Genomic DNA, 44,969 nt, shown 5'->3' with positions numbered 1-44,969 from the left:
CCCACCCCCCCGACCTCCACGACCTGGACCCCTCCACCACCGCCCTGATCCACCACTACCGCACCCTGCGCGGACGCCCGAACGGCTAGATGAGCGGCCGCCGGGTCCGGGCACTGCTGCTCGTCACCGGGGCGAATCTGCTGTTCCAGGCGCTGAAGCCGCTTTTCGGGCGGACCCGCCCGCCACCGACGCATCAGCTGGTCACCGAAACGAGCCACTCGCTGCCGTCCGGGCACGCGACCGTGTCGATCGTGGTGATCGGCGCCCTGGTCGCACTGGCGTGGGCGGGCCGGCCGGTGGCCCAGCGGGTCGCGCTGGTCGCCGCCGCGGCCGGGTGGATCGGCGCGATCGGCGCGAGCCGGGTGTATCTGGGGGAGCACTGGCTCAGCGACGTGCTCGCAGGCTGGTTGGTCGAGGCCACCTGGCTGGCGTTGGGCACCGTTGTCCTGGCCTGGTGGCGCCACCGCTCCCGGGCACCGGTCCGGTGAGAGGGGTTCACCGGTGCCACGCCTCGGCCGCACCGAGCGTGCCCCGGACAGCCCGCCGGCGATCGCGGCGGGTCCGGCGCCGCTACCCCTCGCTGCCCCGGATCACTCCGCGGGAGTGCAGGTCGGCCAGCTCGGCCGGCGACAGCCCGAGTCCGCCCAGCACGGTGTCGGTGTGCTCGCCCAGCACCGGCGCTCGCGCCGGCTTCTGGGTGGCACCCTCGATCGCCACCGGCAGGCCGGGCGCGAGGTGCGGCCCCACCCCGGGCTGGTCGATGACGCCCATCATCGGGTTCTCCGCGACCATCGCCCGGCCGTTCCCGTCCTGTGCCACCAGGTCGGCGAAGGTGTGGTAGGTCGACCAGAGCAGGGAGGTGCCGGTCAGCGCCGTGCGCACGGCGTCGAGATCGGTGCGCGCGAACCACCGCGACAGCAGGCCGGCGAGCACCTCGCGGTACTCGAAGCGGTCGTCCTCGGTGGAGAAGTCGACACCGAGGCTTTTCTCCAGCGCGTCGACGACATCGACGAGATCGGTCGCGGTGAGCAGGTCGGCCCAGTGCCGTTTGGTGAGCGCGACCACCATCACCCGCTCGCCGTCGCGGGTGGTGAAGTCGCGTGCGAACCCGCCATAGAGGTAGTTGCCGTACCGGCGCCGGACCACCCGGTTGACCTGTGCCTCGGCGAGGAAGCCGAGGTTTCCGGCGGCTGCGAGCGCCACGTCGTAGAGCGCCACACTCAGCCGCTGGCCGCGTCCGGTCATCCGGCGCTGCCGGTCCGCACCGAGAATGCCCAGCGCGGAGTACAGCCCGCAGGCGATGTCCCACGCCGGCAACACATGGTTGACCGGGTCGGCGTGCCCTTCCGGGCCGGTCACCATCGGGAAACCGATCGCGGCGTTGACCGTGTAGTCCACCGCGGGGGTTCCGTCGTAATGGCCTTCGATCTGCACGTGGATGAGATCGGGGCGGTGCTCGACCAGCGCGTCGTACTCCAGCCACCGGCGGCCCACCGCGTTGGTCAGCACGATCCCGCCGTCGGGACCGGAGTCGGTGACCAACCGGGTGACCAGCGCTCGCCCCTCGTCGGATCGGAAGTCCACCGATACCGACTTCTTGCCCTTGTTCAGCCCAGCCCAGTACAGCGACGCGCCCGACGGGGCCAGTGGCCAGCGGCGATGGTCCGGCGCCCCGCCGATCGGATCGATCCTGATCACCTCCGCGCCGAGCTGCGCGAGTGTCATCCCACCCAGCGGTGCCGCGACGAAGGAGGACACCTCGACGACGCGCATCCCCGCGAGGGGCAGGGGCTGTTCGGGCATCGACGACTCCTGAGCTGTTGTGGATCTCGAAGGACTACGGTAACGCCCCCGCATCACGGAGCCACAACGCGCTCCCACCCCGGCGCCTCCCCGCATCATGGAGCCACAACGTCGTCACCAAAGGTCCGGTCCGGGGGCGCCGGATGCCAAGCTGGAGAGATGAGTGACGCGCAGCGACGCTGGAGTGCCGTGGACGACTACATCCACGAGCTCCTCGTCGGCCCCGACCCGGCGCTCGATGCCGCCCTCGAGGCCAACTCCCGCGCCGGACTGCCTGCCATCGACGTCTCCCCCGCCCAGGGCAAGCTGCTGCACCTGCTGGTGCGCGCCATCGGCGCGCACAGCGTCCTAGAGATCGGCACCCTCGGCGGCTACAGCACGATCTGGCTCGCCCGCGCACTGCCGACCGACGGGCGGCTGGTCACGCTCGAACGCTCCCCGGTGCATGCCACGGTGGCGCGGGAGAACATCGAGCGGGCCGGCCTCGGCGAGCTCGTCGAGATCCGCGAGGGCCCGGCCCTGGAGACCCTGCCACAGCTGTCCGGCCCGTTCGACTTCGTCTTCGTCGATGCCGACAAGCCCTCGAACCCCGAGTATCTGCAGTGGGCGCTTCGGCTCTCTCGGCCCGGCAGCGTGATCGTCGTGGACAACGTCATCCGCGGCGGGCGAGTGCTCGAGGCCGACAGCGACGACGCCGCAGTGCAGGGCACCCGCCGGTTCACCGAGATGCTCGCCGCCGAGCCCCGGGTGAGCGCGACCCAGATCCAGACCGTCGGCAGCAAGGGCCACGACGGCTTCGCGCTGGCCGTGGTGCTCGACGGCTGACGGCCCGGCGGACGCCTCGTCCGCCGGATACCTGCGGGAGGAATGAGACCCTGTGGACCCTTCGGACCTGGCCGACGTGCTGGCCTCCGTACGCGCGTTCATCCGTGCGGAGGTGGTGCCGCTCGAGGAGCAGATCGACGAGCAGAACGAGATTCCCGCCCGGCTCGTCGAGCAGTGCAAGTCGATGGGCCTCTACGGGTTCGCCATCCCGCAGCGGTACGGCGGCCTCGGCCTGAACGCCACCGAGGAGGTCCAGCTCGTCTTCGAACTCGGCTGGACGACGCCGGCGCTGCGGTCGCTGTTCGGCACGAACAACGGGATCGCCGGGCACGTGCTGCTCGAGGGCGGAACCGAGGAGCAGAAGAAGAACTGGCTGCCCCTGCTGGCCTCCGGCGAGGTCACCGCGTCGTTCGGGCTCACCGAGCCCGACGCAGGCTCCGATCCGTCCGCGCTGACGACGACGGCCCGCCGCGTCGGGCCGGACTGGGTCATCAACGGCTCCAAGCGGTACATCACGAACGCGCCGATCGCCGATGTGATCATGACGTTCGCCCGGACCAACCCCGATGCTCCGGGCAACCGTGGCATCTCCGCCTTCCTCGTCCCCGCCGGAACCCCCGGGCTGTCGATCGGCCCGAAGGACCACAAGATGGGCCAGTTCGGCGCCTGGACCGCCGACGTCCACCTCGACGACGTGCGGGTACCCGCCGACGCCGTGATCGGTGGCGCCGACGGTATCGACAACGGATTCCGCATCGCGGCCAAGTGCCTGGCCCACGGCCGGGTGCACATCGCCGCGCTGTGCGTCGGGATGGCCGACCGGTTGGTGCACGAGTCGGTCGCCTTCGCGCAGACCCGGCGGGCAGGCGAACGGCCGATCGCGAGCTTCCAGCTGGTGCAGGGCCTGATCGCCGACTCGGTCACCGACTACCGGGCAGGCCGGGCACTGGTCCTGGAGACCGCGCGGGCCTTCGACGCCGGTACCGACACGATCGGCGGGCCCGCGGCCGCGAAATACTTCTGCTCGGAGATGGTCGGCCGCGTCGCCGACCGCGCGGTGCAGGTGCACGGCGGCGCCGGATACATGCGTGGCGTACCGGTCGAGCGGTTCTACCGCGACGCCCGGCTCTTTCGCCTCTACGAGGGCACCAGCCAGATCCAGCAGGTCATCATCGCGCGCGAGGCCCTCGGCGAGGCCGCCCGCGGCTGAGGGCCCGGGCGACCCTGTCCGGGCCGTGGCTCAGTGCTTCGCGGGCCGGATGTGGTACTCGAAGACCAGCCCACCGACCGCGATGAACACGGTGGCCCACGCGATCACCAGCAGCCAGATGTACCAGAACGCCAGCGCGATCCCGACCAGTGCGCACGCCGCGGCCAGCGCGATCGGCCAGTAGCTGCCCGGCGAGAAGAAGCCGACGTCGCCGGCGCCGTCCGAGACCTCGGCGTCGGGGTTGTCCTCCGGGCGGGTCTCCAACCGGCGGGACACGAACCGGAAGTAGGTTCCGATGATCAAGGCAAGGCCGCCGGTGAGGAACAGCGCGGCGATCCCGACCGGTTCCTTGGCGAAGATCGTGTAAATGATCGCCGCCAGGAAGAAGAAGCCCGTAATGATCTCGAAGATCCGAGATTCGACCTTCATCGGTGTCAGCTCCTCCGTCAGCCGCTGGTCCGAAGCGACGCCGAACGCTGGGTCCGGTCGGTCGCGAACGGGTAGGTCGTGATGGCCTCCGGCGCGCACCACTCGCCGCAGTCCAGGGCCGCCAAGGCCTCACCGGCGGTGTACGGCGAACCGGTCTGCGGGTTGACCTGGCTCCGCAGCTGGATGTAACGGTCGTACAGCGCCGGCTGGATCGCCCGCACCTCGAAGTTCATCGCCGAGTGATACGCGCCACACAGCTCCGCGCAGCGTCCGACGAACGCGCCCTCACGATCGATCTTGTCGATGACGAACGTCTTGTCCGTGTCGTTCTTGTCCGGCATCGGGAAGACGTCACGCTTGAACAGGAACTCCGGCACCCAGAAGCTGTGGACGACGTCCTCGGACTTGAGCGTGAACTCGACGCTGCGGTCGGTCGGCAGCACCAGGACCGGAATCGTCGAGGACGTGCCCAACGTCTCAACCGGGCCGCCCGTCGGGGTGCGGGTGCCGATGTAGTCGAACCGCCAGTTCCACTGGAACGCGGTCACCGCGACCCGCACGTCGGGGTCCGGATCGTGCTTGTCCACGTAGTTCTGCACGTTCACGGTGAACCCGAACAGCACCGCCACGATGATCGTCGGCACGATCGTGAAGACCAGTTCGACCGGCAGGTTGTACTGGGTCTGGCGCGGCGGGGTGTCGTCGTCGCCCTTGCGCTTGCGGTGGAAGGCCACCGACCAGAACATCGCACCCCAGGTGATGACGCCGACGATCAGCGCCGCGATGCACGACCACGTCCACAGCTGGCGCATCGCCTCGGCCTGCGGGGTGACGCCGGCCGGCCAGCCGAAGCGGATCGCCTCCTCGACCGAGCACCCTGTCGTCAGCGTGACGACCAGGACGCCCAACCCGGCCAGCTTCGCCGCACGCTTCCAACCGGTGCGGCGGCGGTCTGCCCCGCGTTGTGCTCGGCCCACTGCTCGCCGCCTTCCTGCCTTGGTACCCATCGCTCACGTGCTCCTGACCAGACCGTGGCCGAGCTCGTGCAGGCACGTTCTTCGACCCGGCGTAGAGCGTAGCTGAGCTGATCGCAGATTCACCGCTCAGGGTGCTCTCAGCGGGCGGCGGGGCGTCGTCGGCATACTGGCTCGCTGTGTGCGGACTGCTGGGGCTGCTGACCGCCGGGGCGGATGCCGCCGACCGGACCGAGTCGATCAACACCGTCATGCGGTGCATGCGGCACCGGGGACCCGATGAGAGCGGAACCTGGAACGACGCCGATGTGGTCTTCGGCTTCAACCGGCTGTCGATCATCGACGTGGACCGGTCGCACCAGCCGTTGCACTGGGCTCCCGAGCCCGGGCAGGACGCCCGGTACACCATCGTGTTCAACGGCGAGATCTACAACTACCTCGAGCTGCGCACCGAGCTCGCCCAGCGCCACGGCGCGACGTTCGCCACCAACGGCGACACCGAGGCCATCGTCGCCGCCTACCATCACTGGGGCCCCGCCGCGGTCTCCCGACTGCGCGGGATGTTCGCCTTCCTGATCTGGGACGCGCAGGAGCGCGTGCTGTTCGGCGCCCGCGACCCGTTCGGGATCAAGCCGCTGTTCTTCGCCACCGGGCCCGCCGGAACCGCGTTCGCGAGCGAGAAGAAGAGCCTCGTGGGGCTGGCACCGTCGCTGGGCTTGACCACCGATCTCGACCCGCCCGCGCTGCAGCACTACCTGCTGCTGCAGTACGTTCCCGAGCCCGCCACGCTGCACCGGGCCATCCGCCGCGTCGAGTCCGGCACCCATGTGACGGTCCGTCCCGGCGGTGAGATCGAGCACGAGCGCTACTTCACCCCGACCTTCCACTCCCGTTCCGGATCCGGGCCGGGAATGCACGCCCGGATCGCCGACGCGCTGCGTGACTCCGTGGCCAAGCACATGCGCGCGGACGTGACGGTCGGGGCGTTCCTGTCCGGCGGCATCGACTCCACCGCGATCGCCGCCCTGGCCAAGGAGCACAACCCCGACCTGATCACCTTCACCACGGGGTTCGAACGCGAGGGCTACTCCGAGGTCGACGTCGCCGCCGAGTCCGCCGCAGCGATCGGGGTCCGGCACGTCGTGCGCACCGTCAAGGCCGACGAGATGATGGACGCACTACCGCTCATCGTGTGGTATCTCGACGACCCGGTCGCGGACCCCGCGCTCGTCCCGCTGTGGTTCATCGCCCGCGAGGCCCGTCAGCACGTCAAGGTCGTGCTGTCCGGGGAAGGCGCGGACGAGCTGTTCGGCGGGTACACGATCTACCGGGAGCCGCTGTCGCTCGCGCCGTTCGAGCGGATCCCCGGCGCCCTGCGCCACCTGCTGGGTCGGGCGTCGACCCGGCTTCCCGACGGGATGCGCGGCAAGGACCTGTTGCGCCGCGGGGCGTTGTCGCTGGAGCAGCGGTACTACGGCAACGCGCGCATCTTCCGTGACGAGCAGCTCGCCGGGGTGCTGCGGCAGTACGACCCGCGGCGCTCGCACACCGACGTCACCGCGGCGCACTACGCGGACTCCGCGGCCTGGGACGACCCGGTCGCCCGGATGCAGCACGTCGACCTGTTCACCTGGCTGCGCGGCGACATCCTGGTCAAGGCCGACAAGATGACCATGGCCAACTCCCTGGAGCTGCGGGTGCCGTTCCTGGACCCCGAGGTGTTCGCGGTCGCGTCCGGGCTACCGCTGGCCGAGAAGCTGACCGGATCCGACCGCAGCGGCACCACCAAGTACGCGCTGCGCCGGGCGTTGACGGGCATCGTCCCCGGGCACGTGCTGAACCGCCGCAAGCTGGGCTTCCCCGTGCCGATCCGGCTGTGGCTGCGCGAGGAGATGTACCCCTGGGCCCGCGACATCATCCGCGACTCCCAGGCCGACCATCTCATCGACCTCGCCGCCGTCCAGCGGATGCTCGACGCGCATCGCGAGGGCCCGATCGACCACAGCAGGCGGATCTGGACGTTGCTGGTGTTCCTGCTGTGGCACGGGATCTTCGTGGAACAGCGGATCCGTCCGGAGATTCCCGCCCCCACCTACCCCGTCAAGCTCTGAACCCACCCGGGGATCAGGCGGTGGGCAGGGCCGAGGCGATCTCCTCCGCGGCGGCGGGACCGTAGGCGCCGGCGAGCCGCTCGAGCCCGCGGTCGCGGTCCCAGCGCCACTCCTGGGCGCCATCGGTCTCCAGCACGATGACGGCGATGAGCGACCCGAGCTGGGCTGCGCGCTCGTGGCCGAGGCCGCGGGCGATCCCCGCGAGGAAACCGGCCCGGAACGCGTCCCCGACGCCGGTGGGATCGACCTTGGCGGTCTCGGGTACGACACCGACCTTGAGCTCGCTGCCGTCCCGGGCGACGATCTGCACGCCGTGCTCACCCAGGGTGGTGATCCGGGTCTCGATCTTCTCCTGCACCTGCTCCGCGGTCCAGCCCGTCTTGTGCAGCAGCAGGCCCCACTCGTAGTCGTTGGTGAGCAGGTACGTGGCGCCCTCGACGAGGCGGCGGATCTGCGGGCCCTCCATCCGGGCCAGCTGCTGGGACGGGTCGGCGGCGAACGCGAACCCGCGCTGGCGGCACTCGTCGGTGTGCCGCAGCATCGCCTCGGGGTCGTTGGCGCCGATCAGCACGAGGTCGAGGTGGCCGACGCGGTCGGCGACCGGGCCGAGCTCGATATCGCGTGCGCGGGCCATCGCGCCGGCGTAGAACGACGCGATCTGGCACATGTCGTCGTCGGTCGTGCAGACGAACCGGGCGGTGTGCACGTCATCGTGGACGTGCACACCCGAGCAGTCGACGCCGTGGCGCTCCAGCCACGAGCGGTAGTCCGCGAAGTCCATGCCCACGGCCCCCACCAGCACGGGACGCAGCCCGAGCACACCCAGGGCATAGGAGATGTTGCCCGCCACCCCACCACGTTTGATCACCAGATCGTCGACGAGGAAGCTCAGCGACACCCGCTTGAGCTGCTCGGCCAGCAACTGGTCGTTGAACTTCCCCGGGAAATGCATGAGGTGGTCGGTCGCGATGGAACCGGTGACGGCGATACGCACGGCGAATCATGCTACCCGCCCACGGGAAGAACCCCCTGGCCCAACCGGGCCAGGGGGTTGCGCCACGCTCGGATCAGTTGAACGAGTCGCCGCAGGCGCACGAGCCGCCGGCGTTGGGGTTGTCGATCGTGAAGCCCTGCTTCTCGATCGTGTCGACGAAGTCGATGACCGCGCCCTGCAGATAGGGGGCGCTCATCCGGTCGACGCCGACCTTGAGCCCGTGGAAGTCGCGGAACAGGTCGCCGTCGAGCGTGCGGTCGTCGAAGAACAGCTGGTAGCGAAGGCCGGCGCAGCCGCCGGGCTGCACGGCGATGCGCAGGTGCATGTCGTCGCGGCCCTCCTGTTCCAGGAGGTTTCGAGCCTTGAGCGCGGCGGCGTCGGTCAGCTCGACGCCGTGGGTCTCGATGGCGTCGGTCTGGACGGAGTTATCGACGGTCATGACTCTCCCAACAACACCCGGGGCTTTGCTGATTCCGTTGCGGCTGGTCCCGTAACGGTTCGCTCGTAGCCCAGTGTAGGACGTGTCACCGCAACCGTACGCCGGACGGCGGTGAACGATCCCCGCTCCGGTGGCCCTGCCCCCACGATCATGACCCCGGCAGCGCCACACCACCTGCGTTTGTCCCAGGTCGCGCCCGTAGGCTGTATCCGTGAGGTTCCTGCGCCGCTCCGACCAGAACACCGCCGCGGGGCGCAGCGACGCGTCCGCGCAGGCTCAGGACTCCGGTCAGGCGACCAACGGCAGCCGCACCCCCGGCAGCACCCCCGGCAAGGGCAGGCCGACGCCGAAACGGCGGGAGGCCGAGACGAAGCGTCGTGGCCCGGCACCGCCGCCGCCGCGCACCCAGCGCGAGGCGGCCCGGTATGCCCGGGCCAACCGGCCCGACAAGCACGAGCGCCGCAGGCTGGCCGCCGAGCGGCGGGCTCGGATGGACGCGGGCGACGACCGGGTCCTGCTGCCCCGCGACCGCGGTCCGATCAAGGCCCACATCCGCGACCTGGTCGACTCCCGGCCCCATCTGATGGGGCTGTTCATGCCGCTCGCCATGGTGGTGCTCATCTCGGTGCTGCTGCCGATCCCCTCGGCCCAGCAGTACCTGAGCCTGTTCAGTCTCATCGTGCTGCTCTCGATGATCATCGAGGGCGTGCTGCTCGGGGTGAGCATCACCCGCAAGGTGCGCGCGAAGTTCCCGGACGAGGCGATCAGCGGGCTGAGCACGGGCTGGTACGCCTTCACCCGGGCCAGCCAGCTGCGCAAGCTGCGGGTGCCCAAGCCACGGGTGCAGCGCGGCGCGAACCCGTAGCGCCGACGTGACCGACTCATGACCGCTCCACCCCGCCGCACCCTGCTGCTGGGCGGTGCCCGATCCGGCAAGTCACGCTACGGCGAGGACCTGCTGCCCGAGCACGCCCCGGTGCGCTACTGCGCGACCGCCCGGCGAGCCGGCGACGACACCGAATGGGCCGCCCGCATCGAGCGCCACCGGACTCGCCGTCCGGCGGCCTGGACCACGGTGGAGGATCCCGACCTGGTCGCGGAGCTGCGCGGCCCCGGGCCGCTGCTCATCGACGACATCGCGACCTGGCTGACCCGTGTCCTCGACGACACCGGGGCGTGGGACCTGCCCCGGGTTCCGGCCACCGTCGAGGCGCGGGTCGAGGCGCTGGTGGCCGCGGTCGCCGCCTGTCCCGGCCGGGTCGTGCTGGTGTCCGCCGAGGTCGGCTTGGGTGTCGTGCCCGCGACCAAGGCGGGCCGCCTGTTCCGCGACGAGCTGGGCGCCGCGAACACCGCCCTGGCGCGGGTCTGCGACGAGGTGCTGCTGTTCGTGGCCGGGTTGCCGCTGCGGCTGAAGTAGCCGCGGGGTAGGAATGCGCCGTGGACGACCTCGCACTCCCCGCCGTTCCCGCCCCGGACGACGAGGCTCGGCGCGCCGCCGTCGCGCGGTACGGCTCGCTCGCGGTCCCCGCGGGCGGGTTCGGCCGGCTCGCCGACCTCGGTTGCTGGCTCGCGGCCGCCCAGGGCGCCTGCCCACCGCGGCCGCCGGCCCGGGCTCGGGTGGTGGCGCTGGCCGCCGATCACGGGATCGCCGAGGCGGGGGTGTCGGCCTACCCACCGGGGACCACGGCGCGCCAGGTCGCCGTCGCCCGTGAACAGGCACTTCCGGTGACCGTGCTGGCCCCCGCCGCCGCGGCGTCGGTGCGGGTCGTCGACGTCGCGCTGGACACCGATCCGGACGAGGGGCGCTACCGGGTCCGGCGCGGATCCGGCCGGATCGACCGGGTCGACGCATTGAGCGCACGGGAGACCACCGCGGCGGTGACGGTCGGCCGCACGCTGGTCGACGAGGAGGTCGACGCCGGCGCCGACCTGCTCGTCCCGGCGGCCCTCGGGGTCGGGGCGACCACACCCGCATCGACGCTGGTCGCGGCGCTGACCGGAAGCGAACCGGTGGCCGTCGTCGGGCGGGGCAGCGGAATCGACGACACGACCTGGATGCGCAAGGCCGCCGCGGTCCGCGACGCGCTGCGCCGCACCCGCCCCTACCGGGACGCCCCGCTCCAGCTGCTGCGCACCGCCGGTGGCGCCGATCTCGCGGCGCTCACCGGGTTCCTCGTGCAGGCGGCCCTGCGCCGCACCCCGGTGCTGTTCGACGGGCTGGTGGTCGGCGCCGCCGCCGTGCTGGCCGAGCGGCTCGCGCCCGGCGCCCGCGAATGGTGGCTGGTGGCGCAGCACTCCCCCGAGCCCGCGATGGCGCTCGTGCTCGACCGGCTGAACCTCCGCCCGGTCCTGGATCTGCGGCTGCGGCTCGAGGACGGCGCCGGCGCGGTCGCCGTGCTGCCGCTGCTGCAGATGGCGGCCCGGCTGCTCGCCGAGACCGTGACCATGGCCGACAGCGGGATCGTGCCGATCGGCGGCGGGCACGGCTGAGATGCGCGGGCTCGCGCTGGCGTTCAGCTGGCTGACCGTGCTGCCGGTGCGGGCGGTGCCGCCCGGCTCCGCGCTCGACCCACGGCTGGCCGCCGGGGCGATCCGGTGGGCACCGGTGATCGGCGGGCTGATCGGTGTCGGCACCGGTGCTCTCGTGCTGGGTCTCACCGCCCTCGGGGTTCCGCCGCTGGTCGGCGGGCTGCTGGCGGTCGGGGCCGGCGCGCTGGCCACCCGGGGCATGCATCTCGACGGGCTCGCCGACACCGCGGACGGGCTGGGCTGCTACGGCCCGCCGGAACGCGCACTGGCCGTCATGCGCAGCGGCGGGGCCGGTCCGTTCGCCGTGGTCACGCTGCTCGTGGTGGTGGGAACACAGGCGGCGGCGCTGGCCACGCTGGCCGCGGCGCCGCCCGCCGCGCTGCTCGCGGCCACCGCCCTGGCCGGGGGGGTCGGCCGTGCCGGGTTCGTGTGGTGCGCGCGGCGCGGGGTGCCGGCGGCCCGGCCCGGTGGGCTCGGCGCGACGGTCGCGGGCTCGCAGCCGGTGTGGGTCGCCGTGGCCTGGTGGGCGGGGCTGGCCTGCCTGGCGGCGTTCGCGGTGCCCGGCCGATGGGCCGGGCCGCTCGCGGTCGGGCTGGCCGCCGCCCTCGTCGTCGGGCTGTCCTGGCACACCCGGCGCCGTTTCGGCGGGATGACCGGCGACGTGCTGGGGGCGGCGTCCGAGCTCGGCGTCACCGCCGCGCTGGTCGTCCTCGCATCGGGCTAGCCGTCAGGCGCCGACGAGGGTGCGCATCCAGGAGTGGGTGTCCGGGGCGATGCCCCGCTGGATGTCGGTGAGCAGCGAACGCAACCGGATCGTGACCGGTCCGGGTTCGCCGTCGCCGACCACGACCCCGCCGTTCGCGTGGCGGACCCGCCCGATGGGGGTGATGACGGCGGCGGTGCCGCAACCGAAGACCTCGGTGATCCGCCCGTCGGCCGCCCCCTCGACCAGCTCGTCCCAGGAGATCCGCCGCTCGGTGACCTGGCAGCCGATCTCCTTGGCCAGCACCAGCAGCGAGTCGCGGGTCACCCCGGCCAGGATGCTCCCGGTCAGCACCGGGGTCACGACCTCGATGTCGTCACCGGAGCCGAACACGAAGAACACGTTGTTCGAGCCCATCTCGTCGATCCAGCGTCGCTCCTCGGCGTCGAGGTAGAGCACCTGAGCGCAGCCCTGGTCCGCGCCCTGAGCCTGGGGCAGCAGTGACGCCGCGTAGTTGCCGCCGCATTTCGCGGTGCCGGTCCCGCCGATCGCCGCGCGCGTGTAGTCGGTGGACAGCCACACGTCGACCGGCTTGACCCCGCCGGTGAAGTAGGGACCGGCGGGCGAGGCGATCAGCACGTACAGGCATTCGCCGGCCGGGCGCACACCCAGCCCCACCTCGGTGGCGAGCATGAACGGTCGCAGGTACAGCGACTCCTCTCCGCCCGCGGGCGGGACCCAGTCCCGGTCGACGTCGAGGAGCTCCCGCAGCGAGGCCAGGAACAGCTCGTCGGGCAGCTGCGGCATCGCGAGCCTGCTCGCCGACGCCCGGAACCGCGCCGCGTTGGCCTCGGGCCGGAACGAGGCGACCGAGCCGTCCGGCTGCCGGTAGGCCTTCAGCCCCTCGAAGATCTCCTGGCCGTAGTGCAGCACCATCGTGGCCGGGTCGAAGGACAGCGGACCATAGGGCACCACAGCGGCATCGCGCCAGCCGGCGTCGCGCGTCCAGCGAATCGTGACCATGTGGTCGGTGAAGTGCCGGCCGAATCCGGGGTCGGCGAGGATCGCTGCGCGCCGGGACTCCGGCACCGGCGCAGGGTTCAGTTTCCGGGCGAATCGCGGCGCGCTCATGTGCTGACGGTAACCCGTTGGGCAAGCCCGACTGTCGGAAGTCCGACCTGCGGGCCAGCGGGCCAGGTCAGCGCACGTGCGACGGCACGAACGGCGGCTTGACCACGACGCATTCCAGTGCGCGTCCTCGGACGTCGACGGTGACGGTGTCCTCCAGCGACACCCCGGCGGCGCTGTCGAGGAGCGCGAGCGCGATGCCGGTCTTGAGCGTCGGGGAGAACGTGCCCGACGTGGTGACGCCGACCCGTTCACCCGCCCGCAGCACCTCCATGCCGGGGCGGGGCACCCCGCGTCCGACGGCCCGCAGCGCCCGCAGCCGCCGCGCCGGACCGGCTGCCCTCTCCGCCAGCAGCGCCGCCCGGCCCCAGAAGTCGGGCTTGTCCCAGCCGACCGCCCAGCCGCTGGCGGCCTGCACCGGGGTGATCTCCGCCGAGAGGTCCTGGCCGTGCAGCGGGTAGCCCATCTCCGTACGCAGGGTGTCCCGGGCGGCGAGCCCCGCCGCCCGCCCACCCCGGATGTCGGCCCCGGCCAGCAGCGCGTCCCACAGACCGGGCGCCGCCGCGACGGGAACCAGCAGCTCATAGCCACGCTCCCCGGTGTAACCGGTGCGGCAGACCCGGACCTGGCCGGCGTCGGCGAACGCCATGTAGTCCAGCTCGGTCAGCCCGGCGAACTCCTCGAACGTGCCGAGCAGCTCGCCCGAGCGCGGCCCCTGGACGGCGATGACGGCGAGCTCGTGGTGCCGGTCGGTGACCTCGACTCCCGCCGGCGCAGCCGCGCGCAGCAGGTCGGCGACGGCGGCCGCGTTGGCCGCGTTGGGCACGGCGAGGACCTCGTCCGGCCCGACCAGGTAGACGATCAGGTCGTCGATGATCCCGCCGGTGTCGGAGCAGGCCAGCGTGTACTGAGCGTGGCCCGGGCTGATCCGGCCGAGGTCGGCGGTGAGACAGCGGTTGACGAACTCCGCCGCGCCCGGCCCGGTGATCGCGAGTTTGCCGAGATGGCTCACGTCGAACACCCCGACGCCTTCGCGCACGGCGGTGTGCTCGGCGACCGTCCCGCCGGGGTAGGACAGCGGCATCGACCAGCCGCCGAATGCTCCCATCGTCGCGCCCAGCGCGACGTGCCGGTCGTGTAGCGGGCTGGTCCGCAGCTCATCCCCGATAGCACTCACGGCCGGCACCGTACCCGGCGACCGAACGCCCGTGGCTCAGCCGGCCGGTCTGGACCGGATCGTGCCCCACCAGCCCAGCACGGTGACGGCCAGCCAGCCGACGACCAGCGCGCCCGCGGTGATCAACACCGACTGCAGCGGCAACAGCACGGCCAGCCCGAGGCATCCGACCAGCCCGAGCACCGACATCCAGGGGGGCCAGCGGCGCTGCCGCGCGGGAAGGCGCAGCGCCGAGAGGTTGATCACGGCGTAGTACACGAGCACCGAGCAGGCCGACAGCGCGATCGCGGCGATCGGCCCGGCCAGCAACGCGACCACGATCGCCAGCGCCCCGCCCGCGAGGTCCGCTCGCCACGGCGTCCTCCGTGGCCCGATCGCGGACAACGCCGCGGGCAGCTCGCGCCTGCGCGCCATCGCCAGCGCCGTGCGGCTGACCCCGACCAGCACCGACAGCAGCGCCGACCCCGCCGCGACCGCCGCGCCGATCCGGACGAGCACCCCCAACGCGGGCGCCTCACTGGTGTCGACGAGAGCGACCAGCGGCGACCGTTCGGTGGCGAGCCGCTCGGCCCCCAGTCCGACCAGCAGCGCCCCGGCCACCAGCAGATACACCACGAGCGTGAGGCCCAGCGCGATCGCGATCGCCCGGCGCAGGGAGCGGTCGGGGTCGCGGACCTCCTCGCCGAGGGTCGCGATGCGCGCGTACCCGGCGAACGCGAAGAAGATCAGCCCGGCGGCGGTGAGCACGCCGAGCGCGCCGCCGGCGCTCCGGGGCGCCGGTGCCGGACCGGCGGCCGCCGCCGACCAGGCCGCGGTCGTACCGGGGCCGAAGAACCCGACCAGGACGACGACCAGCAGCACCGCGAGCGTGCCGCCGACCAGCAGCCACGCCGAACGCGCCGTCGCGCGCACCCCCGCGATGTTCAGCGCGGTCGCGGCGATGATCACGATGACCGCCGTGACCCGCGGATGCGCGGGTAGCACGTAGCTGCCGACGACGCCCGCCGCCGCGGCGGCCGACGAGATCTTGCCGATGAGGAATGCGACACCGGCCAGCCGGCCCGCCCCCGGGCAGAGCCGCTCCCGGCCGTAGACGTACCCGCCGCCGCTCTCGGGGTGCGCGACGGCGAGATCCGCCGTCGACGCGGCGTTGCAGGCCGCCACCACACCGGCCAGCACGACCGAGAGCAGCAACCACTGCCCGGCCACGGCGGCCGCGGGCGCGAAGACGACGAAGACGCCGGTGCCCAACATCGCCGCCAGGCCGAGCACGACCGCGTCCGCCGCGCTCAGACGCCGCGACAACGAGTGGGGCATGCCTTCAGCGTCGCATCCGGGCCGGTGCCGGAAGACCCGCGGCGGTGTCATTACCATCTCGAAGCGGTCTCACCATCCGTCGCGGCGCGATGCGGCGGCTACTCGACCACGGGGTCGCGCAGCGCGCCACGCATCCACCTGCCCGAGGAGTCACGTGTCCACCGAGCTTCGCATCCGGAACGAATCGGCCGCCACGGCCGAGGCCGACGCGATCATCGTCGGGCTGCTGCCCGCACCGGAGGGCAGCGACAACCCGGTCCTGGCCGCGGGGGCCGAGGACATCGACGCGGCCTTCCCCGGAGGTCTCGTCGCCGAGCTCGCGCTGCTGGGCGCGACGGGCAAGGCCGAGGAGGTCGTCAAGCTCGTCGCGCGGGGCGCGGTCGCCGCGACGATCGTGGTCGCCGTCGGCCTCGGCAAGCCGGACGCCGACGGCACCTCCGGGCCCGAACAGGTGCGACGCGCGTCCGGCGCGGCGGCGCGGGCGCTGGCGGGCACCGCGCACGCGGTGAGCACCCTGGGCCGTATCGACCTGCCCGCCGCCGCCGAGGGCACGCTGCTGGGTGCGTACGAGTTCACCCGGTACAAGGGTTCCGACGCCGGCCGGAACGGCAAGAAGCCGGTCGCGCGGGTGGACCTGCTCACCGCCGCCGGCGCCGACGACGCCGCCCAGCAGGAGCAACTGCGGCGCGCGGTCGCCGTCGCCGACGCCGTCCGCACCGCCCGCGACCTGGTCAACACCCCGCCGAACGAGCTCTACCCCGCGTCGTTCGCCGAGCGTGCCCGCACCCTGGGCGAGGCCGTCGGCCTGCAGGTCGAGGTGCTCGACGAGGACGCGCTCGCCGAGGGCGGCTACGGCGGCCTGCTCGGGGTGGGGCAGGGCTCCTCCCGCAAGCCGCGGCTGGTCCGGCTCCGCTGGAGCGGCGGGGACTCGCCGCGGGCCACGGTGGCCCTGGTCGGCAAGGGCGTCACGTTCGACACCGGCGGGATCTCGATCAAGCCTGCCGCGAACATGGACCAGATGACCTCGGACATGTCCGGCGCCGCGGCCGTCGTCGCGACGACGGTGCTGGCCGCGCAGCTGGAGCTGCCCGTCGCCGTCACCGCGACCGTGCCGATGGCCGAGAACATGCCCAGCGACACCGCCTATCGCCCCGGCGACGTGCTGCGGATGTATGGCGGCAAGACCGTCGAGGTGCTCAACACCGACGCCGAGGGCAGACTGATCCTCGCCGACGCGATCGTGCGCGCGGTGCAGGACTCCCCCGACTACCTCATCGAGACCTCGACCCTGACCGGGGCGCAGCTCGTCGCGCTCGGCACCCGCACCGCGGGGGTCATGGGCTCCGACGAGTTCCGCGACCGCGTCGCCGGGCACGCGCAGGCCACCGGCGAGGGCGGCTGGCCGATGCCGCTGCCCGAGCACCTGCGTCCCGAGCTGGACTCCCGGATCGCCGACATCGCCAACGTCACCGCCAGCCGGTTCGGCGGCATGCTCGCCGCCGGAGTCTTCCTGAGCGAGTTCGTCGGTGAGGGCCTGAGCTGGGCCCATATCGACATCGCCGGGCCCGCGTTCAACAGCGGCAGCCCGTGGGGGTACACCGGCAAGGGGGGCACCGGCGTTCCGGTGCGGACCCTGTGGGCGGTGCTGTCCGACATCGCCGAGAACGGCTGAGCACGCTGCGGATCGCCTAGTCTGCGCGGCATGCGTGCCCGCAGCGCCCGGCCCGGACCCGCCGGCTCCGGCCGCTCCGCCGTCGTCACCGGCGCCGCACGGGGCATCGGCGAGGCGATCGCGACCGAACTCGTCCGGCTGGGCTACCGGGTGCTCGTCACCGATGTGGACGGCGCGGCAGCGGCGGCGACCGCGCGGCGGATCGGCGCGGTGGCCGGTCTGCGGCACGACGTCACCGAGGAGGCGGCGCATGCCGCGGTAGCGGAGCAAGCCCGTACCCATGCCCCGCTCGGGGTCTGGGTGAACAACGCCGGCGTCGGCCACGACGGGACGTTGGCCGAGCTGTCCAGCGACGCGGTCCGCTCCCTCGTCGAAGTGAACCTGCTCGGGGTGGTGTGGGGCCTGCGGGCCGCCACCACGGCGTTGCGGGAACAGGCCGCGGGCGGGGTGCGCGGCGGCGACATCGTGATCATTGCCTCGCTGAGCGCGCTGGGCCCGGTCCCGGGGCTGTCGCTCTACGCCGCGACGAAGGCCGCGGTGCTGTCACTGGCCGGTTCGCTGCACAGCGAGCTGCGCCGCGACGGCATCCGGGTGCATGCGGTGTGCCCGGACGGGGTGGACACAGCGCTGCTGCGCGGTATGGCCGAGGACGGTCAGGCCAGGGCGCTGGTCCGCAGCGGGACCCTGCTCACCCCCGGCGAGGTCGCCCACGCGGTGAGCGGCCTGCTGGGCAGCCGTCGGGTCTACCGCACGCTGCCGGCCTGGCGGGGTGCGCTGATGCGCACGGCGGCGCTGGCGCCGGGCCCGACGATGCGGCTCGAGCCGGTGCTGCGGGCGATCGGCGGGCGACGAGCTCGGTCGCGGCGCTGACCCGGGCCGCTCAGGCTCCCAGGTCGCGGCGGCGCTGCCGGTCGCGCAGCACCCGCTGCCGGGCGTCATGATCACGCATCCGCTGCGGATAGCCGACGAGCTGGACGTCGTAGACCGGGATGCGCAGCGACCGCGCCAGCCTGCGCGCCCCGTCCGGACCGGAGACCCTGCGGCGGGTCCACTCGCCGTCGGCGGCGACCAGCAGCATCGTCGTGTCGGTCACGGTCGTCCGCGGCTCCACGAACGCCTCGACGCCGGCGCGGGCCGCCGCCCAGGAACGCAGGTGTTCCTCGTCCGCGCTGCGCGCCCGACGCAGCGTTCCTGGTCTGCCCCTGCCGAACCTGCGCAACAGCCCCATCACCGCCACCTTCACCTCGACTGCCCCGGCGCCGCGGCTCGCGACACGTCGTCGTCGTGTTCGGTCAACGTCGAAGGCCGCTGCTTTTCTCCCGATCGGCCCAGCCCCACCCGCGCACCGCCAGGGTGACAAGATGGGCGCCGCCGCCGCGCGAGACCCGCGCGGGCGAGCCGCGAGGAGGAGCCTGAAGTGCCCGAGCACAACGTCGACCTGGTCGTTCTCGGTGGCGGGTCCGGTGGCTACGCCTGCGCATTGCGGGCGGCGGAGCTGGGCCTGTCCGTGGTGCTGGTGGAGAAGGACAAGCTGGGCGGAACCTGCCTGCACCGCGGCTGCATCCCGACCAAAGCGCTCCTGCACGCCGCGGAGGTCGCCGATGCCGCGCGGGAGGGCGAACAGTTCGGGGTCCGTAGCTCGGTGGCCGGCATCGACATGGCCGGGGTCAACGCCTACAAGGACGGCATCGTCGGCAGGCTCTACAAGGGGCTGCAGGGGCTGGTGGCGTCCCGCAAGATCCAGCTGGTCGCCGGTGCGGGCACGTTCGTCGCTCCCAGCGCCGTGGAGGTGAACGGCGACCGCTACGTCGGGCGGCACGTCGTGCTGGCCACCGGCTCATACGCCCGCAGCCTGCCGGACCTGGAGATCGGCGGCCGGATCATCACCTCGGACCAGGCGCTGACCCTCGACGAGGTGCCGCGGCGGGTCGTCGTGCTCGGCGGCGGGGTGATCGGGGTCGAGTTCGCCAGCGTGTGGAAGTCCTTCGGCGCCGAGGTGACCATCGTCGAGGCGCTGCCCCGCCTGGTGCCGGCCGAGGACGAGTTCGCCTCCAAGCAGCTCGAGCGCGCGTTCCGCCGCCGCAAGATCGCGTTCAAGACCGGGGTGAAGTTCACCGGGGCCGAGCAGACCGACTCGCAGGTCACGATCAGCCTGGAGTCCGGCGAGGAGATCGAGGCCGACCTGCTGCTGGTCGCCGTCGGGCGCGGGCCGAACACCACCGGCCACGGCTACGAGCAGGCCGGGGTGGCGATGGAGCGCGGGTTCATCCAGGTCGACGACCGGCTGCGCACGAACCTGCCGAACGTCCACGCCGTGGGCGACGTGGTCGCCGGGCTTCAGCTCGCCCACCGCGGCTTCGCCCAGGGGATCTTCGTCGCCGAGGACATCGCGGGTCTCAACCCGCCGGTGATCGACGAGGCCGGGATCCCGCGAGTCACCTACTGCGAGCCCGAGGTCGCCTCCGTCGGGCTGACCGAGCAGCAGGCCCGCGAGCGCCACGGCGAGATCCAGACCCTCACCTACGACCTCGGTGGCAACGGCAAGTCGCAGATCCTGCGGACCTCCGGCGCGATCAAGCTGGTCAAGACGGGCGCGGCGGGCACTCCCGGTCCGGTCGTGGGGATCCACATGGTCGGGGCGCGGGTCGGCGAGCTGATCGGCGAGGCGCAGCTGATCTACAACTGGGATGCCCAGGCCGAGGATGTCGCGTCGCTCATCCACGCCCACCCGACCCAGAACGAAGCCCTCGGCGAGGCGCACCTCGCCTTGGCCGGCAAGCCGCTGCACACCCACAGCTGACGGCTGCCGACCGCCGACAACGCGAACCGCACGAAGAGGAGCTCCGACCCATCATGGCCTTCTCCGTACAGATGCCCGCCCTCGGCGAGAGTGTGACCGAAGGGACGGTGACGCGCTGGCTCAAACAGGAAGGCGACCGGGTCGAGGTCGACGAGCCGTTGCTGGAGATCTCGACCGACAAGGTCGACACCGAGATCCCCTCACCCGTCGCCGGTGTCCTGCAGCGCATCGTCGCGGCCGAGGACGAGATCGTCGAAGTGGGTGGTGAGCTCGCGGTGATCGGCGAGGGTCCCGCGGACACGGCCGAGCCCACCGATGACGGGGGCGCGCAGGCGCGGCCCGAGGCGACCCCGCAGCCCGAGCCCGCACCGCAACCGGAGCCCGCCGCGGTCAACGCGGCCGGGAAGGCCCCGTCGGCCGACGCCGCCTCGGGAACCCCGGTCGTCATGCCCGAGCTGGGCGAGAGTGTGACCGAGGGCACGGTCACCCGCTGGCTCAAGGAGGTCGGCGACACGGTCGCGGTCGACGAGCCGTTGCTGGAGATCTCGACCGACAAGGTCGACACCGAGATCCCCTCGCCCGTCGCCGGGACCGTGCTGGAGATCATCGCGGCCGAGGACGACACGGTCGAGGTGGGGGGGCGGCTGGCCATCATCGGCGCTCTGGGCGCCGCACCCAGCGCGCCCGCCCCGGCCCAGCCCGCTCCTGCCGCCCCCCAGGCCGCCGCCCCGCAGGCCGCAGTCCCGCAAGCCGAGCCGGCCCCGGTGTCCGAGCCCGCCGCGTCGGCCCAGCCGCCCGCCGAGACCCGCCCCGAGCCGGAGGAGGTGGGCGCCGACGGACAGGCGGCCGAAGTCGACGGGCGCGCCGGCGCTCCGTATGTCACCCCGCTGGTACGCAGGCTGGCGACCACGCACGACGTCGACCTCGCCGCCATCCAGGGCAGCGGCGTCGGCGGCCGGATCCGTAAGCAGGACGTGCTCGCCGCCGCCGAGGCCAAGAAGGCCGCCACGCCAGCCGCCCCGCCACCCGCTTCGGCACCCGCGCAGCCCGCTGCCCCGGCGCCCGCACCGCCGACCGCCGTGGCTGCTGCGGCCACCGAGGGCCCGCAGCCGGGCACCACGGTGACGATGCCGCGGCTGCGCCAGGTCATCGCCCAGCGGATGCGCGAGTCGCTGCAGGTCTCGGCGCAGCTCACGACCGTGCAGGAGGTGGACGTCACCAGGATCGCCAAGCTGCGCGACCGGGCGAAGGACGAGTTCGCCGCTCGCGAGGGGGTCAAGCTCACCTACCTGCCGTTCTTCGCCAAGGCCACCATCGAGGCGCTGCAGGCGTTCCCACAGCTCAACGCGTCGATCAACGAGGAGACCAAGGAGGTGACGTACCACGGAGCCGTGCACCTGGCGATCGCGGTCGACACTCCGCGCGGGCTGCTCGTTCCGGTGATCAAGAACGCCCAGGAGCTGAACGTCGCCGGGCTGGCGCGCAAGATCGCCGATGTCGCGGCGCGGACCCGCGCCGCCAAGATCGGGCCCGACGAGCTCTCCGGTGGAACGTTCACGATCACCAACATCGGCAGTGCGGGCGCGCTGTTCGACACACCGATCATCAACCAGCCGCAGGTCGCGATCCTGGGCACCGGCGCGATCAGCAAGCAGCCGCGGGTCGTCCGCGGTCCCGAGGGTGAGGACGTCATCGCGATCCGGTCGGTCTGCTATCTGCCGCTGACCTACGACCACCGGCTGGTCGACGGTGCCGACGCGGGCCGGTTCGTCAGCGCCGTCAGGGCCCGCCTCGAGGAGGGGGCGTTCGACACCGAAGTCCTGCGCTGAGGGTCGAGCCGGTCGCGGCTGCGGGTTCGAGTCGCGGTTGCGGGAGGTGTCCGGGAGGATCATCGTCGTGCGTATGGTCGTCGCCGGCTCGTCCGGCCTCATCGGCACCGCCTTGGTCTCCAATCTGCGACAGGCCGGGCACGAGGTGCTGCGGCTCGTCCGCCGCAGGCCGACGGCACCGGACGAACGCGGCTGGGACCCGCCCGCAGGCCGCATCGACGACGGCACCTTTGCCGATGTCGATGCGGTGGTGAACCTGTGCGGGGTCGGTATCGGTGACCGTCCCTGGAGCGGCTCGCGCAAGCAGTTGATCCGCGACAGCCGCACCGTTCCCACCGACGTTCTGGCCTGCGCCGTCGCCGAGCACGGCGTCCCGGTGCTCGCCAACGCCTCCGGGGTCAACTACTACGGCGACACCGGCTCCCGTGAGGTCGACGAGACCGCGCCACAGGGCGCCGGATTCCTCGCCGAGATCTGCCACGACTGGGAGGCCGCCACCGCCCCGGCCGCCACCGCGGGCGCCCGGGTGGTGCTGCTGCGCTCGGCGCCGGTGCTGTCTCCCGCCGGCGGGCTGCTGGGCAGGTTGCGTCCGTTGTTCCGGTTCATGCTGGGCGCGCGACTCGGCGACGGTCGGCAGTTCGTGCCGTGGATCTCCCTGGACGACGAAATCGGGGCCATCCGTTTCGTGCTGGAGAACACCGATGTGCGGGGACCGGTGAACCTGACCGCCCCGAACCCGGTGACCAACGCGGAGTTCACCGAGGCGCTCGCCGCGGCGGTCGACCGGCCCGCCCCGTTCGCCGTGCCGGCGGTGGTGCTCCGCACCCTGCTCGGTGAGTTGGCTCAGGAGACGGTGCTCACCGGGCCTCGGGCGGTGCCCGGTGTGCTGCGCCGGGCCGGGTTCTCGTTCCGACACAACACGATCGAGGAAGCCCTCGCCGCCGCGATCCCCCACTGACCCGCGAGTCGGGGTATTTCCGTCCGCGAGTCGGGGTATTTCCGCGACCGAGTCGGGTGAACCGGGCTCGTCAACGGTTCTCCCCCGCCGCACCGGCCGGTCGGCCGCATCGCCGGTGGCTGCCGGTGGCGGGCGTACGGTGAGCGGCATGGCGAACACCGCGTCGAGCATCGTCTCCCCCCTTGACCGCACCCGGTCCTGCCGCCGCGGCAGCGAGCCGCTGCATGTCGAGGTCATCGACTCGATCGACTATCTCGCCGCCTGGGACGCCCAGCGCACACACGCGCAGGCCCGCCGCGACGGCACCGGACCCGACGTGCTGATGCTGCTCGAACATCCGTCGGTCTACACCGCGGGCAAACGCACCCGTCCGGAGGACCGCCCGACCGACGGCTCGCCGGTGATCGACGTCGACCGCGGCGGACGGATCACCTGGCACGGACCAGGACAGCTCGTCGGCTACCCGATCGTCGCGCTCGCCGAGCCGCTGGACGTCGTGAACTACGTGCGCAGGCTTGAGGAGGCGCTGATCGCCGTGTGCGCCGGGCTGGGGGTCACGGCCGCGGGCCGCGTCGAAGGGCGCAGTGGGGTGTGGCTGCCCGCCGACGCCGCCCGTCCGGAGCGCAAGCTCGCCGCGATCGGGGTCCGGGTGCAGAGCGGGGTGACGATGCACGGGTTCGCGTTGAACTGCGACCCCGACCTGAGCGAGTTCGATCGCATCGTTCCCTGTGGGATCAGTGACGCCGGGGTCAGCTCCCTGACCGCGGAGCTCGGCCGCCGGGTCACCGTTGCCGAGGTCCGCGCGGCCACCGCCGAGGCGGTGGCCGCCGCGCTGGACGGAACGCTGGCCGTGCGCGAGCACGTGGTCGGGCCGCGGGATGCTCCCGACGTCCCCGCCGGTCTCGACCTTCGGATGCGCTAGTCAGCGCAGGTGAGGTAGCACCTCGGACGCGATCAGCTCGATGTGGTCGAGGTCGTCCAGGTCGAGCACTTGCAGGTAGACGCGATCGACACCGGTGCGCTCGCGCCAGGTCCCGAGCCGGTCGACCACCTCGGCGGGGGTGCCCGCCAGTCCGTTCGCACGCAGGTCCGCGGCGTTCCGGTCGATGGCCCGCGCGCGCCGGGCCACCTGCGCGTCGTCGCGGCCGACGCAGACCGTCTGGGCGATCGAACGCACCACCGCCGCGGGGTCGCGGCCGATCTCCTTGCACGCCGCGTCGACCCGCGAGAACCGGTCCTCGACCGTGTCGATCGAGGAGAAGGCCACGTTGAACTCGTCGGCGTAGCGTGCGGCGAGCTGCGGGGTGCGCCGCTTGCCGTGACCACCGACGATCACGGGCGGGCACGGCTGCTGCGCCGGTTTGGGTAACGCCGGGGAATCGGCAAGGGTGTAGTACTCGCCGGCGAAGGAGAACCGCTCCCCGGGCGCGGTCGCCCACAGCCCGGTGACGATCGCGAGTTGTTCGGCGAGCCGGTCGAAGCGCTCGCGCAGCGGGGGGTACGGGATGCCGTAGGCGCGGTGCTCGGCCTCGAACCAACCGGTGCCGATACCGAACTCGACGCGCCCGCCCGACATCTGGTCGACCTGCGCGACCCCGATCGCGAGCGGACCGGGCAGTCGGAACGTCGCCGAGGTCACGAGGACGCCCAGCCGCACGGTCCGGGTGTCGCGGGCCAGGCCGGCCAACGTCAGCCAGGCGTCGGTCGGCCCCGGCTCGCCGCCGCGCTCCGCGGCGGCCCCCATGGCCAGGAAGTGGTCGGATCGGAAGAACCCGTCGTAACCGGCGTCCTCGGCGGTGCGCGCGACTCGCCGCAGGTCGTCATAGCTGGCCCCCTGTTGGGGCTCGGTGAAGATCCGCACGTCCACGGGACCCGAGGCTAGCCACCTCGGCGCCGGCATGCCGCGCGACGACGACGGCGTAGCCTGTCGAACGTGACGATCGCACCGGAGGGTCGCAAGCTGTTGCGCCTTGAGGTCCGCAATGCCCAGACCCCGATCGAGCGCAAGCCGCCGTGGATCCGCACTCGCGCCCGGATGGGCCCGCAGTACACCGAGCTGAAGTCGCTGGTGCGCTCCGGTGGCCTGCACACGGTGTGTGAGGAGGCGGGCTGCCCCAACATCTACGAGTGCTGGGAGGACCGGGAGGCCACCTTCCTCATCGGCGGCGACCAGTGCACCCGCCGGTGCGACTTCTGCCAGATCGAGACGGGCAAGCCGGTCGCGCTGGACCGTGACGAGCCGCGCCGGGTCGCCGAGTCGGTGGCCGCGATGGGGCTGCGCTATGCCACGGTCACCGGGGTGACCCGCGACGACCTGCCCGACGGTGGGGCGTGGCTGTACGCCGAGACCGTCCGGCAGATCCACGCGCTCAACCCGGGCACCGGGGTGGAACTGCTGGTCCCGGACTTCAACAGCGACGACGCCCAGCTGGGCGAGGTGTTCGCGGCGGCGCCGGAGGTGCTGGCGCACAACCTGGAGACGGTGCCGCGGATCTTCCGCCGGATCCGCCCGGGCTTTCGGTATGCCCGCTCGTTGGAGGTCGTGAGCAAGGCGCGGGCGGCCGGGCTGGTCACCAAGTCCAACCTGATCCTGGGCATGGGCGAGACGCCCGCGGAGGTCACCGCGGCGCTGCGTGACCTGCACGAGGCCGGCTGCGAGATCGTCACGATCACCCAGTACCTGCGGCCGTCGGCGCGGCACCACCCGGTGGAGCGCTGGGTCCGTCCGGAGGAGTTCGTCGAGCATGCGGCGACGGCCGAACAGATCGGGTTCGCCGGGGTGATGGCCGGGCCGCTGGTGCGCTCGTCCTACCGGGCCGGGCGGCTGTACGCCCAGACCGTGGCGCATCGCGGAGAGCAGCTCTCCCCCCAGCTGGCCCATCTGGCCGCCGAGCCGGCTGCGCAGGAGGCGCGCTCCCTGCTCGCTCGCGGCTAGCCCGTATCCTGGGGCGCATGGCCGGCAAGCCCGACAAGGCAGCGCAGAAGGCTGCGCAGCAGCAAGCCAAGCGCGCGAAGCGCGAGGCGTCGAAACAGCGACGCAGGCAGATCCTCGAGGCGTTCAAGATGCAGCGCCGAGAGGACAAGATGCTGATCCCGATCATGGTCGGCGTCCTGCTGCTGTCGGTCGCCGTCGTGTTCGCGCTGGGGCTGATCTGGGGACTGCAGTGGGTGGTCCTGCCGCTCGGTATCGCGATCGGTGTGCTGGCGGCGATCAGCGTGTTCGGCCGACGGGTGCAGCGCACGGTGTACAGCAAGGCCGAGGGACAACCCGGCGCCGCGGGCTGGGCGTTGGACAACATGCGCGGCCCGTGGCGCGTCACCCCCGGGGTCGCCGGCACCACCCACCTCGACGCCGTGCACCGGGTCGTCGGCAGGCCCGGGGTCATTCTCGTCGCCGAGGGCGCCCCGCACCGGGTCAAGAGCCTGCTGGCGCAGGAGAAGAAGCGCACCTCCCGGGTCGTCGGCAACGTGCCGATCTACGACGTGATCGTCGGCAACGACGAGGGTCAGGTGCCGCTGAGCAAGCTGCAGCGGCACGTCATGAGGCTGCCGCGCAACATCGACGCCAAGCAGATGGACGCCATCGAGACCCGGCTGGCGTCCCTTGGCTCCCGCGCCGCCGCGCTGCCGAAGGGCCCGATGCCCACCGGGGCGAAGATCCGAAGTGTGCAGCGGACGGTCCGTCGCCGCTGAGCCCCGCTCGAGCGCCGGGCGGTCAGCGGGTGCGGAGCACGATCGTCCGGGTAGCGCGGTCGTGCCAGCCACGGCCGTCGTCATCGCGGATGAGGGCGGGGACGACCAGGCCCAACAACGCCGTGCGAAGAAGCGCCCGCGGCACCCCGACGAGGGCGGCGTCGTCGATCCGGGCGACCCGCAGACCGATGATGGTCATCCCCGGCGTGGCGCCGAAGATCGCGGTGGGCACGGCGGTGAGCAGGAACCACACCAGCCACACCGTCCAGCTCAGGTTCGACTGCACGCCGAACGGGTCGGGGCCCGCGAACAGCGTGGCGATGAGGTAGCCGAGCAACCAGTCGATCGTGATCGCGGCCAGCCTGCGCCCGAATCCGGTCGCGGATCCCGGACCGGACTGCGGCAGGCCGAACCGCTCCCCCCGGTGGGCGCCGGACGGTCCGGCGCCGGGACCGGCCGAGGAACCCGGCAGCCAGGAGTCGATCCAGCGCGTCATGCCGCACAGCCTAGGCCGTCCGTGTGAGGTGAGCCGCCCGTTGGGTCCGTTAACGTCCGCGAAACGCGCGGGTGACCGTCGGGCAACAACGCGCCCATAGCTTCGCTGACAACGCCGAAGCCGATCAAAGGAGCCGCGAGCGTGTTCAGGAACTCCGAAGAGGTACTGAAGTACATCTCGGACGAGAAGGTCGAGTACGTCGACATCAGGTTCTGCGACCTGCCCGGCGTCATGCAGCACCTCACCGTCCCCGCCTCGACCTTCGACCAGGGTCTCCTGGACAACGGTGTCGCGTTCGACGGCTCGTCCGTCCGCGGTTTCCAGGCGATCAACGAGTCCGACATGGCGCTGTTCCCCGACCCCGCGACCGCGCGGCTGGACCCGTTCCGCAAGCACCGCACGCTGAACCTGAACTTCTTCGTGCACGACCCGATCACGGGCGAGCCCTACAGCCGCGACCCGCGCAACGTCGCCCGCAAGGCCGAGGAGTACCTCGCCGCCTCGGGCGTCGCGGACACCGCGTACTTCGGGGCGGAGGCCGAGTTCTACATCTTCGACTCGGTCCGCTTCGGGTCGGACCCGCACCAGCAGTACCACCACATCGACTCCGTCGAGGGCTGGTGGAACACCGGCCGCGAAGAGGCCGGCGGCAACCTCGGTTACAAGGTCAACTACAAGGGCGGCTACTTTCCGGTGCCCCCGGTCGACCACTACGCCGACCTGCGCGACGACATGGTCACGAACCTGATCAACTGCGGGTTCGAGATCGAGCGCGGCCACCACGAGGTCGGTACCGCGGGCCAGGCCGAGATCAACTATCGGTTCAACACCCTGCTGCACTCGGCCGACGACCTGATGCTGTTCAAGTACATCATCAAGAACACCGCGTGGCACGCAGGCAAGACCGTCACGTTCATGCCGAAGCCGCTCTTCGGTGACAACGGCTCGGGCATGCACGCCCACCAGTCGCTGTGGAAGGACGGGGCGCCGCTGTTCCACGACGAGACCGGCTACGGCGGGCTCTCGGACATGGCGCGCTACTACATCGGCGGCCTGCTGCACCACGCACCGAGCCTGCTCGCGTTCACCAACCCGACGGTGAACTCCTTCCACCGTCTGGTGCCGGGTTTCGAGGCCCCGGTGAATCTGGTCTACTCCGCCCGGAACCGTTCGGCCTGCATCCGGATCCCGCTGTCGGGCGACAACCCGAAGGCCAAGCGCCTCGAGTTCCGCTGCCCCGACTCGTCGGGCAACCCGTACCTCGCGTTCGCCGCGATGATGATGGCCGGGCTCGACGGCATCAAGAACAAGATCGAGCCGCCGGCCCCGATCGACAAGGACCTCTACGAGCTGCCGCCGGAGGAGGCCAGGGACATCCCGCAGGTGCCCTCCAGCCTCGAGGCCGTCATCGACGCGCTGGAGGCGAACCACGACTACCTGCTCGAGGGCGGCGTGTTCACCACCGACCTGATCGAGACCTGGATCTCGCTCAAGCGGGAGACGGAGATCGACCCGCTCCGGCTGCGCCCGCACCCGTACGAGTTCGCCCTCTACTACGACGTGTAACCGTTCGGCGCGCTGACCTGCGCGTTCGCGAGCTGATCCCCCTCAGCCCGCACAACAGTCCGCACGAGCGACCAGGACCGCATCCACCGCGGTCCTGGTCGCTTCGTCTGTGCCGGGCCATGGACGGGCGTGCACCTGGCCGAGCGATCCACACGCGCGGTGGGCTCCGGTCCGGTCCTGCGCTGCCAGCGGCGCGCGAGACTGGTATGGAGATGTTCCCCCACGGCAGTCGCCGTGCGGGAGGCGCATCTGGCGCAGGATGGTCGAGGCGACCCGGGGGTGTCCTCATGAACGCGGCTTCTGGTGCACGGTTGGTGTTCGACTTCGCCGACGGCGACCGGACACAGGCCGACCTGCTCGGCGGCAAGGGCGCGAACCTCGCGGAGATGACTCGGCTCGGCCTTCCGGTACCGCCCGGCTTCACGGTGAGCACCGAGGCCTGCCGCCACTATCTGGCTCGGGGTACGGAACCTGCGGAGCTGCGCGAGCAGGTCACGGCGGCGCTGCGCCGACTGGAGGACACGCTCGGCCGTCGGCTCGGCGACGTCGAGGATCCGCTGTTGGTGTCCGTGCGGTCCGGCGCGAAGGTGTCGATGCCCGGGATGATGGACACGATCCTCAACGTCGGCCTCAACGACCACTCGGTCAAGGGGCTCGCGGCGGCGGCGCGGGACGAACGCTTCGCCTGGGACTCCTACCGCAGGCTGATCCAGATGTTCGGCCGGACCGTGCTGGGCGTGCGGGCGGAGCTGTTCGACGACGAACTCGCGGCCGCGAAGGCACGGGCCGCGGTGGCGACCGATGTGGAGCTGCCCGTCGCCGCGCTGCGCGAGCTGGTCGAGTCGTTCAACCAGATCGTCGTCACCCAGTCGGGACGCGAGTTCCCCCAGGATCCGCGCGAGCAGCTCGACCTGGCCATCCGCGCCGTATTCGACTCCTGGAACACCGAGCGAGCCCGGATCTACCGCAGACGCGAACGTATCCCGCACGACCTGGGCACCGCGGTCAACGTGTGCGCGATGGTCTTCGGCAACCTCGGCCAGACCTCTGGCACCGGCGTCGCGTTCACCCGTGACCCGGCCACCGGGCGGCCCGGCGTCTACGGCGACTATCTGCCGAACGCGCAGGGCGAGGACGTCGTCGCGGGAATCCGCAACACCGAGTCGCTGGACGACCTGGCCGGACGCGACCCGCGGGCGCACGCCGAGCTGACCCGTATCATGCGTCTGCTGGAGACCCACTACCGCGACCTGTGTGACATCGAGTTCACCATCGAGCGCGGCACGCTGTGGATGCTGCAGACCCGGATCGGCCAGCGCACCGCGGCCGCGGCGTTCCGCATCGCGGCGCACCTCATCGACGAGGAGGTCATCACCCTCGACGAAGCCCTCACCCGGGTGACCGGCCATCAGCTGGCCCAACTGATGTTCCCGCAGTTCGACGCCGGCACCCCCGCCACCCCGATCACCACCGGGATGGCGGCATCGCCGGGTGCGGTGGTGGGTGAGGTCGTGTTCGACTCGGCGGCAGCGGTCGCCAGGGCGGCCGCGGGCGCCCAGGTGCTGCTGTGCCGGCGCGAGACCAGCCCCGACGATCTCGAAGGAATGATCGCCGCGGCCGGCGTGCTCACCAGTCGGGGTGGCAAGACCTCGCACGCCGCGGTGGTGGCCCGCGGCATGGGCCGGGCCTGTGTCTGCGGCGCCGAGGAGATCGACATCGACGCGCCGGAGCGCGTCCTGCGCGTCGGTGACCTCGTGGTCGCGGAGGGCGACATCCTGTCCATCGACGGCACGACCGGGGAGGTCTTCGCCGGCGCACGCCCCGTGGTCCCCTCTCCCGTGGCGACCTACCTCGAGCAGGGCCTCGACATCGCGCTCAAGGGCCTCGACGCCGACGCCGCGGACCTGGTCCGCTCGGTGGACCGGCTGCTTCGGCACGCGGATGGGAGCCGGCGGCTGACGGTCCGGGCCAACGCCGACACGGCCGAGGACGCCGCCCACGCGCGGCGACTCGGCGCTCAGGGCGTCGGCCTGTGTCGCACCGAGCACATGTTCCTCGGCGAACGGCGAGTGCTCATCGAGCGGCTGGTCCTCGCCGACTCCGCCGAGGCCAGGAGTGCGGCGCTGGCCGAGCTGCTTCCGTTGCAGCGAGCCGACTTCGTCGCGCTGCTCACCGCGATGGACGGTCTGCCGACCACGATCCGGCTGCTCGACGCCCCGTTGCACGAGTTCCTGCCCGACCGGACCGAGCTCGCCATCCGCGTCGCCGTCACCGAGGCGACCGGCGGCTCGGCCGACCCGCAGGACGCGAGGCTGCTCGGCGCGGTGCAGCGCCGACACGAGTCCAACCCGATGCTCGGGCTGCGTGGGGTCCGGCTCGCGCTGGTGGTGCCCGGCCTGTTCGCCATGCAGGTGCGCGCGATCGCCGAGGCCGCCGCGGCCCGGATCGCCGCCGGCGGGCGGCCGCGGGTGGAGATCATGGTGCCGCTGGTGGCCTCGGTGATGGAGCTGCATCTGGTCCGCGACGAGATCGACGCCATCATCGCCGAGGTCGCCGAGCGGGCGGGCGTGAGCCTCCGCATCCCGATCGGCACGATGATCGAGCTCCCGCGAGCCGCGCTGACCGCGGACCGGATCGCCGAGGCCGCGGAGTTCTTCTCCTTCGGCACCAATGACCTGACCCAGACGACCTGGGGTTTCTCCCGGGACGACGTCGAGGCCGCGATCTTCGTCGCCTATCTGGCTCAGGGCGTGTTCGCGGTGTCGCCCTTCGAGTCGCTGGACCGCGAGGGGGTGGGGGCGCTGGTCCGGATGGCCGCGGCCGCCGGCCGCCGCACCCGGCCGGGCCTCACGCTGGGCGTCTGCGGCGAACACGGCGGCGATCCCGAGTCGGTGCACTTCTTCCACGAGGCCGGGCTCGACTACGTCTCCTGCTCGCCCTACCGCATCCCGGTCGCGCGCCTCGAGGCCGGCCGGGCGGCGCTGGCCGCCGACCCGGGGGGCGCGACCGCGTAACCAATCGCGGGACCTCGTTTCCGCGAGAATGTCCGGCGGCAGTCCGTGAGCATTGACAACTGCGAACCGGGTTGTTTGACTCGGGGAACGTGTCCGGCGTCACAGACCGGTGACGGCACGGTGGTTCCGTGCCGAGACAACCGGAACCAACACCGTGATGACTCGCACCGGCATGGCTCGACGAGGGGATGACAATGAAGTCGATCTTCTTCCATCTGATGCCCTACCGCGATCTTCCAGCGGACTTCGAGACACGCTATGAGAGTATTTGGGTGACCCCACCCAATACCGAGCTGTGCGATCCGAAGAAGGTCGCCGAATACTATCGGTGGAACCTCGACGAACTCGAGCTCGCCGACCGGCTCGGGTTCGACGGCGTCGGAGTCAACGAGCATCACCAGAACGGCTATGGGTTCATGGCCTCGCCGAACCTCATGGCCGCCGCGCTGGCCCGCAGGACACCGAACAACAGCGCCATCATGGTGCTCGGCAACACGCTTGCGCTGTACCAGCCGGCCACCCGGGTGGCCGAGGAGTTCGCGATGATCGACGTGCTCTCCAACGGGCGGCTCGCGGCCGGCTTTCCCGTGGGGACCTCGATGGACGTCAACTTCTGTTACGGCGTACCACCGACCCAGACCCGGCCGCGCTTCCGGGAGGCCGAGGAGCTGATCATCCAGGCCTGGACCCGGCCGGGCCCGTTCAGCTTCAACGGCCGTTACAACCAACTCCGCTACGTCAATCCGTGGCCGCAGCCGCTGCAGAAGCCCCATCCGCCGGTATGGCTGGCCGGAGGCGGGTCCGTGGAGACCTGGGAGCTGGCCGGGAGAAGGGACTACACCTACAGCTACCTGTCGTTCTTCGGCGCGAAGTTCGGCAAGAAGCTGATGGACGGGTTCTGGAACACGATGGACGAGATGGGGGTCGACCGGAACCCGTTCCGCGCTGGGTTCGCGCAGCAAATCTGTGTCTCGGAGACCGACGAACGGGCCGAGAAAGAATACCTGGAGCACTGCTCGTACTTCTTCAAGAAATGCCTGCACATTCCGCCGTACTTCTTCGAGGCCCCCGGCTATCGGACACGCAAGAGCACAGAGTTCGCCATCAAGACCAACCAGCCGGGTGACATTGCCGCGGCCGCGGCCCTGGACAAGAACTGGAAGACCCTCAACGAGGAGGGCTTCATCATCGCGGGCAGCCCCGCCACCGTCGCCGATCGCCTCATCGAGGCCGCGAAGACCCTGCGGGTGGGCAACCTGCACGCGCTGCTGCAGATCGGCTCGATGCCGCATGAGCTGACCAAGAAGAACATCACCCTGTTCGCCGAGGAGGTCCTGCCCCGCATCCGGCACATCTGGGACGACGAGGGCTGGACCCACCGATGGTGGCCGCAGGGTGCCGCCGACCGTGCCGTCACCACAGTGCCCGCCGGCACCACGGCCTGAGGAGGAGTGCCATGACCACCACCGCAGCCTCCGAGGTCAGCGAACGCACCATCGAGGTCGGCACGATCCGGGCCCGGGTCCTGGTGGCAGGCACCGGCGACCCGGTGCTGTTCCTGCACGGCGCGGGCGGCCTGTTCTGGGACCCGTTCCTCGACGCCCTCGCCGCCGAGCACACCGTCTACGCCGTCGAACATCCCGGTGCCGCGGACTCCGAGGCGCTGACGCAGCTGCCCGGGATCTGGGAGCTCGTGCTGTTCTACGACGAACTGCTCGACGTCCTCGGACTCGACGCGGTGCAGGTCGTGGGACATTCGTTCGGCGGTATGGTCGCGGCCGAACTGGCCGCCAACAGCCCGCGTCGGATCACCCGGCTCGTGCTCATCGCACCGATCGGCTTCTGGCGCGACGACACGCCGATCCCGGACATCGCGGGCATCCCCGCCGAGACCCTGCCCGGGCTCGTGCTCGCCGACCCGGCGAGCCCGTTGGCGGCGACCCTCACGCCGCCGGCGGACGACCCGCAGGCGCTGTTCGAGGCCGCCATGCGGATGGCCAGCATCCTGCATTTCATCTGGCCGATCCCGGAGAAGGGCCTGGCGCGCCGGATTCACCGGGTGACCGCGCCGACCCTGCTGATCTGGGGCGCCCAGGACAGGCTCGTCGATCCGGTCTACGCCGACGAGTTCAGCTCCCGGCTGCGCGACTCACGTCTGGAGATCATCCAGGGCGCCGGACATCTGCCGCAGCTGGAGGCGCCGGACGCCGTGCGCGCGCACGTGCTCGGGTTCCTTCTCTGAGATGTCGTGGCCCTACCCCGGGCCGCCTCGCGGGATGAGAATTCGGGCGGGGTCGGCTGTGCTCGTTCGCGCTTGGTGCGTGCGAACCCGTCGCTGAGACTGACGCCTGGGGCCTTCCCGGCACCTCGAACTGTTGATCTCGTACACGCGTCACAGCGTCGCTGATCGGTTGGCCCCGCCGGCCCCGCCCGGATCGGTCGAGGGACGGCGGGGAGGCCGACGATGGACGTACTGATCGAGCGCTGCGTGGGGATCGACATCGGCAAGGACGAGGTCGTGGCCTGCGTACGAACCCCGGCCACCCAGGGGCGGGTCCGGCGCAGGCAGACCCGCACGTTCGCCGCGTTCACCTCCTCGCTGGAGGCGATGGCCGACTGGTTCGCCGCCGAATGGCTGGCCGAGCTGCTCGAGCACGGGCTGCTGCGGGGCAGTTTCGTGCCCCCGCCGGTGATCCGGCAGTTGCGGGATCTGACCCGCTACCGCAAACGGCCCATCCAGGACCACCGGCGAGTGCCAGCGCATCCAGAAGACCCTTGAAGACGCCGGCATCAAACTCGACTCGGTCGCCTCCAATGTCCTCGGGGTGTCCGGGCGGACCATGCTCGCCGCCCTGGTCGCCGGTGAACGCGACCCCGTCGTGCTCGCCGAGTTGGCCAAGGGCAAGCTTCGCAAGAAGATCCCCGCGCTACGGAAGGCGCTGCGCGGCCGGTTCACCGACCACCACGCCCTGCTGATCGGGCTGTCGCTGGCACACACCGCGCACCTGGAGCAGGCGATCGCCCAACTCGACGAGCGGGTTGACACCCTGTTCGCCACCCAGAGCGGGCCGGCACGCGATGGGCAGGACGGGATCCCTATCGTCCGGGCCCGTGACCGGCTCGACACCATCACCGGGGTCGGGAAACGGGCCGCCGAAACCATCATCGCCGAGATCGGCGTCGACATGACCCGTTTCCCCACCGCCGCGCACCTGGCGTCCTGGGCCGGCCTGGCCCCGGGTAACAACATCACCGGTGGCAAACGCGGCTCGGGCAAGACCACTACAGGCGACGTGTGGCTGACCGACATCCTCGTCCAGTGCGCCTGGGCCGCGGCGCGCACCCGCGACACCTACCTATCGGCCCAGTTCTGGCGGGCTGGCCCACCGCATCGGGAAGAAGAAAGCCGCCGTCGCCGTCGCCCACTCCATCCTGGTCGTCAGCTGGCACCTGCTGGCCGATGACCGCGACTACACCGACCTCGGCGGCGACTACTTCACCCGCCGCAACACCGACCGCCAAGGCGACCGCCTCATCGGCCAACTCCACAACCTCGGCTACCGCGTCACCCTCGACAAGACCGCACAGCCCGGCTGTGGTCCATTCACTTCACAGCTTGTCGTTTAACCCCTTTGCGCCGGTGGGTTGCACGGCTGTGGTTCCGGCTCTGGCATGGGAGCGGCCATCGCTGGATCCTTCGGAGTGACGAGCTTCGAAGTGAACGGCGGTGGCCGTGATGGACAGTCTTCACCCGGCCGGTGGGGTTGCGAAGAGCCTGGCTTCAGAGGCGGCCGACCGGTTGCGAGGCTTCCGCGGCGAGCTGTACGGCTGCTTGGGCCGGCGGGCCGATGAGCTGTTCGCGCTGACCGATGCTCTGCTGTGTGCCGGCGGGCCGGTGCAGACGCTGGTCGGGCTGTGCCTGGCACCGGAACACCGCCGCGGCCACGGCACGCCTACGACGCGGTCAATGTCGGCCAGGTCGACGCCGAGCGGCTGCGCCGGGTGCTGGCCGGGTTGCCGCTGGCGCGGATGTTCGGCGGACGGATCGTGCTCGCTATCGATGCCTCGCCGTGGCTGCGCCCGGACAACGTGACCTCCTCTTAAGAAGTCCTCGTGGCGAGGGCGCGGAGCCAGATGTCGATCGTGCCGATGTGCACGGTGGCCTCGTAGCGCAGGGCGACCTTGTCGCATCGAGTGGCGATGGCGCGACATGGTGCCGACCTTGGCGCCGTGCCGGGCGAGCTCGGTCAGGTACGTCGTGATGGTGTCGGTGCCGCGGGCAGCGCCGCCCGGCCGGCCCGGGTGCACCAGCCGGTGAACTCGGCCCAGTTCGAGCGGTACCCGCGTACGGTGTTCGGCGCGCGGGCGGCCGATGTCGTTGTACTCGGCCCCACCGAGGAGGCGTTCGCCGAGCTCGAGCACGAATGAAGCGGGAGGCGTCTCGGACCAGGGGCGTCAGGGGCGCCCCGACAGCTGAGCCGCACGGCCCCGGTCTGCGGGAGGCTGCGCTTTGCCGGAACGTGCGCCACCGGCCGCCGCGGCGATCGCCGGGAGCTCGTCGAGCACGGCCATAAAGCGCTCGGTGGCCACGTCGCCGAATCGGTCCCGGACTCCGGACTCGATCTCCTCCAAGGTCTCCCGAAGCACGCGCACCAGTGCGAACCCGCGCTCGGTCAGCCACAGTACCCGCCCACGCCCATCGCGGTCGTCGTCTGACCTGCGCAGGTATCCCCACGCTTCCAGGTCGTTGAGCAGCGGGTTAAGTGCCTGCTTGCGCAGGCCCACGCGCCCGGCCAGCTCAGTCGGCCGCACCCCGTGCGGGCCGGGGAACTTCAGTAGCGCGAAGTGGGCCGGCCGCAGCTCGTCGAACCCCGCCGCGATCAGGCGTGCATGGCCGGCAGCGTGCACGGCCTCGGTGGCCGCACGCAGCCGCGCGCCGATCATTGGCCGCGCCGGACCGGGATAGACGGATTCGTCCGGAGCGCCAGAGCTTGCCATGTAGTACAGCGTATTGTACTTTCCTTCATAGAGCAGCCTTTACGCCAAGGAGGCTCGGGATGGGCGATGCGACCCTTCAGCAGGCCATCGATCAGGCGGCCGACGGCGCGCGGGCGTTCCTCAACGGCGATCCGGCCGAGTTCACGCAGCTGGTGACCGATCGGCTCGCGTGGGCCTCGGCCCGGTTCCGCAGGGGCGAACTCCGCTACGAACCGATCGCGTCGAGCCACAGCGGCGATCTCGCCTACGCCATCGGCATCGAGCGGGGGCGCGCCACCGTCGTCGATCAGGACGAGCCGGGCGAACTGACGCTGCGGGTCACCCACCTGTTCCGACGCGAGAACGGGCAGTGGCGGCTGGTGCATCGGCACGCGGACGCAGTGACGACGGTGCTCCCGCCGACCGGGCTGCTGACCCCGACGACCGTGCGGGACGGTTCGCGATGACCGTCGCGCTTCGGCTCATCGCGGGCGACGGTAGTGCGCTTCTGGTAGAAGACAGCGGATCCGGAACCCCGCTGGTCCTGCTGCACGGCGGCCTGAACTCGACCCGCTCCTTCGACCGGATACTGCCGATACTGACCCCTCGATACCGCTGCCTGGCCCTGGGCCGGCGCGGCTACGGACAATCCGGTGCGGCCCCCGGCGCGGCGCACTCGTTCGACCGCGAGGCCCAAGACGTTGCCACGCTGCTCGCGACCCTCGACCAGCCCGCTCACCTGTTCGGACACTCCTCCGGCGCCATTGCCGCGGCCACCGCCGCACTGGCCGCACCGGCCCGAGTGCGCAGCCTCGTGCTCTACGAGCCGCCGTTCCCGATCGGCTCGCCGCACCCCGACCAGTGGCTGATCGCAGCCGAGGCCGCAGTCGCTCGGGGGGACAACGAGGAGGCTGCCCTCATCGGTCTGCGCGACGGGGTTGGCTTTCCACCCCCGCTCGTCGACCGACTCCGGGCCGATCCGACATGGAGGGAGCGTGTCGCCGCGGCCCCGGCCTGGATCCGCGAGAGCCGTTCGGTGTTGTCTCTTCCCGTGGGGGTCGCCCGTCTTTCCGCGATCAGCGCTCCGACACTGCTGCTCACCGGCTCGCACACCGAGCCCCACCACACCGCGGCCATCGACGCGCTCCACGGGGTGCTGCCGGACAACGAGGTCGCCGTACTCGCCGGGCAGGGACACACCGCGCTAGTATCCGCACCCGATCTGCTCGGCGAGACAATGCTGGCATTCCTCGACCGACACTGAGCTTGATTTTCACCCCGGCGCGCTGTCGTAGCCGGTCGTTCTGGTCATGCGGTGCGGCGGCTGGGCATGGTTGCGGCTACTGCTTGATCCTCTTCGGGTTCCTCCACAAGGCTCGAATCCGTGAAGACGAAGATCTTCGAGCTGGAAATCGGGTTGGCCGAGGTGGTGCAGTCAGTGATGGGCTGGACGAACTCGCATCTGCACGAGTTCAAGATCGCAGGGCGCCGCTACAGGATCCCGGACCTCGACTGACCCTCCCAGCACTCACCGACGAGACCAGGGTCAGGCTATTCTGGCTGGTCAAGCAGGGCGACTGGTTCGGCTACGTCTACGACTTCGGCGACACTGGACCCATGAGATCACCGTGGTGAAGGTCTTCGCCGCGCATCGGCCGTGCCCACGCCGATGCACCGACCAGGGTCAGCTCCGGCAGCGACCGAACCGGGCCGTCCGCGCACAGGACCGCCTCGCACAGCTCGAACAGCGCATCCGCCCGCGCGGTGAGCGAGTCGTAAACTCCAGCCGGAACCGGCCGAGTTCACCCCGCCAGACCAGGGTGTCGAACACACTGCCACCAGGACCATCCGTCACATTCATCACCGCGGCCTTCGCCTTCGTTTTCGAGCTCTGCGGAAGGAACCCGAAGAGGATCAAGCGATGGCCGCGCCCATGTCCCGCCGGCACGCTGCCCGAACAGCACCGACTCGACGTCGACAGCGCACCAAGGTTAAAGATCAAGCTAAGCCGCCCCGGTCCCCCGCGGGGCGCCTTCCCCGCGGGGTGTCTCAGCGCGAACGGGTGGGGGGCGCGGCCGCATGCGCGCTCTGCGTCGCGGCGACCCCGCCGAGGATCAACACCCCGCCCGCCAGCTGCGCAGGTCCCGGGATCTCGGACAGCAGCAGCCAGGAGGCCAGCCCCGACGAGACCACTTCCAGCAGACCCACCAGCGAGGCCCGTGAGGCACCGATCCGGGCGATCGCGGTGACCCCGGTCAGGTAGGCGAGCACGGTGGCGACCAGAACGAGCATCGCGGCGGTCACGAACCAGCCGACGTCGGTGCCCGCGAGCATCACCGCGGTCACCTCGGTGTCGATCACCAATGGCAGCAACCCGGCCACGCCCAGCAGCGCGACCGTCACCGTGCCGACGCTCATCCCCACCCCGGCGAGCACCAGCGGCGGGGTCGCGGCCTTGGCGCGGTCGGCCATCAGGAAGTACGACGCCTGGCAGAACGCCGCCGCCAGCGCCCAGACCACGCCCTCCCAGCGCAGCCCGAGCCCCGTCCAGATCTCCACGACGACCGCGACCCCGGCCAGCGCGGCCAACCCGCCGAGCAGCGTCCGCCGGCTCGGCGGCTGCCCGCGGACCAGCCATACCCAGGCGACCACCAACACCGGGCCCAAGTACTCCAGCAGCAGCGCGATGCTGACCGGCAGATAGCGCACGGCGTTGAAGAAGGCCACCTGCACACCGGCCATCGCGAGCACGCCGTACAGCAGCATCGCGGGTCCGTCCGCGCGGACCGCCGCGATCACGCCGGGCCGCAGCACCGCCAGCACCACCAGCAGCACGACCGCGGCCCCGCCCAACCGCACCAGCACGACCCCGTTGGCCGACCACCCGGACTCGATCAACGCCTTGGCCAGCGGACCGGAGAGACCGAACAGGAGAGCGGAGAACACCGCGAGGCCGAGACCGGCCGTGAGCACACGCTCCGGGTACAAGCCTGGTGTCCTCCCGTCAGATCCGGATCAGCAGCACCCAGCTCGCGATGATCAGGGCCGCTGTGCTGAGCAACCAGAACAGCGCCGCCCACATTCCGCCCGGGAGCCCGGTGAGCCGGGCGAGCTGGTCGGCGTCGGAGTCGCGGTGGCGCCCGTTGCGCCTGCCACGCTGCAGCTCGCGGACCGCGCGCAGCCCCCCGAACAGCAGGAACCAGCACAGCGCGGTGGCACACACGATCCGCACATCCGGCGGGGCGGCGTACGCGACGGCCCCGGTCATTCCGCCCGTGCCCACGACCGCGACCACGCCGAACCCGTTGCGGATGTGGATCAGTGTCGCGACGAGCAGACCGGTGACGATCCAGAGCAACACATCGGCCCGGTCGGCGGCGACCAACACCGCCCCGGACAGGCCGAGCAGCGAGGGTGCCGGGTAGCCGCCGAGGAAGGTGAGGACCAGACCGATGCCGCGACCTGCACCCGTGGTGTGGGTGACCCCGGAGGTGTCGGCGTGCAGCCGGATGCCGGTCAACCCACGTCCGGCGAGCACGGCCGAGACCGCATGACCGCCCTCGTGGGCGATCGTCACGACGGTGCGGGTGAGCCGCCACGACGTCGTCCACCACACGAGCAGCAGCGCGAACACCCCGGCGCCCAGCACGACCGGGCGGTCGGCGGCGGTGTGCAGCGCCAGCTGGAGGCGTTCGAACACGGGCATGAGACCCAGTCTGTCAGCGCATCCCGGGTGCGGGCCGACGTCGGGGGGTTGACCTTCCACCCGCTGGAACCTGCAGGCTGTTGCCCATGACCTCGACGACCGCGGGGCCGATGCTGCTCACGATCGGCCAGCTCGCCCGCCGATCGGGCGTACCGGTGCGAACCATCAGGTTCTGGTCGGACGCCGGTGTGCTGCCCCCGACCGACCGATCCACCGGCGGATACCGCCGCTACGACGCGGCCGCCGTCGCGCGGCTCGACCTCGTGCGCACCCTGCGCGAGCTGGGCATGGGTCTGGACGAGGTGCGCGCGGTCCTGCAGCGGCGCAGGCGCGTCGACGAGGTCGCCGCCATGCACGTCCACGCCATCGACAGCCAGATCCGTGCCCTGCGGGTGCAGCGCGCCGTATGCACGCTCCTCGCCCGCGGTGGGCACACTGAACGGGAAGCAGCCCTGATGAACGACCTCGCGCGCCTGTCCGCGGCACAACGTCAGCAGATGATCGACGAGTTCGTCGAGCACGTCTTCGCCGGAACCGATTCGGATGCTCCCGGGGCCGGTATCGCGAGCGCGATGCGCCAGCTACCCGCCGAGCTGCCCGACGAACCGACGACCGATCAGGTGCAGGCCTGGGTGGAGCTGGCCGAACTGGTCGCCGATCCGTCATTCCGGGCCAGGGCCCGGGAGATGGCGGTGGCCGGCTCCGCACCGCAGGAGGGCCCGCAGGTGGATCCGGCGATGGTCGGCGAACACGCCGGTCAGGCGCTCGCCGCGGGCATCGACCCGGCCGCACCGGAGGCCGCGGCCGTGCTGGAGCGGATCGGGGTGGGCGAGCTGGACGAGTCCGCGCGGGCCGAACTTGCCGACCGGATCGCCACGTTCACCGACCGTCGCGTGGAGCGCTACTGGATCCTGCTCGGCAGGCTCAACGGCTGGCCGGAGCGTCCGTCGTCCGTATCGGCGTTCGAGTGGTTCATCACGGCGCTGCGCGCCACGTGATGCGGTGCGCCGCACCTGCGGCACGGCTCACGAACGGGCGCGCAGCGCCTCGCGCAACAGACCCAACGCCCGACCGGCGGCCCCGGGCGACAGCACCGGCAGCAGGCCGATCGCCCCGGTCAGGCCCGGCCACCAGCGCACCGAGCCGTCCCGGCGCACCACGCCGATCGCGGGTGCCCGGCACGCCGTGACGGCCGGGTGTGCCCGCAGGTTCGGGTAGATCTCGGGGAGCTGCGGGTCCCGGCACGAGCGCACCTTGACCCGAACCGACACGCAGTCCGGCAGCTCCCGGGCGATCCGTGAGCAGTGCGGGCACCCGACGTCGTAGACGACCACGAGCTCGCGGACACCGCGGGTCATATGTGCAGCATCGCGACGGCCAACGCCGCCACGCAGGTGAGGGCCAGTATCGGACGCACCTTCGGTTCGGCACGAGCCCACAGTCGCGACCAGCCGCCGTCGTCGCTCCATGCGTTCGACAGCAGCGGCATCATGAACCGGCCCATCGCGAACCCGGCGGCCAGCACGAACGCCGCCGGCAACGGGACGACCAGCACGACCGCCAGCAGCGCCAGATGCGGCAGCGCCGAGGGCGAGTAGGTGCGCATCCCGGTACCCATCTCGAACCCGAACTGCAGCGCGCCCCATTCCCCGAGATGCTGCACCCGTTCGGGGACGAGCCGGGCGTTCTCGGGGATCCGGAACCGCAGCAGGCCGACCTCACGGCCCAGCACGGCCAGTGCGGCGACGGCGAACAACATCCAGCGCACCGGAGCGGGCACCAGCGCCTGCGGCAGCGCGCCGACGACGCCGCCGACGAACGCCACCGCCACCGCGCCCATCAGCAGACCGGCGCCGAAGTACGGCAGAACGGGCTTGTCGCGCCAGACCGACGCGCTCAGCAGGAACGCTGAGTTGTGGCTTCAAGTGGAGCCCGAGTTGGCGAACCCGGCCGCGGCACCGGCGACCGCGACGAGCAGCAGCACCGCCGCAGCCGCCGCGACCTCATGTTCGGAGGTGAGTACCGAGGCCGTCGCGGCCACCGCGACACCCAGCAGCGCGAGGGCCGTGGTGAGCGGATGCAACGGCCAGCGCGACGTCCGCGGCGCCGGCTGGGTCATCGGCAGCTCACCCGAGCAGCCCGCCGAGTACCGGCTTGCGCTCCGGCGGATCGGGCTCCGCGACGGGCTCGGGCGGGGTGTCGTCCGGCAGTGCACACGCGGCGATCGTCAGCCCGGTGTACTCGGCGCCGTCGTCGAACCTCGCGGTCGTGACGGCGTCGGAGCAGCGGTAGCCGTGCCAGCGCCAGGCGTTGCGACCGTCGCAGTTCGAGGCCAGCCGGGTGGACAGGTACATCTCGTCCCGCGAGGAGTACTCGCCCTCCCGGTGGTAGCCCTCCGAGCATGGGTAGCTACCGCGCCGCCATCCCCCGTAGCAGACGGCGGGGCCCGCCACCCACCAGTTGTTGGACTCCTCGTCATAGGACTCGGGCATGCACGACATGAACTCGGAGCGGTCGCCGCGGGCGGTGCCGCCCTCCGGGGCGGCGGTGGCGCCACGGCGGCTGAGCAACCAGTCCAGCGGCACCAGCGCGCCCGCGGCGGCGGCGATCACGAGGCCACGCAGGACGGCCCGCCGACTGGGCCGATAGGACCGGATGCGGGCCACCACCGCACTCGGTCGGGCCTCGGCAGGCGGGGCCCCGAGGGTGGGGATGTCGTCCAGGCGCGTCATGGCCGCGTGGTCACCTCGTGTTCGCGGGTCAGATCCGACAACAGGGATCGGACATTCGTGTCCGAATAGATGAAGCTGCGATGAACGATCGTCCCGGCGGCATCCACGACGAGAACGGTCGGCGAATAGCCCTCGTAGAGGTCCGCCCGGGTGGCGAGGTCGGCGAGCAGTTCGGCGTCCCCGGCCGGTCCGGCGTCGGGCAGGTCGGCGGGCCGGTCGACGAGCCCCACGAACCGTGCGTCCGGGCACTCGGCGGCGACCGCTCGCAGGGCATCCCACACCCCGCGGCACAGCGCGCAGCCGGTGTCGAGGACCGCGACGACAGTGAGCCGCTCACCCGGGCGCGGCCGGACGGTCGCCGGGCCCGCCCGTCCGACCAGCGGGGCGTATCCGGACAGCTCCGCGCGCCTGCCCGCTTCCAGCGCCCGCAGCCGGGCGTACACGGCGACGAGGGCGACCAGCGTGAACAGGGCGACCAGGAGGGCGAGCAGGGCGACAGCCAGCGACAGCGACACGTCAGCGGCCCCAGCGCACGGCGAGTTGGCCCAGCGCGTCGACGATCCGCTCCCCGGTCAGTTCGATCGCCGATCGGCCCGACTCCGGGCCCAGCAACACCAGATCGACCACGGCGCTGTCGCCGGCCAGCAGATAGCGCCACTGGTGCGGCGTCCCGGCGACGAGCGCGGCCTGCGCGGCGTCGAGCACGCGCTCGCCGCGCCACAGCTCACCGCCGGGCAGCCGCAGCCCCGCCCAGTCCGGCAGCGTGGGCAGCGCGTCGACGGCCGGCCGGACCATGAGCGTCGCTGCCGGAGCGCGTCCGATCAGCGTGTCGTCCGCCTGCCGGACGAGCAGATCCGAGACCGCCGTGAGGGTCGCCCCGGCCGGCGAGTCGGCGAAGGTGAACGTCGAGAGCAGCCCCGACAGTCCGGCCCCGTCCGGGGCGGGGCCGCCGAACCAGGTCGTCGCCTCGTGGTAGGGGCCGGCGAACACCAGCGCGGCGTCGGATCGATCGGGTGCCTCGAACAGCACCGCGTCATAGCCGCGAAACGAGCGCCGGGTCTCGCGGGCGCCGGACAGGATGTGCGTCGGGATCACCCGGTGCTCCCCCGCCGGGGCGAGGAAGAACTGGCGCGCCATCCGCGGCCCGGAGAACCGGGTGTTGCCGTACCAGCGAAACGGGCCGAACGCATCGGGCAGCGTCAGATCGACCGGAGCACCCGATGCGGCGATCCGCGAGACATCGACCTTCCCCACGGACGGCGCCGAAGCTGCCATCTGCCTGCCCTCCATCGGATCGGCGGGCCGCGCCGGCCGGGTGCCGACAGGCCCGGAACGTGATCCTCGCGCTCCGTGCCGATCAACGACCGAGTCGCGTCCGCGTCACGTCGCCGCGACGGTGACCACCGGATCGGCCTAGTGCCGATCGGACGAACGGGACGAGTCACGGCCGATGGCGTCGGTAGCGTAACAGCACGCCATTCCGCCAACCGGGAGGTCATCCGATGAACGAGCCCGAACCGCAGCCGCCGACTCCCGACTACGACGACAAGGGCGTGCCCAGCTTCGACTTCGTCCGGGACAAGATCGAGAGCCGATATGCGACGTCGTTGGGCGCGAGCGAGTTGGCCGAGGACACCGAGTCGGCGCGATCGCTGGCCGAGCGGCAGGAGGCACGGGCGAAGGCCGCGCAGGATCGGCTGGAGGAGATCCGAAAGTCCCTGGGCTGACCCCCCTGTGAGTGCGTAACAGTGTTCTAACACTGTTACGCACTCACAGGGCCCGGCTAGTGCCGTGACCACAAACGTTGCCGGTGAAGCCGATGCTGGTGGGCATGGCTGAACGGGTGAGAGTCAGGCGGCTCTCCGACGAGGAGGGCCAGCGGCTTCA

49 protein-coding genes are annotated in these 44,969 nt (G+C 71.6%); 29 read left to right on the top strand and 20 right to left on the bottom strand.

Annotated elements, in window-relative coordinates; genetic code table 11:
- The first annotated feature begins 89 nt into the window (after nt 1-89).
- Nucleotides 90-488: a phosphatase PAP2 family protein gene (locus ACFQE5_RS09540; RefSeq protein ID WP_379584482.1), complete on the top strand. Its 399-nt coding sequence runs from the start codon at nt 90-92 to the stop codon at nt 486-488.
- 82 nt (nt 489-570) lie between these two features.
- Here the strand turns inward: ACFQE5_RS09540 and ACFQE5_RS09535 are convergent, their stop codons facing one another.
- Complete coding sequence (locus tag ACFQE5_RS09535) at nt 571-1,803, bottom strand: CoA transferase (protein WP_379584481.1); 1,233 nt, start codon at nt 1,801-1,803, stop codon at nt 571-573.
- A 159-nt stretch (nt 1,804-1,962) separates the two neighbouring features.
- Between ACFQE5_RS09535 and ACFQE5_RS09530 the strand changes: the two genes are divergently transcribed.
- A complete protein-coding gene (locus tag ACFQE5_RS09530; protein ID WP_379584480.1) occupies nt 1,963-2,628 on the top strand; it encodes an O-methyltransferase in 666 nt (221 codons plus the stop codon).
- Between the two features lie 52 nt (nt 2,629-2,680).
- A complete protein-coding gene (locus tag ACFQE5_RS09525) occupies nt 2,681-3,838 on the top strand; it encodes an acyl-CoA dehydrogenase family protein (protein ID WP_379584479.1) in 1,158 nt (385 codons plus the stop codon).
- Nucleotides 3,839-3,868: 30 nt separating this feature from the next.
- Here ACFQE5_RS09525 and ACFQE5_RS09520 read toward each other — a convergent pair whose 3' ends face one another.
- Together ACFQE5_RS09520 and ctaC are read right to left on the bottom strand one after the other, a co-directional pair.
- Nucleotides 3,869-4,267, bottom strand: a complete 399-nt coding sequence (locus ACFQE5_RS09520; RefSeq protein ID WP_379584478.1) for a cytochrome c oxidase subunit 4 — start codon at nt 4,265-4,267, stop codon at nt 3,869-3,871.
- Between the two features lie 17 nt (nt 4,268-4,284).
- Nucleotides 4,285-5,244 carry an aa3-type cytochrome oxidase subunit II gene (gene ctaC / locus ACFQE5_RS09515; RefSeq protein ID WP_379584477.1) on the bottom strand — a complete coding sequence of 320 codons (960 nt, stop codon included), beginning with the start codon at nt 5,242-5,244 and terminating at the stop codon, nt 4,285-4,287.
- 176 nt (nt 5,245-5,420) lie between these two features.
- Here ctaC and asnB point away from each other — a divergent pair, with 176 nt between their 5' ends.
- Complete coding sequence (gene asnB, locus ACFQE5_RS09510; protein WP_379584476.1) at nt 5,421-7,352, top strand: asparagine synthase (glutamine-hydrolyzing); 1,932 nt, start codon at nt 5,421-5,423, stop codon at nt 7,350-7,352.
- Between the two features lie 13 nt (nt 7,353-7,365).
- Here the strand turns inward: asnB and ACFQE5_RS09505 are convergent, their stop codons facing one another.
- The gene (locus ACFQE5_RS09505; protein ID WP_379584483.1) at nt 7,366-8,304 is read right to left on the bottom strand and encodes a carbohydrate kinase family protein; all 939 of its coding nucleotides are present in this window, start codon (nt 8,302-8,304) and stop codon (nt 7,366-7,368) included.
- A gap of 115 nt (nt 8,305-8,419) precedes the next feature.
- Nucleotides 8,420-8,785 (bottom strand): HesB/IscA family protein, encoded by a 366-nt coding sequence (locus ACFQE5_RS09500; RefSeq protein ID WP_379584475.1) that lies wholly within the window; start codon nt 8,783-8,785, stop codon nt 8,420-8,422.
- A gap of 211 nt (nt 8,786-8,996) precedes the next feature.
- Between ACFQE5_RS09500 and ACFQE5_RS09495 the strand changes: the two genes are divergently transcribed.
- The 4 genes from ACFQE5_RS09495 to ACFQE5_RS09480 are packed head-to-tail and all read left to right on the top strand — an operon-like array spanning nt 8,997 to nt 12,038.
- On the top strand, nt 8,997-9,650 hold the full coding sequence (locus tag ACFQE5_RS09495; protein WP_379584474.1) for a DUF3043 domain-containing protein: 654 nt from the start codon (nt 8,997-8,999) through the stop codon (nt 9,648-9,650).
- Between the two features lie 18 nt (nt 9,651-9,668).
- Nucleotides 9,669-10,202 carry a bifunctional adenosylcobinamide kinase/adenosylcobinamide-phosphate guanylyltransferase gene (locus ACFQE5_RS09490; protein ID WP_379584473.1) on the top strand — a complete coding sequence of 178 codons (534 nt, stop codon included), beginning with the start codon at nt 9,669-9,671 and terminating at the stop codon, nt 10,200-10,202.
- Between the two features lie 20 nt (nt 10,203-10,222).
- On the top strand, nt 10,223-11,275 hold the full coding sequence (locus ACFQE5_RS09485; protein ID WP_379584472.1) for a nicotinate-nucleotide--dimethylbenzimidazole phosphoribosyltransferase: 1,053 nt from the start codon (nt 10,223-10,225) through the stop codon (nt 11,273-11,275).
- Nucleotide 11,276: 1 nt separating this feature from the next.
- The gene (locus ACFQE5_RS09480) at nt 11,277-12,038 is read left to right on the top strand and encodes an adenosylcobinamide-GDP ribazoletransferase (RefSeq protein ID WP_379584471.1); all 762 of its coding nucleotides are present in this window, start codon (nt 11,277-11,279) and stop codon (nt 12,036-12,038) included.
- A gap of 3 nt (nt 12,039-12,041) precedes the next feature.
- On the opposite strand, the gene ACFQE5_RS09475 is transcribed toward ACFQE5_RS09480, so the two are convergent.
- The 3 genes from ACFQE5_RS09475 to ACFQE5_RS09465 form a co-directional block, all read right to left on the bottom strand.
- The gene (locus ACFQE5_RS09475; RefSeq protein WP_379584470.1) at nt 12,042-13,148 is read right to left on the bottom strand and encodes a branched-chain amino acid aminotransferase; all 1,107 of its coding nucleotides are present in this window, start codon (nt 13,146-13,148) and stop codon (nt 12,042-12,044) included.
- 67 nt (nt 13,149-13,215) lie between these two features.
- A complete protein-coding gene (gcvT, locus tag ACFQE5_RS09470; protein ID WP_379584469.1) occupies nt 13,216-14,322 on the bottom strand; it encodes a glycine cleavage system aminomethyltransferase GcvT in 1,107 nt (368 codons plus the stop codon).
- A gap of 36 nt (nt 14,323-14,358) precedes the next feature.
- Complete coding sequence (locus ACFQE5_RS09465) at nt 14,359-15,639, bottom strand: APC family permease (protein WP_379584468.1); 1,281 nt, start codon at nt 15,637-15,639, stop codon at nt 14,359-14,361.
- Between the two features lie 154 nt (nt 15,640-15,793).
- Here ACFQE5_RS09465 and ACFQE5_RS09460 point away from each other — a divergent pair, with 154 nt between their 5' ends.
- Nucleotides 15,794-17,311, top strand: a complete 1,518-nt coding sequence (locus ACFQE5_RS09460; RefSeq protein ID WP_379584467.1) for a leucyl aminopeptidase — start codon at nt 15,794-15,796, stop codon at nt 17,309-17,311.
- A gap of 30 nt (nt 17,312-17,341) precedes the next feature.
- Nucleotides 17,342-18,181, top strand: coding sequence for an SDR family NAD(P)-dependent oxidoreductase (locus ACFQE5_RS09455; RefSeq protein ID WP_379584466.1), 840 nt, complete (start codon nt 17,342-17,344; stop codon nt 18,179-18,181).
- A gap of 10 nt (nt 18,182-18,191) precedes the next feature.
- Here ACFQE5_RS09455 and ACFQE5_RS09450 read toward each other — a convergent pair whose 3' ends face one another.
- Nucleotides 18,192-18,539 carry an oxidoreductase gene (locus tag ACFQE5_RS09450; RefSeq protein WP_379584465.1) on the bottom strand — a complete coding sequence of 116 codons (348 nt, stop codon included), beginning with the start codon at nt 18,537-18,539 and terminating at the stop codon, nt 18,192-18,194.
- 189 nt (nt 18,540-18,728) lie between these two features.
- On the opposite strand from ACFQE5_RS09450, the gene lpdA reads away from it, so the two are divergent.
- The 4 genes from lpdA to lipB all read left to right on the top strand — a co-directional run bounded on the left by lpdA (nt 18,729) and on the right by lipB (nt 23,820).
- Nucleotides 18,729-20,111: a dihydrolipoyl dehydrogenase gene (gene lpdA / locus ACFQE5_RS09445; protein WP_379584464.1), complete on the top strand. Its 1,383-nt coding sequence runs from the start codon at nt 18,729-18,731 to the stop codon at nt 20,109-20,111.
- Nucleotides 20,112-20,164: 53 nt separating this feature from the next.
- Nucleotides 20,165-21,940, top strand: coding sequence for a 2-oxoglutarate dehydrogenase, E2 component, dihydrolipoamide succinyltransferase (sucB, locus tag ACFQE5_RS09440; protein WP_379584463.1), 1,776 nt, complete (start codon nt 20,165-20,167; stop codon nt 21,938-21,940).
- Between the two features lie 67 nt (nt 21,941-22,007).
- Complete coding sequence (locus ACFQE5_RS09435) at nt 22,008-22,898, top strand: TIGR01777 family oxidoreductase (protein ID WP_379584462.1); 891 nt, start codon at nt 22,008-22,010, stop codon at nt 22,896-22,898.
- A gap of 148 nt (nt 22,899-23,046) precedes the next feature.
- Entirely contained in the window at nt 23,047-23,820 is a 774-nt protein-coding gene (lipB, locus tag ACFQE5_RS09430) for a lipoyl(octanoyl) transferase LipB (protein ID WP_379584461.1), read from the top strand.
- Here lipB and ACFQE5_RS09425 read toward each other — a convergent pair whose 3' ends face one another.
- Entirely contained in the window at nt 23,821-24,765 is a 945-nt protein-coding gene (locus tag ACFQE5_RS09425) for an LLM class F420-dependent oxidoreductase (protein ID WP_379584460.1), read from the bottom strand. It lies immediately after the preceding gene.
- A gap of 66 nt (nt 24,766-24,831) precedes the next feature.
- Here ACFQE5_RS09425 and lipA point away from each other — a divergent pair, with 66 nt between their 5' ends.
- On the top strand, nt 24,832-25,833 hold the full coding sequence (gene lipA, locus ACFQE5_RS09420) for a lipoyl synthase (protein WP_379584459.1): 1,002 nt from the start codon (nt 24,832-24,834) through the stop codon (nt 25,831-25,833).
- A gap of 17 nt (nt 25,834-25,850) precedes the next feature.
- The gene (locus ACFQE5_RS09415; protein WP_379584458.1) at nt 25,851-26,591 is read left to right on the top strand and encodes a DUF4191 domain-containing protein; all 741 of its coding nucleotides are present in this window, start codon (nt 25,851-25,853) and stop codon (nt 26,589-26,591) included.
- A gap of 22 nt (nt 26,592-26,613) precedes the next feature.
- Here ACFQE5_RS09415 and ACFQE5_RS09410 read toward each other — a convergent pair whose 3' ends face one another.
- On the bottom strand, nt 26,614-27,087 hold the full coding sequence (locus ACFQE5_RS09410) for an RDD family protein (RefSeq protein WP_379584457.1): 474 nt from the start codon (nt 27,085-27,087) through the stop codon (nt 26,614-26,616).
- Nucleotides 27,088-27,228: 141 nt separating this feature from the next.
- On the opposite strand from ACFQE5_RS09410, the gene glnA reads away from it, so the two are divergent.
- From glnA to ACFQE5_RS09370, 8 genes are all read left to right on the top strand, one after another.
- A complete protein-coding gene (gene glnA / locus ACFQE5_RS09405) occupies nt 27,229-28,653 on the top strand; it encodes a type I glutamate--ammonia ligase (RefSeq protein WP_379584456.1) in 1,425 nt (474 codons plus the stop codon).
- A 287-nt stretch (nt 28,654-28,940) separates the two neighbouring features.
- The gene (ppdK, locus tag ACFQE5_RS09400) at nt 28,941-31,667 is read left to right on the top strand and encodes a pyruvate, phosphate dikinase (RefSeq protein WP_379584455.1); all 2,727 of its coding nucleotides are present in this window, start codon (nt 28,941-28,943) and stop codon (nt 31,665-31,667) included.
- A gap of 188 nt (nt 31,668-31,855) precedes the next feature.
- Nucleotides 31,856-33,112, top strand: coding sequence for an LLM class flavin-dependent oxidoreductase (locus ACFQE5_RS09395; RefSeq protein WP_379584454.1), 1,257 nt, complete (start codon nt 31,856-31,858; stop codon nt 33,110-33,112).
- 11 nt (nt 33,113-33,123) lie between these two features.
- Entirely contained in the window at nt 33,124-33,909 is a 786-nt protein-coding gene (locus tag ACFQE5_RS09390) for an alpha/beta fold hydrolase (protein WP_379584453.1), read from the top strand.
- A 222-nt stretch (nt 33,910-34,131) separates the two neighbouring features.
- Nucleotides 34,132-34,446, top strand: coding sequence for a hypothetical protein (locus ACFQE5_RS09385; RefSeq protein WP_379584452.1), 315 nt, complete (start codon nt 34,132-34,134; stop codon nt 34,444-34,446).
- Between the two features lie 46 nt (nt 34,447-34,492).
- Complete coding sequence (locus tag ACFQE5_RS09380) at nt 34,493-35,131, top strand: transposase (RefSeq protein ID WP_379584451.1); 639 nt, start codon at nt 34,493-34,495, stop codon at nt 35,129-35,131.
- A 451-nt stretch (nt 35,132-35,582) separates the two neighbouring features.
- The gene (locus ACFQE5_RS09375; RefSeq protein WP_379584450.1) at nt 35,583-35,771 is read left to right on the top strand and encodes a transposase; all 189 of its coding nucleotides are present in this window, start codon (nt 35,583-35,585) and stop codon (nt 35,769-35,771) included.
- Between the two features lie 96 nt (nt 35,772-35,867).
- Entirely contained in the window at nt 35,868-36,095 is a 228-nt protein-coding gene (locus ACFQE5_RS09370) for a hypothetical protein (protein ID WP_379584449.1), read from the top strand.
- A gap of 27 nt (nt 36,096-36,122) precedes the next feature.
- On the opposite strand, the gene ACFQE5_RS09365 is transcribed toward ACFQE5_RS09370, so the two are convergent.
- A complete protein-coding gene (locus tag ACFQE5_RS09365) occupies nt 36,123-36,665 on the bottom strand; it encodes a MarR family winged helix-turn-helix transcriptional regulator (protein ID WP_379584448.1) in 543 nt (180 codons plus the stop codon).
- A gap of 59 nt (nt 36,666-36,724) precedes the next feature.
- Here ACFQE5_RS09365 and ACFQE5_RS09360 point away from each other — a divergent pair, with 59 nt between their 5' ends.
- The 3 genes from ACFQE5_RS09360 (at nt 36,725) to ACFQE5_RS09350 (ending at nt 38,160) form a co-directional block, all read left to right on the top strand.
- Nucleotides 36,725-37,111 (top strand): YybH family protein, encoded by a 387-nt coding sequence (locus ACFQE5_RS09360; RefSeq protein ID WP_379584447.1) that lies wholly within the window; start codon nt 36,725-36,727, stop codon nt 37,109-37,111.
- Nucleotides 37,108-37,908 (top strand): alpha/beta fold hydrolase, encoded by an 801-nt coding sequence (locus tag ACFQE5_RS09355; protein ID WP_379584446.1) that lies wholly within the window; start codon nt 37,108-37,110, stop codon nt 37,906-37,908. The genes ACFQE5_RS09360 and ACFQE5_RS09355 overlap by 4 nt, the downstream gene beginning before the upstream one ends.
- Before the next feature lie 120 nt (nt 37,909-38,028).
- Nucleotides 38,029-38,160 (top strand): IS1096 element passenger TnpR family protein, encoded by a 132-nt coding sequence (locus tag ACFQE5_RS09350; protein WP_379584445.1) that lies wholly within the window; start codon nt 38,029-38,031, stop codon nt 38,158-38,160.
- Nucleotides 38,161-38,693: 533 nt separating this feature from the next.
- Here the strand turns inward: ACFQE5_RS09350 and ACFQE5_RS09345 are convergent.
- Entirely contained in the window at nt 38,694-39,632 is a 939-nt protein-coding gene (locus ACFQE5_RS09345; RefSeq protein WP_379584444.1) for an EamA family transporter, read from the bottom strand.
- Between the two features lie 16 nt (nt 39,633-39,648).
- A complete protein-coding gene (locus tag ACFQE5_RS09340) occupies nt 39,649-40,350 on the bottom strand; it encodes a M50 family metallopeptidase (RefSeq protein ID WP_379584443.1) in 702 nt (233 codons plus the stop codon).
- An 86-nt stretch (nt 40,351-40,436) separates the two neighbouring features.
- On the opposite strand from ACFQE5_RS09340, the gene ACFQE5_RS09335 reads away from it, so the two are divergent.
- The gene (locus tag ACFQE5_RS09335) at nt 40,437-41,348 is read left to right on the top strand and encodes a helix-turn-helix domain-containing protein (RefSeq protein WP_379584442.1); all 912 of its coding nucleotides are present in this window, start codon (nt 40,437-40,439) and stop codon (nt 41,346-41,348) included.
- A gap of 27 nt (nt 41,349-41,375) precedes the next feature.
- Here ACFQE5_RS09335 and ACFQE5_RS09330 read toward each other — a convergent pair whose 3' ends face one another.
- From ACFQE5_RS09330 to ACFQE5_RS09305, 6 genes are all read right to left on the bottom strand, one after another.
- On the bottom strand, nt 41,376-41,708 hold the full coding sequence (locus ACFQE5_RS09330; protein ID WP_379584441.1) for a hypothetical protein: 333 nt from the start codon (nt 41,706-41,708) through the stop codon (nt 41,376-41,378).
- A complete protein-coding gene (locus tag ACFQE5_RS09325) occupies nt 41,705-42,190 on the bottom strand; it encodes a hypothetical protein (RefSeq protein ID WP_379584440.1) in 486 nt (161 codons plus the stop codon). Before ACFQE5_RS09325 ends, ACFQE5_RS09330 begins: the two co-directional genes overlap by 4 nt.
- Nucleotides 42,191-42,271: 81 nt before the next feature.
- Nucleotides 42,272-42,469: a hypothetical protein gene (locus ACFQE5_RS09320; protein WP_379584439.1), complete on the bottom strand. Its 198-nt coding sequence runs from the start codon at nt 42,467-42,469 to the stop codon at nt 42,272-42,274.
- A gap of 7 nt (nt 42,470-42,476) precedes the next feature.
- Nucleotides 42,477-43,082, bottom strand: a complete 606-nt coding sequence (locus tag ACFQE5_RS09315) for a hypothetical protein (protein WP_379584438.1) — start codon at nt 43,080-43,082, stop codon at nt 42,477-42,479.
- Nucleotides 43,079-43,597 (bottom strand): hypothetical protein, encoded by a 519-nt coding sequence (locus tag ACFQE5_RS09310; protein ID WP_379584437.1) that lies wholly within the window; start codon nt 43,595-43,597, stop codon nt 43,079-43,081. Before ACFQE5_RS09310 ends, ACFQE5_RS09315 begins: the two co-directional genes overlap by 4 nt.
- A gap of 1 nt (nt 43,598) precedes the next feature.
- Entirely contained in the window at nt 43,599-44,357 is a 759-nt protein-coding gene (locus ACFQE5_RS09305) for a hypothetical protein (protein ID WP_379584436.1), read from the bottom strand.
- Nucleotides 44,358-44,584: 227 nt separating this feature from the next.
- Between ACFQE5_RS09305 and ACFQE5_RS09300 the strand changes: the two genes are divergently transcribed.
- Entirely contained in the window at nt 44,585-44,809 is a 225-nt protein-coding gene (locus ACFQE5_RS09300; protein ID WP_379584435.1) for a hypothetical protein, read from the top strand.
- The last annotated feature ends 160 nt before the right edge of the window (nt 44,810-44,969 follow it).

The sequence above is a fragment of the Pseudonocardia hispaniensis genome, from assembly GCF_042658695.1.
Lineage (GTDB): Bacteria > Actinomycetota > Actinomycetes > Mycobacteriales > Pseudonocardiaceae > Pseudonocardia > Pseudonocardia hispaniensis.
The sequence above is the reverse complement of the archived record's forward strand: the minus strand, read 5'-3'. Positions and strand labels throughout refer to the sequence as shown.

Bases quoted from the DNA above. Each gene is read 5' to 3' on its own strand.
- ACFQE5_RS09370 (WP_379584449.1), top strand. From the start codon at position 35,868: ATGGCGCGACATGGTGCCGACCTTGGCGCCGTGCCGGGCGAGCTCGGT.
- ACFQE5_RS09490 (WP_379584473.1), top strand. From the start codon at position 9,669: ATGACCGCTCCACCCCGCCGCACCCTGCTGCTGGGCGGTGCCCGATCC.
- ACFQE5_RS09355 (WP_379584446.1), top strand. From the start codon at position 37,108: ATGACCGTCGCGCTTCGGCTCATCGCGGGCGACGGTAGTGCGCTTCTG.
- ACFQE5_RS09520 (WP_379584478.1), bottom strand. From the start codon at position 4,267: ATGAAGGTCGAATCTCGGATCTTCGAGATCATTACGGGCTTCTTCTTC.
- ACFQE5_RS09450 (WP_379584465.1), bottom strand. From the start codon at position 18,539: ATGGGGCTGTTGCGCAGGTTCGGCAGGGGCAGACCAGGAACGCTGCGT.
- lipB (WP_379584461.1), top strand. From the start codon at position 23,047: ATGGCGAACACCGCGTCGAGCATCGTCTCCCCCCTTGACCGCACCCGG.
- ppdK (WP_379584455.1), top strand. From the start codon at position 28,941: ATGAACGCGGCTTCTGGTGCACGGTTGGTGTTCGACTTCGCCGACGGC.
- ACFQE5_RS09475 (WP_379584470.1), bottom strand. From the start codon at position 13,148: ATGAGCGCGCCGCGATTCGCCCGGAAACTGAACCCTGCGCCGGTGCCG.
- ACFQE5_RS09465 (WP_379584468.1), bottom strand. From the start codon at position 15,639: ATGCCCCACTCGTTGTCGCGGCGTCTGAGCGCGGCGGACGCGGTCGTG.
- ACFQE5_RS09325 (WP_379584440.1), bottom strand. From the start codon at position 42,190: ATGGGCGCGGTGGCGGTGGCGTTCGTCGGCGGCGTCGTCGGCGCGCTG.
- ACFQE5_RS09395 (WP_379584454.1), top strand. From the start codon at position 31,856: ATGACAATGAAGTCGATCTTCTTCCATCTGATGCCCTACCGCGATCTT.
- ACFQE5_RS09505 (WP_379584483.1), bottom strand. From the start codon at position 8,304: ATGCATTTCCCGGGGAAGTTCAACGACCAGTTGCTGGCCGAGCAGCTC.
- ACFQE5_RS09300 (WP_379584435.1), top strand. From the start codon at position 44,585: ATGAACGAGCCCGAACCGCAGCCGCCGACTCCCGACTACGACGACAAG.
- ACFQE5_RS09335 (WP_379584442.1), top strand. From the start codon at position 40,437: ATGACCTCGACGACCGCGGGGCCGATGCTGCTCACGATCGGCCAGCTC.
- ACFQE5_RS09385 (WP_379584452.1), top strand. From the start codon at position 34,132: ATGGACGTACTGATCGAGCGCTGCGTGGGGATCGACATCGGCAAGGAC.
- ACFQE5_RS09500 (WP_379584475.1), bottom strand. From the start codon at position 8,785: ATGACCGTCGATAACTCCGTCCAGACCGACGCCATCGAGACCCACGGC.
- ACFQE5_RS09455 (WP_379584466.1), top strand. From the start codon at position 17,342: ATGCGTGCCCGCAGCGCCCGGCCCGGACCCGCCGGCTCCGGCCGCTCC.
- ACFQE5_RS09415 (WP_379584458.1), top strand. From the start codon at position 25,851: ATGGCCGGCAAGCCCGACAAGGCAGCGCAGAAGGCTGCGCAGCAGCAA.
- sucB (WP_379584463.1), top strand. From the start codon at position 20,165: ATGGCCTTCTCCGTACAGATGCCCGCCCTCGGCGAGAGTGTGACCGAA.
- ACFQE5_RS09340 (WP_379584443.1), bottom strand. From the start codon at position 40,350: ATGCCCGTGTTCGAACGCCTCCAGCTGGCGCTGCACACCGCCGCCGAC.
- ACFQE5_RS09365 (WP_379584448.1), bottom strand. From the start codon at position 36,665: ATGGCAAGCTCTGGCGCTCCGGACGAATCCGTCTATCCCGGTCCGGCG.
- ACFQE5_RS09330 (WP_379584441.1), bottom strand. From the start codon at position 41,708: ATGACCCGCGGTGTCCGCGAGCTCGTGGTCGTCTACGACGTCGGGTGC.
- ACFQE5_RS09390 (WP_379584453.1), top strand. From the start codon at position 33,124: ATGACCACCACCGCAGCCTCCGAGGTCAGCGAACGCACCATCGAGGTC.
- ACFQE5_RS09410 (WP_379584457.1), bottom strand. From the start codon at position 27,087: ATGACGCGCTGGATCGACTCCTGGCTGCCGGGTTCCTCGGCCGGTCCC.
- ACFQE5_RS09315 (WP_379584438.1), bottom strand. From the start codon at position 43,082: ATGACGCGCCTGGACGACATCCCCACCCTCGGGGCCCCGCCTGCCGAG.
- ACFQE5_RS09480 (WP_379584471.1), top strand. From the start codon at position 11,277: ATGCGCGGGCTCGCGCTGGCGTTCAGCTGGCTGACCGTGCTGCCGGTG.
- ACFQE5_RS09530 (WP_379584480.1), top strand. From the start codon at position 1,963: ATGAGTGACGCGCAGCGACGCTGGAGTGCCGTGGACGACTACATCCAC.
- ACFQE5_RS09535 (WP_379584481.1), bottom strand. From the start codon at position 1,803: ATGCCCGAACAGCCCCTGCCCCTCGCGGGGATGCGCGTCGTCGAGGTG.
- ACFQE5_RS09540 (WP_379584482.1), top strand. From the start codon at position 90: ATGAGCGGCCGCCGGGTCCGGGCACTGCTGCTCGTCACCGGGGCGAAT.
- ACFQE5_RS09320 (WP_379584439.1), bottom strand. From the start codon at position 42,469: ATGACCCAGCCGGCGCCGCGGACGTCGCGCTGGCCGTTGCATCCGCTC.
- ACFQE5_RS09360 (WP_379584447.1), top strand. From the start codon at position 36,725: ATGGGCGATGCGACCCTTCAGCAGGCCATCGATCAGGCGGCCGACGGC.
- ACFQE5_RS09305 (WP_379584436.1), bottom strand. From the start codon at position 44,357: ATGGCAGCTTCGGCGCCGTCCGTGGGGAAGGTCGATGTCTCGCGGATC.